The organism is Microvirga alba (assembly GCF_015694465.1).
GTDB lineage: Bacteria > Pseudomonadota > Alphaproteobacteria > Rhizobiales > Beijerinckiaceae > Microvirga > Microvirga alba.
This window is the reverse complement of sequence record NZ_JADQDO010000001.1, coordinates 862,815-920,169: the sequence shown is the minus strand read 5'-3', so window position 1 is coordinate 920,169 and position 57,355 is coordinate 862,815. Positions and strand designations below refer to the sequence as shown.

Annotated in this window: 51 protein-coding genes (2 of these 51 only partly in view); 12 read left to right on the top strand and 39 right to left on the bottom strand. The window is 63.4% G+C overall.

Features of this window, described 5'->3' with window-relative positions; genetic code table 11:
- The 4 genes from pdhA to eno all read right to left on the bottom strand — a co-directional run.
- Positions 1–293 carry the start of a pyruvate dehydrogenase (acetyl-transferring) E1 component subunit alpha gene (pdhA, locus tag I2H38_RS04150; protein WP_196270510.1) on the bottom strand. 769 nt of this gene lie to the left of the window's left edge, so only the first 293 of its 1,062 coding nucleotides appear in the window; it begins with the start codon at positions 291–293; its stop codon lies beyond the left edge, outside the window.
- Between the two features lie 171 nt (positions 294–464).
- The gene (locus tag I2H38_RS04145; protein ID WP_196270509.1) at positions 465–779 is read right to left on the bottom strand and encodes an FtsB family cell division protein; all 315 of its coding nucleotides are present in this window, start codon (positions 777–779) and stop codon (positions 465–467) included.
- A gap of 89 nt (positions 780–868) precedes the next feature.
- Positions 869–1,426, bottom strand: a complete 558-nt coding sequence (locus I2H38_RS04140) for an Hsp20/alpha crystallin family protein (protein ID WP_196270508.1) — start codon at positions 1,424–1,426, stop codon at positions 869–871.
- A 513-nt stretch (positions 1,427–1,939) separates the two neighbouring features.
- Positions 1,940–3,223, bottom strand: a complete 1,284-nt coding sequence (eno, locus tag I2H38_RS04135; RefSeq protein ID WP_196270507.1) for a phosphopyruvate hydratase — start codon at positions 3,221–3,223, stop codon at positions 1,940–1,942.
- 130 nt (positions 3,224–3,353) lie between these two features.
- Here eno and queF point away from each other — a divergent pair, with 130 nt between their 5' ends.
- A complete protein-coding gene (queF, locus tag I2H38_RS04130; protein WP_407664012.1) occupies positions 3,354–3,806 on the top strand; it encodes a preQ(1) synthase in 453 nt (150 codons plus the stop codon).
- On the opposite strand, the gene I2H38_RS04125 is transcribed toward queF, so the two are convergent.
- From I2H38_RS04125 to tpiA, 7 genes are all read right to left on the bottom strand, one after another.
- A complete protein-coding gene (locus tag I2H38_RS04125) occupies positions 3,788–4,960 on the bottom strand; it encodes an MFS transporter (protein WP_196270506.1) in 1,173 nt (390 codons plus the stop codon). The genes queF and I2H38_RS04125 overlap by 19 nt on opposite strands.
- A gap of 265 nt (positions 4,961–5,225) precedes the next feature.
- Positions 5,226–6,065: a 3-deoxy-8-phosphooctulonate synthase gene (kdsA, locus tag I2H38_RS04120; protein WP_196270505.1), complete on the bottom strand. Its 840-nt coding sequence runs from the start codon at positions 6,063–6,065 to the stop codon at positions 5,226–5,228.
- A 225-nt stretch (positions 6,066–6,290) separates the two neighbouring features.
- The gene (locus I2H38_RS04115) at positions 6,291–6,692 is read right to left on the bottom strand and encodes a DUF350 domain-containing protein (RefSeq protein ID WP_196270504.1); all 402 of its coding nucleotides are present in this window, start codon (positions 6,690–6,692) and stop codon (positions 6,291–6,293) included.
- Positions 6,693–6,734: 42 nt separating this feature from the next.
- Entirely contained in the window at positions 6,735–7,598 is an 864-nt protein-coding gene (locus I2H38_RS04110) for a VOC family protein (RefSeq protein WP_196270503.1), read from the bottom strand.
- A gap of 118 nt (positions 7,599–7,716) precedes the next feature.
- A complete protein-coding gene (locus tag I2H38_RS04105; protein WP_196270502.1) occupies positions 7,717–9,345 on the bottom strand; it encodes a CTP synthase in 1,629 nt (542 codons plus the stop codon).
- A 107-nt stretch (positions 9,346–9,452) separates the two neighbouring features.
- Positions 9,453–9,869, bottom strand: a complete 417-nt coding sequence (secG, locus tag I2H38_RS04100; RefSeq protein ID WP_196270501.1) for a preprotein translocase subunit SecG — start codon at positions 9,867–9,869, stop codon at positions 9,453–9,455.
- 327 nt (positions 9,870–10,196) lie between these two features.
- Positions 10,197–10,964, bottom strand: a complete 768-nt coding sequence (gene tpiA / locus I2H38_RS04095; protein WP_196270500.1) for a triose-phosphate isomerase — start codon at positions 10,962–10,964, stop codon at positions 10,197–10,199.
- A 146-nt stretch (positions 10,965–11,110) separates the two neighbouring features.
- Between tpiA and I2H38_RS04090 the strand changes: the two genes are divergently transcribed.
- The 8 genes from I2H38_RS04090 (at position 11,111) to lexA (ending at position 19,594) form a co-directional block, all read left to right on the top strand.
- Entirely contained in the window at positions 11,111–12,997 is a 1,887-nt protein-coding gene (locus tag I2H38_RS04090) for a SurA N-terminal domain-containing protein (protein ID WP_229426507.1), read from the top strand.
- Between the two features lie 4 nt (positions 12,998–13,001).
- Entirely contained in the window at positions 13,002–14,522 is a 1,521-nt protein-coding gene (gene trpE, locus I2H38_RS04085) for an anthranilate synthase component I (protein ID WP_196270498.1), read from the top strand.
- Between the two features lie 43 nt (positions 14,523–14,565).
- A complete protein-coding gene (locus I2H38_RS04080; protein WP_196270497.1) occupies positions 14,566–15,177 on the top strand; it encodes an anthranilate synthase component II in 612 nt (203 codons plus the stop codon).
- Between the two features lie 13 nt (positions 15,178–15,190).
- Positions 15,191–16,204, top strand: coding sequence for an anthranilate phosphoribosyltransferase (trpD, locus tag I2H38_RS04075; RefSeq protein WP_196270496.1), 1,014 nt, complete (start codon positions 15,191–15,193; stop codon positions 16,202–16,204).
- Between the two features lie 14 nt (positions 16,205–16,218).
- Positions 16,219–17,019, top strand: a complete 801-nt coding sequence (trpC, locus tag I2H38_RS04070) for an indole-3-glycerol phosphate synthase TrpC (protein WP_196270495.1) — start codon at positions 16,219–16,221, stop codon at positions 17,017–17,019.
- Complete coding sequence (moaC, locus tag I2H38_RS04065; RefSeq protein ID WP_196270494.1) at positions 17,016–17,492, top strand: cyclic pyranopterin monophosphate synthase MoaC; 477 nt, start codon at positions 17,016–17,018, stop codon at positions 17,490–17,492. Before trpC ends, moaC begins: the two co-directional genes overlap by 4 nt.
- Positions 17,489–18,745, top strand: coding sequence for a molybdopterin molybdotransferase MoeA (locus I2H38_RS04060; RefSeq protein ID WP_196270493.1), 1,257 nt, complete (start codon positions 17,489–17,491; stop codon positions 18,743–18,745). The genes moaC and I2H38_RS04060 overlap by 4 nt, the downstream gene beginning before the upstream one ends.
- Before the next feature lie 144 nt (positions 18,746–18,889).
- Positions 18,890–19,594 (top strand): transcriptional repressor LexA, encoded by a 705-nt coding sequence (gene lexA / locus I2H38_RS04055; protein WP_196270492.1) that lies wholly within the window; start codon positions 18,890–18,892, stop codon positions 19,592–19,594.
- On the opposite strand, the gene I2H38_RS04050 is transcribed toward lexA, so the two are convergent.
- Positions 19,572–21,848: a ComEC/Rec2 family competence protein gene (locus tag I2H38_RS04050; protein ID WP_196270491.1), complete on the bottom strand. Its 2,277-nt coding sequence runs from the start codon at positions 21,846–21,848 to the stop codon at positions 19,572–19,574. The genes lexA and I2H38_RS04050 overlap by 23 nt on opposite strands.
- Positions 21,849–21,987: 139 nt before the next feature.
- Here I2H38_RS04050 and gltX point away from each other — a divergent pair, with 139 nt between their 5' ends.
- Both gltX and gltA read left to right on the top strand, forming a co-directional pair.
- Entirely contained in the window at positions 21,988–23,415 is a 1,428-nt protein-coding gene (gltX, locus tag I2H38_RS04045; protein ID WP_196270490.1) for a glutamate--tRNA ligase, read from the top strand.
- A gap of 176 nt (positions 23,416–23,591) precedes the next feature.
- Positions 23,592–24,884 (top strand): citrate synthase, encoded by a 1,293-nt coding sequence (gene gltA / locus I2H38_RS04040; protein WP_196270489.1) that lies wholly within the window; start codon positions 23,592–23,594, stop codon positions 24,882–24,884.
- 243 nt (positions 24,885–25,127) lie between these two features.
- On the opposite strand, the gene lpxB is transcribed toward gltA, so the two are convergent.
- The 20 genes from lpxB to proS all read right to left on the bottom strand — a co-directional run bounded on the left by lpxB (position 25,128) and on the right by proS (position 49,852).
- The gene (gene lpxB, locus I2H38_RS04035) at positions 25,128–26,303 is read right to left on the bottom strand and encodes a lipid-A-disaccharide synthase (RefSeq protein WP_196270488.1); all 1,176 of its coding nucleotides are present in this window, start codon (positions 26,301–26,303) and stop codon (positions 25,128–25,130) included.
- Positions 26,296–27,162 carry an LpxI family protein gene (locus tag I2H38_RS04030; protein WP_196270487.1) on the bottom strand — a complete coding sequence of 289 codons (867 nt, stop codon included), beginning with the start codon at positions 27,160–27,162 and terminating at the stop codon, positions 26,296–26,298. The genes lpxB and I2H38_RS04030 overlap by 8 nt, the downstream gene beginning before the upstream one ends.
- A complete protein-coding gene (lpxA, locus tag I2H38_RS04025) occupies positions 27,162–27,968 on the bottom strand; it encodes an acyl-ACP--UDP-N-acetylglucosamine O-acyltransferase (RefSeq protein ID WP_196270486.1) in 807 nt (268 codons plus the stop codon). The genes I2H38_RS04030 and lpxA overlap by 1 nt, the downstream gene beginning before the upstream one ends.
- A complete protein-coding gene (fabZ, locus tag I2H38_RS04020) occupies positions 27,968–28,432 on the bottom strand; it encodes a 3-hydroxyacyl-ACP dehydratase FabZ (RefSeq protein ID WP_196270485.1) in 465 nt (154 codons plus the stop codon). The genes lpxA and fabZ overlap by 1 nt, the downstream gene beginning before the upstream one ends.
- 30 nt (positions 28,433–28,462) lie before the next feature.
- Positions 28,463–29,542, bottom strand: coding sequence for a UDP-3-O-(3-hydroxymyristoyl)glucosamine N-acyltransferase (gene lpxD, locus I2H38_RS04015; protein WP_196270484.1), 1,080 nt, complete (start codon positions 29,540–29,542; stop codon positions 28,463–28,465).
- Positions 29,543–29,581: 39 nt separating this feature from the next.
- Positions 29,582–31,981 carry an outer membrane protein assembly factor BamA gene (gene bamA / locus I2H38_RS04010; protein WP_196270483.1) on the bottom strand — a complete coding sequence of 800 codons (2,400 nt, stop codon included), beginning with the start codon at positions 31,979–31,981 and terminating at the stop codon, positions 29,582–29,584.
- A 167-nt stretch (positions 31,982–32,148) separates the two neighbouring features.
- Complete coding sequence (gene rseP, locus I2H38_RS04005) at positions 32,149–33,312, bottom strand: RIP metalloprotease RseP (protein ID WP_196270611.1); 1,164 nt, start codon at positions 33,310–33,312, stop codon at positions 32,149–32,151.
- A gap of 118 nt (positions 33,313–33,430) precedes the next feature.
- Positions 33,431–34,591 (bottom strand): 1-deoxy-D-xylulose-5-phosphate reductoisomerase, encoded by a 1,161-nt coding sequence (gene dxr / locus I2H38_RS04000; RefSeq protein ID WP_196270482.1) that lies wholly within the window; start codon positions 34,589–34,591, stop codon positions 33,431–33,433.
- A gap of 6 nt (positions 34,592–34,597) precedes the next feature.
- On the bottom strand, positions 34,598–35,455 hold the full coding sequence (locus I2H38_RS03995) for a phosphatidate cytidylyltransferase (protein WP_196270481.1): 858 nt from the start codon (positions 35,453–35,455) through the stop codon (positions 34,598–34,600).
- Between the two features lie 2 nt (positions 35,456–35,457).
- Positions 35,458–36,225 carry an isoprenyl transferase gene (locus I2H38_RS03990; protein WP_196270480.1) on the bottom strand — a complete coding sequence of 256 codons (768 nt, stop codon included), beginning with the start codon at positions 36,223–36,225 and terminating at the stop codon, positions 35,458–35,460.
- A 28-nt stretch (positions 36,226–36,253) separates the two neighbouring features.
- A complete protein-coding gene (frr, locus tag I2H38_RS03985; protein WP_196270479.1) occupies positions 36,254–36,814 on the bottom strand; it encodes a ribosome recycling factor in 561 nt (186 codons plus the stop codon).
- A 71-nt stretch (positions 36,815–36,885) separates the two neighbouring features.
- Entirely contained in the window at positions 36,886–37,620 is a 735-nt protein-coding gene (gene pyrH / locus I2H38_RS03980) for a UMP kinase (RefSeq protein WP_196270610.1), read from the bottom strand.
- Between the two features lie 184 nt (positions 37,621–37,804).
- Positions 37,805–38,734 (bottom strand): translation elongation factor Ts, encoded by a 930-nt coding sequence (gene tsf / locus I2H38_RS03975; protein ID WP_196270478.1) that lies wholly within the window; start codon positions 38,732–38,734, stop codon positions 37,805–37,807.
- A 110-nt stretch (positions 38,735–38,844) separates the two neighbouring features.
- Positions 38,845–39,855 (bottom strand): 30S ribosomal protein S2, encoded by a 1,011-nt coding sequence (locus tag I2H38_RS03970; protein WP_196270477.1) that lies wholly within the window; start codon positions 39,853–39,855, stop codon positions 38,845–38,847.
- A 222-nt stretch (positions 39,856–40,077) separates the two neighbouring features.
- Positions 40,078–40,839 carry an ABC transporter permease gene (locus I2H38_RS03965; protein ID WP_196270476.1) on the bottom strand — a complete coding sequence of 254 codons (762 nt, stop codon included), beginning with the start codon at positions 40,837–40,839 and terminating at the stop codon, positions 40,078–40,080.
- Positions 40,836–41,807, bottom strand: a complete 972-nt coding sequence (locus I2H38_RS03960) for an ABC transporter ATP-binding protein (RefSeq protein ID WP_196270475.1) — start codon at positions 41,805–41,807, stop codon at positions 40,836–40,838. Before I2H38_RS03960 ends, I2H38_RS03965 begins: the two co-directional genes overlap by 4 nt.
- A 334-nt stretch (positions 41,808–42,141) precedes the next feature.
- Entirely contained in the window at positions 42,142–45,615 is a 3,474-nt protein-coding gene (gene dnaE, locus I2H38_RS03955; RefSeq protein ID WP_196270474.1) for a DNA polymerase III subunit alpha, read from the bottom strand.
- Positions 45,616–46,539: 924 nt separating this feature from the next.
- Entirely contained in the window at positions 46,540–47,235 is a 696-nt protein-coding gene (locus tag I2H38_RS03950) for an ABC transporter ATP-binding protein (protein ID WP_196270473.1), read from the bottom strand.
- A gap of 3 nt (positions 47,236–47,238) precedes the next feature.
- Positions 47,239–48,513: a lipoprotein-releasing ABC transporter permease subunit gene (locus I2H38_RS03945; RefSeq protein ID WP_196270472.1), complete on the bottom strand. Its 1,275-nt coding sequence runs from the start codon at positions 48,511–48,513 to the stop codon at positions 47,239–47,241.
- 7 nt (positions 48,514–48,520) lie between these two features.
- Positions 48,521–49,852, bottom strand: a complete 1,332-nt coding sequence (gene proS / locus I2H38_RS03940) for a proline--tRNA ligase (protein WP_196270471.1) — start codon at positions 49,850–49,852, stop codon at positions 48,521–48,523.
- Positions 49,853–50,440: 588 nt separating this feature from the next.
- Here proS and I2H38_RS03935 point away from each other — a divergent pair.
- Positions 50,441–50,848, top strand: coding sequence for an AAA family ATPase (locus I2H38_RS03935; protein WP_324617337.1), 408 nt, complete (start codon positions 50,441–50,443; stop codon positions 50,846–50,848).
- An 80-nt stretch (positions 50,849–50,928) separates the two neighbouring features.
- Here the strand turns inward: I2H38_RS03935 and I2H38_RS03930 are convergent, their stop codons facing one another.
- The 7 genes in view from I2H38_RS03930 to nuoL are tightly spaced (at most 33 nt apart) and all read right to left on the bottom strand, a layout consistent with a single transcriptional unit that may run on beyond the window.
- Positions 50,929–51,264 (bottom strand): DUF1467 family protein, encoded by a 336-nt coding sequence (locus tag I2H38_RS03930; protein ID WP_229426506.1) that lies wholly within the window; start codon positions 51,262–51,264, stop codon positions 50,929–50,931.
- 10 nt (positions 51,265–51,274) lie between these two features.
- Positions 51,275–51,679, bottom strand: a complete 405-nt coding sequence (gene mce / locus I2H38_RS03925; RefSeq protein ID WP_196270469.1) for a methylmalonyl-CoA epimerase — start codon at positions 51,677–51,679, stop codon at positions 51,275–51,277.
- Positions 51,680–51,700: 21 nt separating this feature from the next.
- Positions 51,701–53,374 (bottom strand): ribonuclease J, encoded by a 1,674-nt coding sequence (locus tag I2H38_RS03920; protein ID WP_196270468.1) that lies wholly within the window; start codon positions 53,372–53,374, stop codon positions 51,701–51,703.
- Positions 53,375–53,407: 33 nt separating this feature from the next.
- Positions 53,408–54,196, bottom strand: a complete 789-nt coding sequence (locus I2H38_RS03915) for a biotin--[acetyl-CoA-carboxylase] ligase (RefSeq protein ID WP_324617336.1) — start codon at positions 54,194–54,196, stop codon at positions 53,408–53,410.
- Position 54,197: 1 nt separating this feature from the next.
- A complete protein-coding gene (gene nuoN / locus I2H38_RS03910) occupies positions 54,198–55,637 on the bottom strand; it encodes an NADH-quinone oxidoreductase subunit NuoN (protein WP_196270467.1) in 1,440 nt (479 codons plus the stop codon).
- Between the two features lie 7 nt (positions 55,638–55,644).
- Positions 55,645–57,156 (bottom strand): NADH-quinone oxidoreductase subunit M, encoded by a 1,512-nt coding sequence (locus I2H38_RS03905; protein WP_196270466.1) that lies wholly within the window; start codon positions 57,154–57,156, stop codon positions 55,645–55,647.
- Positions 57,156–57,355: the end of an NADH-quinone oxidoreductase subunit L gene (gene nuoL, locus I2H38_RS03900; protein WP_196270465.1), read on the bottom strand. The gene runs 1,831 nt beyond the window's last position; only the last 200 of its 2,031 coding nucleotides appear in the window; its start codon lies off the right edge, out of view; it ends in the stop codon at positions 57,156–57,158. The genes I2H38_RS03905 and nuoL overlap by 1 nt, the downstream gene beginning before the upstream one ends.

Genomic DNA, 57,355 nt, shown 5'->3' with positions numbered 1-57,355 from the left:
TAACCGGTGATCACCTGATCGCCCGGCTTCGTCGCCATCTGCATGCCGACGACGACCGCTTCCTGACCGATATAGAGATGGCAGAAACCTCCGATGAGGCCCATGCCATACATCTGGCCGGACTTCTCTTCGAAGCGGCGGATCAGAAGCATCTCGTTGTAAGCAGCCAGATCCTGGCTCTTGTCGAATTGCGGGGTATTGGGGACGGCCTTACGTGCCGATCCTTTATTGGCAGTGGACTTGTTAGCCGCGCTGGAACCAGCGCGACCCGCCTTGCGGGCAGCAACAGCCATCGGGTCCTCCGAAGGGTTTCCTCGACGAAAGTTGTAGCGCAGACGGAATCGGAAATCGAGAGGGGGAACAATGTGTTTTCACGGCACAGTGAACACCACAAGTTATTGATTTACATAATCTATTTCGAATTAACTTGATTTCAGTTAAGTGGAAATTTTGAGCAGTTACGCTTATTGGCCCATAATGATGACGAGATCGTTGCGGTGCACACGTCCCAACATGATCCGGGCGCGCTCCTCCAACAAATCACGATCGATCTGATCATTCCGGAGCAATGCGATGCGGCGCTCCCAATCGGCACGCTCGGTCTTCACGGCGTCGAGTTCGCGTGTGAGGCCCGCGGCTTGCGCCTCGAACTGCTCGCGCGCCTCGATGCCGCGCGCGCCGCTATGGGCGTGATGAACGAAATAACCCACCACGCCCGCTGAAACACTGTAGACCAGCAGCGGGATCAGAATTTTGCGGGCGCGTCTGCGAACAACCATGGCCCGACTCATAACGCCGCCATGGTTAAAGAGCCGTTAGGACCTTCCGCAACGGTGATACGCGGCGCGCAGGATCGGAACCGCCGCCGTCAGCTGCTTTGTTTGCTGCTTGAGGTGTCTTTTCCGCTACCGGCGCTGCTGGCCGCCTCAACCTGAATGCGATGCGTGCGCTCCTCTTCCTTGCTCTTGGGCAAGCTCACCATGAGGACGCCATTCTCGAACTTCGCCTTCACCTGATCCGGTTTGATGGAATACGGCAGCCGGAGAGACCGCTGGAACGTCCCAAAGGACCGTTCCACGAAGTGGAAGTCCTCTTTGTCTTCCTTACGCTCGAATTTCTTCTCGGCACGGATGGTCAGCATATCGCCGTCCAGGCTGACATCGATGTCCTTTTCCGTCACGCCCGGCAACTCGGCGGAAATCCGCATCTCCTGTTCGGTCTCGCTGACATTGATCTTCGGCATCAGCATCACGCCGGCCGTTGACGCCTCCGGCATCGCGAGGAGCCCACCTCCGCCTCCGCCGCCACGCAGCACATCATCGAACAGCCGATTCATCTCGCGGTGCAACGACATGAACGGGTCCTGCCCGAAGCTCATTTCCATCGGCAGGCCAAAGCGATAGGGGGATAAAGGATTGCGGGCCATGACGTTCTCCGTGATCGGTCGAGCGCCTCTCGCCAGCGCTCACCCTCTCAACGCGTCATCACCCTCACGGTTTCTTGAGAATTGGGGCACTTACGGGCCGCCCCGAGCGCCTTCCCTCTCCCGTGGGGGGATCGAGGGTAGAGGTCGGAAAGTGGGAACGTTCCCTCGGCGGTCGAGCGATGCGCTTCATAGAGTGAACTTTTCGACAGAGCACTCACCCCGTCGAACCACCCCCACCCTGACCCTCCCCGCAAGGGGGAGGGAAAAAGCGCACACGCAAAAAGAAGGTCGGGAGCGACCCTCCCCCCGTCATTCCGGGGCGAGCGTTGCGAGAGCCCGGAACCCATAGCCGCCGACGTTCCAGGATCGACCGCATCGGCGACCGTTGCTCATCGTTTTGTGAGACGAGCGGCTCTGGGTTCCGGGCTCCGCTGCGCGACCCCGGAATGACGGGCGGGCGTTGTGGCCGGGACAAGCCCGGCCATCTTTTCGATTTTATTGAGCCGCCTTGCCTTACGCCAGCGCCTTCAGCGCGCTGCGGCCGGCGTAGATGGCCTGCGAACCGAGCTCTTCCTCGATGCGGATGAGCTGGTTGTACTTGGCTAACCGGTCGGAGCGAGCCAGCGAGCCGGTCTTGATCTGTCCGCAATTCGTGGCGACCGCGAGATCGGCGATGGTCGAATCCTCGGTTTCGCCGGAGCGGTGGGACATGACGGCGGTGTAGCCGGCGCGCTGCGCCATATCGACGGCGGCGAGCGTCTCGGTGAGCGAGCCGATCTGGTTCACCTTCACGAGCAGCGAATTGGCGACGCCCATCTTGATGCCCTGCGACAGGCGGTTCACGTTGGTCACGAAGAGATCGTCACCGACGAGCTGGACCTTGGAGCCGATGAGATCGGTCACGGCCTTCCAGCCCTCCCAATCGTCCTCCGACATGCCGTCCTCGATGGTGGCGATGGGATAGGCGGCAGCGAGCTTCGCGAGGTATTCGGCCTGCTGCATCGGCGTCAGCTTTTTGCCTTCGCCTTCATAGACATAAGCGCCGTTCTTGAAGAATTCGGTTGCGGCACAATCGAGGCCGATCACCATGTCCTGGCCGGGCTTGTAGCCGGCCTGCTCGATGGACTTCATGATGAAATCGAGAGCGGCTTCGGCGCTCGGCAGGTTCGGGGCGAAACCGCCCTCGTCGCCGACATTGGTGTTGTGACCGGCGTCCTTCAAGGCCTTCTTGAGGGTGTGGAACACCTCAGCGCCCATGCGGACGGCTTCCGACAGGGTCGGCGCGCCGACCGGCATGATCATGAATTCCTGGAAATCGATGGGGTTGTCCGCGTGCGCGCCGCCATTGATGATGTTCATCATCGGCACCGGCAGAACCCGGGCCTGCGTGCCGCCGACATAACGGTAGAGCGGCAGCGTGGTCGCCTCGGCGGCGGCCTTGGCGACCGCCAGCGACACACCGAGAATGGCATTCGCGCCGAGACGGGCCTTGTTCGGCGTGCCGTCGAGTTCGATCATCTCTTCGTCGATGGCGGTCTGATCTTCCGCGTCCATGCCGCCGATGGCGTCGAGAATCTCGTTGTTCACCGCATCGACGGCCTTCAGCACGCCCTTGCCGAGATATTTCGACTTATCACCGTCGCGCAGCTCGACTGCCTCGTGAGCGCCGGTCGAAGCGCCGGAGGGCACCGCAGCACGGCCCATGGAGCCGTCTTCCAGGGTCACATCCACCTCGACGGTGGGGTTGCCACGGCTATCCAGGATCTGGCGGGCGTGAATGTCGATAATCGCGGTCATAGGGGAAGGCTCCTGAAGGCTGAAAAGCGACCGGTGCGGCCTCAAGTCGTTCTCGTGGCTTATTGACCGAAAAGCGCAGGTGGGCAAGGACGATGGAGGCTTTCATCACAATCATTCAAGGCGAATTGCAGTGACGGACACTCACCTCCAGCTCGGCCACGCCAGCGCCCTGCCCCAATCCCCCGACGACGCGAAGCTCGACCGGGTGCCGAACCCGCACGCTGACACCGATTACGTGGCGCGCTTCACCGTTCCCGAATTCACCTCGCTCTGCCCTGTCACCGGCCAGCCGGATTTTGCGATTTTGGTGATCGACTACGTGCCCGGCCCATGGCTCGTCGAGTCGAAGTCGCTGAAGCTCTACATGCACAGCTTCCGCAACCACGGCGCGTTCCATGAGGATTGCACGGTGGCCATCGGCAAGCGGCTCGCGGAGTTGCTGGAGCCGCGATACCTGCGCATCGGCGGCTATTGGTATCCGCGCGGGGGCATCCCCATCGATGTGTTCTGGCAAACCGGTGAGATGCCCAAAAGCCTGTGGCTCCCCGATCAGGGCGTCGCGCCCTATCGCGCCCGCACCTGAACCGCCGGCCGCCTCAGGACCATGGAGGCGGTCAGGCCAACGCCGAGGATCACCAGAGCGGCCGTCGCGGTCGAGGCCATCAGGCCAACATTGCGCAGGCCGAAGCCCATGATCACGACCCCGAGCGCCTGACCGCAGAAGAATGAGAAGGCGTGCAAGGCAACCGCCGAGGCGCGGGCATGAGGCGCGACCTCCGTCACCTGGGTCTGGAAGGTGTTGTGCAGCATGTAGAAGCCTAAGCCCATAGCCAGCATGGCAGCGGCATCGAGCGTCCAGTCGCCGCCAAAACCCATCGTGACGAGCGCGGCGGCCGCGAACATGCCGCCTCCGGCCAAAATGCGGGGGATGCCGAGATGCCGGAGCATCCAGCCCACAAGCACCGAATAGACCAGGCCGCCGATGGCAAAACCGCCGATGGCAAAACCCGCCTGCGCGGCCCCGCCCCCGCCACGTTCTTCGAGCAACGGCGCGACGTAGGGAAAGATGCCGAAGATCGCGATGGCCTCGATGAAGACGAAACTGAACAGCGCCAGCGCGCGCGGGTTCGAGAGAATGTCTCGATAGCGGAGAGCCGCGCTCCGCGCGTCGAACCTGCCGCCAGCCTTGGCGCCCCGGAAACCGATGATGGTGGCGGCCAGGGCACACGCCATCATGAGGGTGGAGAGGACGAAGACGCCACGCCAGCCGATCATCTCCGCCAGCAATCCGGCAAGAGACGACCCGGCGAGCTGGCCGACGATGACCGCCACGAGATAACGGCTGAGCGCCACCTGTCGCCGGGCCACATCCACTCGGTCGCCGATGAGCGCAATGGACAGCGGCACCGCGCCTCCGGCTGCCGCTCCCGCGACAATGCGCAGACCAAACAGCGTCTGCGCATCGGGCGCGAGGAAGGAACAGGCGAGCGCCACGAACAGGATCGACAGCGCCACCTTCATGACCCGCTCCTTGCCGAGCGCATCGCCAATCGGCCCGAGGATCGGCTGGATGAAGGCGTAAGGCAGTGTGAAGGCGGCGGAGAGAAGCGCGATCGTCTGAGGATCGGTATGAAGGTCTCGGGCGATCACCCCGACCATCGGCTCCACAGCTCGGGAGGAGAAAGTCCCCGCGAAACCGCTCGTGCCGAGGATCAGGATGAGATTGCGAGGGGACATGGCGCTCTATTCTTCGAGGCCCGAAAGCGGGACGTCTCGCTCCATATCATGGCCTCGCTTGGGGGAGAGCGGCGGGAACGCAAGCCTGCCCCCTCCTTACAGCATGGCCTGACGCCTGCCCACCCACCGCAGTCATTCCGGGGCGAGCGCAGGGAGAGCCCCGAACGCGCCGGGTCTCGTTGCGGGTTTTCCGGCGACCTTGGCGGGTATGGGTTCCGGGCTCCGCTGCGCGGCCCCGGAATGACAGTGCGTGGCGCCGCGCTGCTTATCCCTTCGCCAGCGCGTCGAATGCCTTGAGCTGAGCCAAAAGCCCTTCAAGCTCCTTCAGCGGCACCATGTTGGGACCGTCGGACGGAGCCTTGTCCGGATCCTGATGTGTCTCGATGAAGACCCCGGCAACGCCCACGGCAACCGCAGCGCGGGCGAGGACCGGCACGAACTCGCGCTGTCCGCCCGTGGTTGTCCCCTTTCCGCCCGGCTGCTGCACCGAGTGGGTGGCGTCGAAAATCACCGGCGCGCCGGTCTCGGCCATGATCGGCAGGGAGCGCATGTCGGAGACGAGGGTGTTGTAGCCGAAGGATGCGCCGCGCTCGGTGAGCATGACGTTCGGATTGCCCGCGCCCGTCACCTTGGCCACGACATTGGCCATGTCCCAGGGGGCCAGGAACTGGCCCTTTTTCACATTCACGACCCGCCCGGTCTTGGCGGCGGCAACCAGAAGGTCGGTCTGGCGGCAGAGGAAGGCCGGGATCTGCAAGATGTCCACCACCTCGCCGACGATGGCGCATTGCTCGTTCTCGTGCACGTCCGTGATGACCGGAAGCCCGAGCTTTTCCTTCACCTCGGCGAAAACCGAGAGCGCCTTGTCGAGGCCGATGCCGCGCCCGCTGGAGAGCGAGGTCCGGTTCGCCTTGTCGAAGGATGACTTATAAACGAGCCCCATGCCGAGCCTCGTCGTAATTTCCTTAAGCGCCGAGGCCATTTCAAGCGCGTGATCGCGGCTCTCCATGGCGCAGGGCCCGGCGATGATGCTGAGCGGGAGGTGATTGCCGAAGCGGACGGAGCCAGCCTCGACGATGGCGGAGCGGTGCTTTTGATCGGTCATGGTCGTGACCTAGCCTGTTTGGAGCCGGAGGCAAAGAGGGAAGGATGAGCCCTGACCTCCCCCGTCATTCCGGGGCGAGCGTTAGCGAGAGGCCGGAACCCACAAACGCTATGTGTCAGAGCGGAGCGCAAGGCCTCCCGCCTTATCCAGTCGCCGCAGCGGCTATGGGTTCCGGGCTCCGCTGCGCGGCCCCGGAATGACGGGTAGCGGATGTCCTCCCGCGCCTCAGAACGTCATGGCCGCAGCGTTGATGATGCCCGCCGACAGCGAGGCCGCGCCGAGGAAAAGGGCCGCACCCATCTCGCCCGAGGCGATGCGCTGGGACAGGTTCGGCATCACGATGCGAACGAGCCAATAGACGAGGATCTGGACTGCCAGGGCCACCAGCCCCCAGACAAGGCAATCGACGATGGTCTGCGCATGCACGATGGCGCTGGCGAGCGGTAGGGCGAACCCGACGAGGCTGAAGCCGAGCGCAGTCGCCGCCGAGATCACGTTCTGGCGGATCAGGGCGAACTCGTTGTGCATCGTCGCGAGGGTGTAAACGGTGAGGTAGAGCGCCACGAGCACGATGGCGATGCCGAAAAAGACAAGGAAGCTGGGCAAACCAGCCAGTGATGCAGCCATAATCCATTCCCCCAGGAAGCGCTTTTTGATTCGCGAGCGATCTTACGTCGCCTCGAACGCAATCGCGACGCCGAAAGCGGCACTCGCTGGGACAATAAGCCTGCTGCCTATATCCTGATACGGAACCTCGGCCGCCTCGAGCCACCTCGCCTGCCGCACGATGTCCTCGACGCGGATCGAAAAGGCCACGAAACACGGTTGGTCCAGATCGAGCTCGATGGAGCCATAGACGACGCAGGCATCGTCCGGGTTCAGCACGTCCACATGGCCCTGCGCGAGGCGGAACGACAGATCGTGATCGGCAGGCCTGGCCGGATCGACGCCCGTAAACGCCGTGAGGAAATCCTCATGCCGCTCCGGCTTTGTCGAAACGAGGGCGACGGATGCAATATCGATGGCCTTGTTGTCGTGGCGCTGAAACTCGGCGTTCCAGAAATTCTCGGGAAAATGCTGCTCGCAGACGAAAAAGCCGGCACCGGCCGCACCTTCGTCGCGGGCAAAGGCGAGTGTGAAGGCCACATGGACCGGCGCGCCATCCGGGCGACGCCCACGGCGCTCGAAGAAGAAAGGTTCAAATGCGCCGATTCCCTCTTTGGAGAACAAGGCCGCATCCGCCTTCGCATCCGCGCTGTCGAGCACCAGCATCGCCAGACCTTCGCGACGCTTGAGATAGTCCCGGACGAACGCGCCGAAGCTGAAGGTATTGGGCCCGTGGGGAGCAATCTCGGCTCCCTCGCCGACCGTGATCAGCTCGATGAAGGAAGAGCGGAGCTGAACGATCCGGTTCTCGGTGCCCCAGGGATGGCGGTTGCGCGAACCGACATGGAAGCCGAGCCGCTGATAGAGCGCGGCAGCCTTATCGAGATCATGGACGGCGATGACGAGGTGATCGATGCGGCGGGTCATGAGGCACCTTTGATTGTTGTTGTTTGTAGAGCCGAGCGTCCACGTTTCCCTTCAGAAGAGCCTTAGAAATGCAAATGGCCGGGTCAAGCCCGGCCACTCACGCAAGAAGACGAATTCGTCAGACCAAGCGGCTTTGTTCCACTGCCGCATGGATGAAGCTCTTGAAGAGCGGATGCGGATCGAAGGGACGCGACTTCAGTTCCGGATGGTACTGAACGCCGATGAACCACGGATGGTCCACATATTCCACGATCTCGGGCAGCACGCCGTCCGGGGAGACGCCCGAGAAGCGCAGACCCTTTTCCTCCAACCGCGCCCGGTAGGTCATGTTGACCTCATAGCGGTGACGGTGGCGCTCGGAGATTTCGGTGCCGCCATAGATCTCGGCGACCTTGCTGTCCGGCGCGAGCGACGCCTGATAAGCCCCGAGGCGCATGGTGCCGCCCAGATCGCCGCCGGAAGCGCGCTTTTCAAGCTCGTTGCCGCGCAGCCATTCCGTCAGAAGGCCGACGACCGGCTCCGAGGTCGGGCCGAATTCGGTGGAGCTGGCGCCCTTGACGCCGGCAAGCGACCGACAGGCTTCAATGACGGCCATCTGCATGCCGAAGCAGATGCCGAAATACGGAACCTTGCGCTCGCGTGCGAAGCGAGCGGCACGGATTTTACCTTCCGCGCCGCGCTGGCCGAAGCCGCCGGGAACGAGAATGCCGTGAATGCCTTCCAGGAACGGGGCCGGGTCTTCGCGCTCGAAGATCTCGCTCTCGATCCAGTTCAGGTTGACCTTCACCTGATTGGCGATGCCGCCGTGATGAAGCGCCTCGATCAGCGACTTATAGGCATCCTTGAGGCCGGTATATTTTCCGACGATGGCGATGTTGACCTCGCCCTCGGGGTTGTGAACCCGCTCGGAGATATTGGTCCAACGGCTCAGCGTCGGGCCCTGGGCATGGTCGATGCCGAAAGCCGCCAGCACTTCGCTATCGAGTCCGGCTTCATGATAGGCCAGCGGCACGTCGTAGATGGAGGGCGCGTCGCGCGCCTCGATGACCGCCGTCTCGCGCACGTTGCAGAACAGGGCGAGCTTGCGCCGCTCGTCCTTCGGGATCTCGCGATCCGTGCGGCACAGCAGAATGTCGGGCTGAATGCCGATGGAGCGCAGTTCCGCGACGGAGTGCTGGGTCGGCTTGGTCTTCAGTTCGCCAGCCGACGGGATGAACGGCAGAAGCGTCAAATGGACATAGATCGCCTGTCCGCGCGGCAGATCGTTGCCGAGCTGGCGGATCGCCTCGAAGAACGGCAGACCTTCGATGTCGCCCACCGTGCCGCCGATCTCGACGAGGACGAAATCGAATCCCTCGTTGCCGGTCAGCACGAAGTCCTTGATGGCGTTCGTGACATGCGGAATCACCTGGATCGTCGCGCCGAGGTAATCGCCCCGCCGCTCCTTGGTGATGATGTCGAGATAAATCCGCCCGGTCGTGATGTTGTCGGCCTTGGTGGCCGGAACGCCGGTGAAGCGCTCGTAATGGCCCAGATCCAGGTCGGTCTCGGCGCCGTCGTCGGTCACGAAGACCTCGCCGTGCTGGTAGGGACTCATCGTCCCCGGATCGACGTTGAGATATGGGTCGAGCTTGCGAAGCCTGACCTTGTAGCCGCGAGCCTGGAGAAGCGCTCCGAGGGCGGCCGAAGCCAATCCCTTGCCGAGCGAAGACACCACGCCGCCGGTGATGAATACGTACCGCGTCATGGACCCCTATCCAAAAATAAGGAGTGCCGATTCGCAATGACGAATCGAGCCACTCGATGACTATCCACAAAAAGAGAGGGCCGGAAGGACCGGCCCTGATCTTCAGCTTACTGAGACTGAGGCACTTGCGGCGCTGTCGGCGCTGTCGCTGGAGAGCTTGGGGCCGGATTGGCCGGCTGTTCGCCCTGGAGCCGCTGCAGCTGCTCGAGCACATTGCCGCCCTGCGCACCTGCCGGAGCTTGCTGACCTGCCGGAGCCGCGCCGTCGAGAATCGAACGCGGCGCAGAGCCGCGGCTCGCCATGATGGAGAGAGCAAGGCTCGTCAGGAAGAACAGAGCCGCCAGCACCGCAGTCGCGCGGGTGAGCGCGTTCGCCTGGCCGCGCCCGGTCATAAAGCCGGAAACGCCTCCGCCTCCCCCGCCGCCGCCGAGGCCCATGCCGCCGCCCTCTGAGCGTTGCAGGAGAACCACGCCGATCAGCGCAAGGACGATGATCAGGTGAACAATGATGAGAACTGTTTGCATCGATCCCAAAACCTCAAGCGGCCGCGCCGGAATGGCGTCAGCCGCTCGCATTTCTTCAGTTAGGCGCGCTGTAGCATAGGTGTGTGCGGGATCAAAGACCTGCAAGCACCCTTTTGGCCCGGAGTTTCGAACAATCCCACCCCGTCATTCCGGGGCGGCTCAGAGAGCCTAGCCCGGAACCCATAACCGCTGGCGTGGCGGAAATAAGACGCGATGGACACCGTTGCCCTCTTTTGCCAGCCGTCAACGTTTATGGGTTCCGGGCTCTCGCTGTGCTCGCCCCGGAATGACAGTGTGTCGCTTGTCGGCTCGCAGGCCATGGCGTTCTCAGCCGAGATAGGCCCCGGCGATACCAAGGAAGTCTGCGGCTATAAGGCTCGCCCCGCCCACGAGGGCTCCGTCGACGTTATCCACCGCCATCAGTTCGGCCGCATTCGAGGGCTTCACCGAGCCGCCGTAGAGGATTCGGACCCGGCTCTGCTCGGCTTTGCCGACAAGACGCCGCAGCTCCTCGCGAATAGCCGCATGCACCTCGGCCACATCGGCGGCGGTCGGCGTCAGCCCGGTCCCGATGGCCCAGACCGGCTCATAGGCGACCACAAGGTTCTGGCTCGTCGAATCGGCCGGAATCGAACCACGAAGCTGCTTGCGGACGACGTTGAGCGTGCGTCCGGCCTCGCGCTCGGCCTTGGTTTCGCCGACGCAGACGATGGCGGTGAGGCCCGCGCGCTGGGCGGCAGCGGCCTTGGCGGCGACATCAGCGTCCTTTTCGCCATTATACTGGCGGCGCTCCGAGTGGCCGGCGAGCACATAGGTCGCCCCGGCATCGGCCAGCATTTCGGCTGAAATCTCGCCGGTATAGGCGCCCGATTCCTTGGCATGGCAATCCTGGCCGCCAATGGCGACCCGTGATCCGACCGACAGGACGGCGAAGCTGCCGACAAGCGTCGCGGGAGGGCAGATCGCCAGATCGACCTTGGATTTCAGGGCAGCCGTATAGCCTGCCTGGATCTCCCCCAGGACCTTGGCCGAGGCCCGCAGGCCGTTCATTTTCCAGTTCCCCGCAACCAGCGGGCGCGGCCGATCGACGCTCATTCAGGCACTCCTGTCACGCTTCATCGGCCCGCAGTAGCAGAGGCCGAGGGGCTCTTTCAACCAGACTTGCCCTTTTCGCGGAGCCTCTGATCGGCTATCGCCGTCTTTCAAGAGTTTTATTGAACGGGTTCACGATGCTTCGAGGAATGCGCAATATCGGGCACAGCCTGATCGGGAAGACCATTTTCACGGTCCTTTTCGGAATCCTGATCGTCAGCTTCGCGATCTGGGGCATCGGCGACATCTTCCGGACCTCGCCGCACTCGACCGTCGCCCGCGTCGGCCATACGGACATTACGGTCGACCAATTCCGCAACGCTTATAATAATGAGCTGCAGCGTCTTGGCCGACAGTTCCGCACGGTCATTTCACCGGATCAGGCCAGGCTCTACGGCATCGACCAGCAGGTTTTGAATACTCTCGTGAGCGAAGCCGTGATGGCGGAGCAGGCAAGAAAGCTCGGCCTGAGCGTGTCCGATCAGACCGTCGTCCGCTCCATCGTGGATGACCCGAACTTCAAGGGCGCCGACGGCCAGTTCAACCGCGCTCTCTTCGACCAGATCCTGCGGAATGCCTCTCTCTCTGAGGCCGGCTTCATCAGCGAGCAACGGAAGGCCATGGCCCGGATCCACCTGGGCGAGGCGATCGCCGGCGATCTGAACGTGCCCTTGGCGGCCCGCGAAGCCCTGAACCGGTACACGAACGAGAAGCGCGCGGCCTCCTATCTGTTGCTGACCGCGGCAATGGCGGGAGAAATCCCCGCCCCGACCAATGAGCAGCTGCAGAGCTTCTTCAACGAGCGCAAGAGCGCGTTCCAGGCCCCTGAATATCGGGCTCTCTCGCTCTTGTCCGTCGATGCGTCGACGGTTGCAAAGCCGGATGCGGTGTCGGACGTGGACGCGCGCCAACGCTACGAACAGGAAAAGGCCAAGTTCGGCACGCCCGAGCGCCGCACGATCCAGCAGATCGTCTTCCCGTCCCAGCAGGAGGCGGAGGCGGCCTTCGCCAAGATCAAGGAAGGCACGACCTTCGACACCGTCGCGGCCGAGCGGAATGTCTCGCCGCAGGACCTGGAACTGGGCACTTTCACCAAGGGCGAAATGCTCGACCCCACCGTTGCCGAGGCTGCTTTCGCTCTTGCGGAAGGCGCGACCAGCGGTCCGGTCGCGGGCCGCTTCGGACCGGTGATCGTCCGCGTGACGAAGGTCGAGCCCGAGTCCGTGCGTCCCTTCGAAGAGGTTGCGGGCGAAATCCGTCAGGAACTCGCCCAGTCCCGCGCCAAGGATGCCATCGAGAGCGTGCATGACTCGATCGAGGATGCGCGCGCCGGCGCTCGTCCGCTTGCTGACATCGCCAAGGAAAAGGGCCTGACCCTCGTCCAGATCCCCGCCGTGGATACGAGGGGTCTCGACAAGACCGGAAACACGGTCGACCTGCCCGAGCGCGATGCGGTTCTGAAGGCTGCCTTCGCGTCGGATATCGGCGTCGACAACGAGCCTCTTCGCGCATCGAAGGGCGGCTATGTCTGGTACGACGTGACCGGCATCGAGCCGTCGCGCGAAAAGACCCTCGACGAGGTGCGGGATCAGGTCGCCACCCTCTGGCGTGAAGACGAGATCGCGCAGCGCCTGTCCGAGAAGGCCCGCCAATTGACCGAGCGGCTGGAAAAGGGCGAGGCCATCGAAGCGGTCGGCCAGGACGTCGGCGCTCCGGTGAAATCGGTTACCGATCTCGCCCGCAACGCGGCCAAGGATGATCTGACCGCCGAAGCGGTGAACCGCATCTTCGCCGTTCCCGTCGGAAAGTCGGGCAACGCGGCGAATGGCACCGATATGCGCGGCGTCTTCAAGGTGACCGCCGCCACGGTGGCTCCGCTTCTCACCACGACGCCGGAAGCCCAGCGGTTCGAGACCCAGCTGCGCAACGGCATGAGCGACGATCTCATCAGCGAGTACATCGCCCAGGCCCGCCAGGATCTCGGCGTCACCATCAACCAACAGGCGCTGCGTCAGGCGACAGGCGGCGAAATCTAGACCGATGACCGTCACTCCGGATTTCGACACTTTCGCGAAGACCTACTCCGCCGGTGAGGCGGGCGTTCTTCGCGCCACGCTGGTTGGCGACCTGCTGACACCTGTCGCGGCTTTCATGAAGCTGCGGCATGACCGGAAGGGCTCCGCCTTTCTGCTGGAATCTGTGGAAGGCGGCACGGTTCGCGGGCGCTTTTCCATGATCGGTCTCGACCCGGACCTCGTCTGGCGCTGCCAGGATGGCGTGGCATCCATCGACCGCAAGGCGCTCAGCCATGGTCATGACTTCAAAGCCGACGACCGCCCGCCATTGGAGAGCCTGCGCGCCCTGATCGCGGAAAGCGCCCTGCCGATCGGCGATGATTTTCCGCCCATGGCGGCGGGCCTGTTCGGCTATCTCGGGTACGACATGGTGCGGCAGATGGAGCGTCTGCCCGCGCCCAATCCGGACGTCCTGAAGGTTCCCGACGCCATCCTCGTGCGCCCCACCGTCATGGTCGTGTTCGATGCGGTGAAGGATGAGATTTCTCTCATCACGCCCGTCCGCCATCAGGAAGGAATATCGGCCAGAGCCGCTTATGAGACGGCGCTTGCACGCCTTGAGGAAGTCACCTGGGCGCTGGAACGTCCCCTGCCGTTCGAAGACCGTTCGGACCCGACGCAGATCGATTTCGAGCCTCCGGTCTCGAACACGACGCCCACGGAATTCGCGGGCATGGTCGCGAGGGCCAAGGAATACATTCGCGCAGGCGATGTCTTTCAGGTCGTGCTGTCCCAGCGCTTCGAGTCGGCATTTCCCCTGCCCGCTTTCGCGCTCTATCGCTCGCTGCGGCGGGTCAACCCGGCCCCGTTCCTCTGCTATCTCGATTTCGAGGATTTTCAGATCGTCTGCTCCTCGCCGGAAATTCTGGTGCGGGTACGGGACGGCAAGGTCTCGATCCGCCCGCTTGCCGGGACGCGCCCGCGCGGCGCGACGGTTGCGGAGGACCGCGCCAATGCCGAGAGCCTTCTCGCCGACCAGAAGGAGCGCGCCGAGCATCTGATGCTGCTCGATCTCGGCCGCAACGATGTGGGCCGCGTGGCGGAAATGGGCTCGGTCCAGGTCACGGATTCGTTCTTCCTCGAATATTACAGCCAGGTCATGCACATCGTCTCGAACGTGGAAGGCACGCTCGACACCTGCTTCGATGCGCTTGATGCTCTCGTCGCCGGCTTCCCGGCGGGCACGGTGTCCGGTGCGCCGAAAGTGCGCGCCATGGAGATCATCGACGAACTGGAGAAGGACAAGCGCGGACCTTATGCCGGCTGCATCGGCTATTTCGGCGCCAATGGCGAAATGGACACCTGCATCGTCCTGCGCACCGCCGTGGTGAAGGATGGTCGGATGGCGGTCCAATCCGGCGCGGGCATCGTTTACGATTCCGATCCGGCCTCCGAGCAGCAGGAATGCGTCAACAAGGCGAAGGCCCTGTTCAAGGCGGCGGAAGAAGCCGTGCGCTTCGCCAGCCGCGCGAGGTTCGGACAATGATCGGCTTGACCCGCTTCGTCCCTTGCGCAAACGTCGGTGCGCCATGACCCGCGTTCTCGTTATCGATAACTACGACAGCTTCACCTGGAACCTGGTGCACCTGCTCGGCCCGCTCGCGACCTCGGTCGATGTCGTGCGCAATGATGCGATCACGACCGATCAGGTGTTGGCCTCGCCGCCCGACGCCATCGTGCTTTCGCCCGGGCCCTGCACACCTAATGAGGCAGGCATCTGCCTCGATCTCGTGAACCGGGCCTCACGCCAGATCCCGACCTTCGGCGTCTGCCTCGGTCTGCAGACCATCGGCCAGGTTTTTGGCGGCACGGTCTCCCGCGCGCCGTTGCCGATGCACGGCAAGGTCTCGGAAGTGGAGCATCGCGGCCAAACCGTTTTTCGCGGCATCAACGGGCCGTTCAAGGCGACGCGTTATCATTCGCTGATCGTGGACCGGGAAACCTGCCCTGTGGATCTGACCGTCACCGCCGAGACCGCGGACGGCCTCATCATGGGACTATCTCATCGTATGTTGCCGATCCACGGGGTGCAGTTCCATCCGGAGAGCATTCTCTCGGAGCACGGCGTGACGATCATGAAGAACTTCTTCGACCTTGCGGCGGCGTGGAATGTCCAGAACCAAGCCAGTCGCCACACGTAGGCATTGAGCACCGATGGAATCCTTCAAACCCTATCTCGCCAAAGTCGCAACGGGCGCGTCGCTGTCGCGCGACGAAGCCCGCGCCGCCTTCGACGATCTTCTCTCCGGTGAAGTCACGCCCGCCCAGAGCGGCGCGTTTCTGATGGCACTGCGCGTGCGCGGAGAGGCTCTCGAGGAGATCGTCGGTGCGGTCTCCGCCATGCGCGGGCGCATGCTGACGGTGAAGGCTCCGGAGAACGCGGTCGATATTGTCGGTACGGGCGGCGATCATTCCGGCAGCTACAACATCTCGACCCTCGCCTCGATCATTGTGGCGGCTTGCGGCGTTCCTGTCGCCAAGCACGGCAACCGGGCGGCGTCCTCCAAGTCCGGCACGGCGGATGTGCTTGCAGCCCTCGGCGTCAAGCTGGGGCTCGACCCCAAGGGCCTGGAACGCTGCCTCGGCGACGCGGGTCTGTGCTTCATGTTCGCCCAGACTCATCATGCCGCCATGCGCCATGTGGGCCCGGTGCGGGTGGAACTGGGGACGCGGACGATCTTCAACCTGCTCGGCCCGCTCTCGAATCCCGCCAGCGTTCAACGCCAACTTCTTGGCGTGTTTTCAGAAGCTTGGCTCGAACCGCTCACCAAGGTCATGAAAGAGCTCGGTTCCAAGAAGCTCTGGACCGTGCATGGGTCGGACGGTCTCGACGAGATGACCACAACCGGACCGAGCCACGTCGCCGCGCTTGAGAACGGCGTCATCCGCCGCTTTACCGTGACCCCGGACGAAGTCGGGCTTCCGACCGCGAAGCTCGAGGATCTGAAGGGTGGCGATCCGGAGCATAACGCGGCGCAGCTTCGCGCCGTTCTGGAAGGCGCGCGCATCCCCTATCGCGATATCGCGCTTCTCAACGCCGCCGCCGCTTTGGTGGTGGCGGATCAGGCCGCGAATTTGCGTGACGGCCTCGACCGCGCATCGCGTGCTCTCGACAGCGGCGCTGCGAAGGCTACTCTTGAGCGTCTCGTCCACGCCTCGAACGCTTGAAGTCGGAGCCCGGAATGAGCGACGTCCTCGCCCGCATCGAAGCCTATAAGCGCCAGGAAATCGCCGCCGCGAAGGCGCTCGTGCCCCTTTCGGAAATCGAGCGTCGCGCTCGCGCCGCCGCGCCCGCGCGCGGGTTTGCGGCTGCCATCGAGCGTCATCTCTCGGAAGGACGCCCCGCGCTCATCGCCGAGGTGAAGAAAGCGAGCCCTTCAAAGGGCCTGATCCGTGCCGATTTCGACCCGCCGTCGCTGGCGAAGGCCTACGCTGAGGGCGGCGCGACGTGCCTTTCGGTTCTCACCGACGAGCCGTCCTTTCAGGGCAAGCCCGAATATCTGACCCAGGCGCGCGAATCCTCCGGCCTTCCGGCTTTGCGCAAGGACTTCATGTTCGAGCCGTATCAGGTCTACGAGGCGCGGGCCTGGGGCGCGGATTGCATTCTCGTCATCATGGCGAGCGTCACCGATTCCGAGGCGCGCGTCCTCATCGACACCGCCCACGATCTCGGCATGGATGTTCTGGTCGAAGTCCATGACCGCGCTGAGCTGGAACGCGCGCTGCCGCTCGGCACGAAGCTTGTGGGCATCAACAACCGTAACCTTCGCACCTTCGAGGTGTCGCTCGGCGTGAGCGAGGAGCTGGCTCCGCTCATCCCGGCAGACCGCATCATCGTCGGCGAAAGCGGCATCTTCACCGTGTCCGACATTGAGCGCCTGAGCAAAGTGAACATCCGCACCTTCCTCGTCGGCGAGAGCCTGATGCGGCAGGCGGATGTCGCCGCCGCAACCCATCGTCTCCTGTTCGGCGAAGCCGCATGAGCAAGCTGACGCATCTCGACGCGACCGGCGCGGCCAACATGGTCGATGTGTCGGAAAAGGATGTCACCACCCGCACCGCAATTGCCGAGGGAAGCGTCGTCATGCTGCCCGAGACGGTGGCGCTGATCCGGCAGGGCGATGCGAAGAAGGGCGATGTTTTGGGCACAGCGCGGCTTGCGGGCATCATGGCCTCGAAGCGCACGCATGAACTGATCCCGCTTTGTCATCCGCTTCTGATCTCGAAGGTCAATGTCGATTGCGTGCTCGACGACGATCTTCCCGGCGTGCGCGTGACGGCGGAAGTGAAGGTGTCGAGCCAGACCGGCGTCGAGATGGAGGCGCTCACCGCCGTCTCCGTCGCTTGTCTGACGATCTATGACATGGTGAAGGCCGCCGACCGGGGCATGCGGATCGAGAACATCCGCCTGCTCATGAAAAGCGGCGGTCGATCGGGAATCTACGAGGCCCCATGAACCTGATCCCGGTGGAAGAGGCGCTGCGCCTTGTGCTCGCGAGCGTCGAGAAGCCGGTGGAGATCGAGCGCGCACCTCTCGCGGCTTGCGCCGGACGGACGCTGGCCGAAGATGTCGCGGCGTTGCGCGACCAGCCGCCCTTCCCGGCTTCCGCCATGGACGGCTACGCGGTGCGCAGCGCCGACATCACGAAAGCTCCGCAAACCCTGCAGGTCATCGGCACCAGCGCCGCCGGCCAACGATTTCCGGGCACGGTCGGCGCCTTCCAGGCGGTGAGAATCTTTACCGGCGCTCCGCTGCCCGAAGGAGCGGACGCGATCGTGATCCAGGAGGATACGGAAGCCTCCGGGGACCGGGTCGTGGTAAGGGAGATTCCGCGCGCCCATCGCCATATTCGTGCGGCGGGCCTCGATTTCAAAACCGGTGACATGCTGCTTCAGGCAGGCTCCCGCCTCGACACCCGCCACATCGCGCTCGCCGCCGCCATGGGACATGGCGAACTTACCGTGCGCCGTAAACCACGCATCGCCATCCTCGCGACTGGCGACGAACTGGTGCGCGCGGGCGAAGCGCCCGGCCCCGATCAGATCACGGCATCGAGCCTGCCCGCCACGACGGCAATGGTCGAGAAGGCGGGCGGAGACGCCATCGACCTCGGCATTGCGCGGGACACCCTCGAATCGTTGAACGAACGAATCCAGGCGGCGCGGGATGCCCGCGCGGACATCCTCGTGACGTTGGGCGGCGCGTCGGTCGGCGAGCACGATCTGGTTCAGACAGCCCTCGCACGGCAAGGCATGAATCTCGGCTTCTGGCGTGTGGCGCTTCGGCCCGGAAAGCCCCTGATGCATGGGCGGCTCGGATCGACCCTCCTGCTCGGCCTGCCCGGCAATCCGGTGTCATCCCTTGTCTGCGGCATCCTCTTCCTGGTTCCAGCGATCCGCGCGCTCCTCGGCGACCCGGAGGCGGGCGCAGACCCGGCGGAAACCGCGATTCTCGGCACCGACCTTCCCGCCAACCAAACCCGGCAGGATTACATGCGGGCAGAATTATCCTCTCAGGAGGTGGCTCTCTCCCTGTCTGGTGGGTCAATGCGGCTGCATCTTCCGGTCGCGACCGCCCATGCAACCCAAGATTCGTCCATGCTGAGCATTCTCAAGCGCTCGGACGCTTTGATCGTCAGACCACCCCATGCGCCCCCAGCGAAAGCCGGAGACCCATGCCGTATCATCCGCCTCAGGCGCTTCTGCTGAGGTGGTGAACGAAGCCTGATCTCCCGAAGCTGAATCAAAGACAGGCAATAGCTTAGCCTTGGCCTTGCGGAACACAGCAAGAACGACTACCCTGTTCCTGCTTTGTTTCAGAATCGCTCCCCATTGGGGCAGTAAAGGCCAGCCATGCTGACGCGCAAACAGCACGAATTGCTCCGCTTTATCCATGAGCGCCTGAGGGAATCGGGCGTTCCGCCGTCGTTCGATGAGATGAAGGATGCACTCGACCTCAAGTCGAAATCGGGCATTCACCGCCTCATCACCGCACTTGAGGAGCGCGGTTTCATTCGGCGGCTTCCCAACCGCGCTCGCGCGCTGGAGGTTTTGCGGCTCCCCGAGACCGTCGGCGGCGCAGCCGGTCAGCGCCGCTTTACGCCGAGCGTGGTGGAAGGTGGCTTGGCGACCCGCGCCAAGGCCCCGCCTCCGCCTGTTGCGGATGACCGCACCCGCGATCTCTCCATTCCCGTCATGGGCCGGATCGCGGCCGGTACGCCGATCTCCGCGATCCAGAGCCGCAGCCATTCGATCACGCTTTCCAGCGATTTTCTGGCTCAGGGAGAGCATTACGCCCTCGAAGTGCGCGGCGACTCGATGGTCGAGGCTGGCATTCTCGATGGCGACCTCGTCGTGATCCGCAAGCAGGATACGGCCAATACGGGCGACATCATCGTCGCGCTCATCGACGAGGAGGAAGCGACCCTCAAGCGGTTCCGCCGGCGCGGATCTTCCATCGCACTGGAGGCCGCCAACCAGGCCTACGAGACGCGTGTCCTCGGACCGGATCGGGTCAAGATCCAGGGCAAGCTCGTCAGTCTGGTTCGCCGGTACTGATCTCGTCCTCGGACAAATCCTGCTCGGGGATCGGTCGCGGCTGCCGCGGCTGGGTTTGCGAGGAGGGGCTGTCGGCCTTGGCGGTTTTCTGACCGGACAGGATCCGCCTTTCAGCGGCGGCCCGAACCGAGCGGATTTCAACAGCCTCTCCGTCGAACCGCAACGTCGTCGCGCCTCTTGCCGCGAGAGCTTGCCTATCGAGGACGAGCGGTGCGTCACAGGTCAGCGGGGCCTTGAGACGCGTGATGACGACCGTCGCCCGACGGCAATCCTCGTCGAAGGCGGAGACATCCTGCACAAAGGCGACGCTGCGTTGGGGCGCGTTCTCGACGATGCAGCCCACCTTGTCGCAGCGCGCATCGCGTCGCAGGCCCGCGTCATCCGCGCTTCGTCCGTCGCCATCGGCACGCAGCCATTGTTCAGCGACGAAGCCGGAGGCTTTTCCGACGAGGGTCAGCTGTCCCGTGCGGTTGCGGATCGCCGCGCCCGCGCCATCGCGATCCACATAGGTATCGAAGCGGTTGGGTGTCGCCGCCAAAGCGAGCCCCGCTGCCGCCGGAACGACGGCAAGCCAGCGCAACGACGAGGCGGGAAGCGTCAGGACGAGCAGCGCCGCGCTTAGAAACGCGAAAGCGCCGAGCCCCAAGGCCGGGATGACGACCGTCGAGCCTTCGAGCCCCCCCACCCAGGACGACACCTCGAGAACCCGCGACACCGCTATCCCCATGACCTGCCAGATCGGCCGGTCGAGGCCGAAGGGAAAGGCCAGGACCCCGAGAACGGCTGATGGCATGACCACAAACGAGACCAGCGGCAGCGCCAGCGTGTTGCCGATCAGGCCGTAAGGATTCAGGGTCTGAAAATGGTAGACGGAGAACGGCGCGGTCGCGAGGCTCGCGACCAGCGTCGTCGTCAGCAGTCCGAGGACGCTTTGGCTTGTCGCGTGGAACGCCCGCTCGATCAGCGAGCGCTGCCGGCTCTCGGGCCGTCTCCCTTGCATCAACGGCACCAGCGCCATCATCGCAGCAACCGCTCCGAAGGACATCTGAAAGCTTGGCCCGAGAAGCGCCTCCGGTTCGCGAGCGAGTACGAGGAGAGCCGCGATGGCGAGGTTTCGTGTGCTCAGCGCCGGTCGATCGACCAGGATCGCGCCGAACATCACCAGCGTCATGATGAGCGAACGCTCGGTGGCAACATCCGAGCCGGAAAATACGCAATAGATCGTCGCCCCGATCATGGCGGCCACGGCAGCGATTTTCTTCACCGGCCAGAGCAGAACCAGCGCGGGCGCGAGGCTCAAAAGCGCCCGCGCCAGCCAGAAGAACGTGCCGGCGGCGAGCACCATGTGGAGCCCCGAAATGGAAACGATGTGGTAGATCCCCGCCGAGCGCAGGACGTCGTTCGTCGGTTCCCCGATCAGGCCGCGCTTGCCGGTTACGAGCGCAGCACCAACCCCGCCCGCCGCGCCGCCGATGGACGAGGCGATGCGCTGGGTGAGCGTGTTGCGTGCGTCGTCGATGCTCGCCGCGACCAGCAAGGGCCAATCCGGCGCGACCGGCGCATCGAGATGTCTGACTGCTCCCGTGAAGGAGCCAACCGCTCCGATGCCCTTGAAATAGGCGTCCCGCGCGAAGTCATAGCCGCCGGGCCAAGCCGGTTGCGGCGGCGGCAGCAGGCGGGCATTGCCGCCGATGAACTGCCCCGCGACGAGCCCATCCCCCTTGCGCACCGACACCCGCACGAGCCGGGGCCGGTCGGCCTCCGCGATCCCCTTGACGTCGGCCACGCGCAGGAGAAGCCGTTTTCCCGCCGGCCGATCCTCCACCGCTTCGATGAAGCCGGTCATGGGCGCGATCGTCATGCGGGCCAAAACGGGAGCTGCGACGCTCCTCGCGCGGATCACGCCGGCCGAAAACCCGGCAAAGAGCGCCGCAAGCCCAATGACGATGGACAGGGCAGCGAAGTTGCGGCGGAGCAGCACGGCACTCGAACAGGCGATGAAGAAGGCCACAAGCGGAGCCCAGAGAGATGGTGCATCCGCTTGAAAATAGAGAACGATCCCAAGGCCGAAGCAGACCGCGAGCCAGGGGAACAATCGCCGCTGTTCGATCTCCCGGGAAAGGTTTTTCGCCAGCCAGTCCCGCCCACCGACCAGCCTCCAATCGAGAGCGATGGGCCAGGGCCGGGGCAACGCCAAGACCCGCGCGGGAAGGCGCGGGATCTGTCGATGCTCTGGTCTGTTGTCTTCGGCCATCGGTTCGGCTTAACGCGGGGTCCATTTACATGGTAGAGGACGGCGCGTCCCGCGCCAAAGCCGACTTGTGGATGAGTCGCTGGAGCGCCGCGCCCGAAAAGGCGCGTACCAAGTGTTTGTATGTAAGGTTCCCCCGCCGATGACCGTCGTCACCCGTTTCGCCCCTTCGCCCACCGGATTCCTGCATATCGGCGGTGGGCGCACGGCCCTGTTCAACTGGCTCTATGCCAAGAGGCATGGTGGCAAGATGCTGCTGCGCATCGAGGACACGGACCGGGAACGCTCGACGGAAGCCGCCATCCAGGCGATCCTGGACGGCCTGCGCTGGCTCGGCCTCGATTGGGACGGCGACGTCGTCTATCAATTCTCCCGCGCCGCCCGTCACAAGGAAGTGGCGGAATCCCTGCTCGCTGAGGGCCGCGCCTATTACTGCTACGCCTCCCCACAGGAGCTCGAGGAGATGCGCGAGAGCGCCCGCCGCGAGGGACGTCCCATGCGCTACGACGGCCGCTGGCGCGACCGCGATCCGTCCGAGGCACCCGCAGGCGTCAAGCCGGTCATCCGCCTGAAGGCCCCGTTGGAGGGCGAGACGGTGGTCGAGGATGAGGTTCAGGGCCGCGTCGTGTGGCAGAACAAGGATCTCGACGATCTCGTGCTGCTGCGCTCTGACGGCACGCCGACCTATATGCTCGCCGTTGTGGTGGACGACCATGACATGGACATCACCCACATCATCCGCGGCGACGATCATCTGACCAACGGCGCACGCCAGACCCAGATCTATCAGGCGCTGGGGTGGAGCGTGCCGAAGATGGCGCATATCCCACTCATTCACGGTCCCGACGGAGCCAAGCTATCGAAGCGTCACGGCGCGCTCGGCGTCGAGGCCTATCGCAGCATGGGCTATTTGCCTTCCGCTGTGCGGAATTATCTCGTGCGCCTCGGCTGGAGCCATGGCGACCAGGAAATTTTCTCAACGCAGGAAATGATTGACGCCTTCGATCTGTCGAGCATCGGTCGCTCCCCTGCCCGCTTCGACTTCGCCAAGCTCGAAAACCTCAACGGGCACTATATGCGTCAGGCGAATGACGAGGATTTGGTGACCGCGATGGAGGATCTCCTGCCAGAGCTCGGCGAGGAGCGCCACATCGGTCGCAAGTTCGCTCCCGTCCTTCGGGAAAGGTTGGTCGCGGCTATGCCGGGGCTGAAGGAGCGTGCCAAGACCCTCGTCGAGCTTTTGGACAGCGCCTACTACCTCTACGCGCAGCATCCCCTCCACCTGGACGAGAAGGCGGCGAGCCTGCTTGCCGACGGACGCGATCGTTTGACCGGGATTGCCGCGAAACTGGAGGCGGTCGCCGATTGGAATGCGGCAAGCGTCGAGGCGGTCGTGCGGGAGCACGCGGAAGCGATTGGAGCCAAGCTCGGCCAGGTGGCGCAGCCTCTGCGCGCGGCCTTGACGGGCCGCGCGACCTCGCCGGGCTTGTTCGATGTGATGGAGGTGCTCGGCCGCGATGAAACCCTGTCACGCCTTCGCTTTCAAGTGAAGGATGCGCCCGCTGCATAGCGGGCGCCTATCGCCTTTAGATGCGCTTGCCGCGTCCATAAGGATAAGCTACCGAAGCCTCCATTAAATCCTTCCGACCGGCGTACCTCGGTTCTGCAGCCCTGCCCGGAGGCCCTTCTCCGATCCCTCGGTTGCACTAGGTTATGCCCGGCCTCCTGTTGAAAGGGCCACGACGTATGAGTTCCAGCACCAGCACGCTTAATGTCGATAGCAAATCGGTTGAACTGGCGGTCAAAGACGGGACCATCGGTCCGAGCGTCATCGACATTTCGAAGCTCTACGGCCAGACCGGGATGTTCACCTACGACCCCGGCTTCACCTCGACAGCGGCTTGCGAGTCGAAGATCACCTATATCGACGGCGATGCGGGCCTTCTTCTCTATCGTGGCTACCCCATCGAACAGCTCGCCGAGCATGGCGACTTCCTAGAGACCTGCTACCTGCTTCTCTACGGAGAGCTGCCGACAGCAGCTCAGAAGGCCGATTTCGACTATCGCGTCACGCGCCACACCATGGTGCATGACCAGATGAACCGCTTCTTCCAGGGCTTCCGCCGCGACGCGCACCCGATGGCGATCATGGTCGCCTGCGTCGGCGCGCTCTCGGCCTTCTATCACGACTCGACCGACATCTCCGATCCGCAGCAGCGCATGATCGCCTCCATGCGCATGATCGCCAAGATGCCGACGCTCGCCGCGATGGCCTACAAGTACTCAATCGGCCAGCCCTTCGTGTATCCGCAGAACGATCTCGACTACACGTCGAACTTCCTGCGCATGTGCTTTGCGGTGCCGTGCGAGGAGTACAAGGTCAATCCGGTGCTCTCACGGGCGCTTGACCGCATCTTCATCCTGCACGCCGATCACGAGCAGAACGCCTCGACCTCGACGGTGCGTCTCGCCGGTTCCTCCGGCGCGAACCCCTTCGCCTGCATCGCCGCCGGCATCGCCTGCCTGTGGGGCCCCGCCCATGGCGGCGCCAACGAAGCGGCGCTCAAGATGCTCGAAGAGATCGGCACGCCCGACCGCATCCCGATGTACATCGCCAAGGCGAAGGACAAGAGCGATCCGTTCCGTCTCATGGGCTTCGGCCACCGGGTCTACAAGAACTACGACCCGCGCGCCCGCATCATGCAGAAGACCACGCACGAGGTTCTGAACGAGCTCGGCATCAAGGACGATCCGCTCCTCGACGTCGCGGTCGAACTCGAGCAGATCGCGCTCAAGGACGAATACTTCCTCGAGAAGAAGCTCTACCCGAACATCGACTTCTATTCGGGCATCACCCTCAAGGCGATGGGCTTCCCGACCTCGATGTTCACGGTGCTCTTCGCTCTCGCCCGCACGGTCGGCTGGATCGCCCAGTGGAGCGAGATGATCGAGGACCCGTCCCAGCGCATCGGCCGCCCGCGCCAGCTCTACACGGGCGCTCCGCAGCGCGATTACGTGACGGTTGCGCAGCGCGGGTAAGCGCGCGGCATCTGAAGAGTGACAAGGAGCGTCCTGAGGGGCGCTCCTTTTTTGTTTTAGGGTATCCGCTCCACCGTCATTCCGGGGCGGCTCGCGAGAGCCGGGCCCGGAACCCAGAAACGCTGGCGGCATCGGAAAAGTCGCCGCGATCACCGATGAGTTGACCCGTCTTCGGTCGTGTTTATGGGTTCCGGGTTCGCCTTCGGCGCCCCGGAATGACGGCGCACGGCATGACCCGTCATCTCAGGCGCGGTGCGGCTGCTCCAACACTTCGGCCACGATCCGCGCCGCGCGTTCGCTAGGCGCTTCGTCGCCAATCCGCATGAGGCCATCCATCTTGGCGAAGGCCTCGGCCTGGCGGCGGCGTTCGGGCGTTTCGCTGAAGAGCGGCAGCAGTGAATCCGCCAGCTTTTCAGGCGTGCAATCCCACTGAATCAGTTCCGGGATGACGTTCTCGCCGAGAACCAGATTGGTCAGAACGATGGACGGCGCTTTGATGAGGTACTTCAGCACTTCCTCGATCTTCGACACGCGATAGGCCACGACCATCGGGACGCCGGAGAGACCAAGCTCCAGGGTCACGGTGCCGGAGGCCGCAAGCGCGACATCCGCCTCGCGGAACGTCGCCCATTTCGCAACCTCGCCCTGGACGATCCTGGGCTTCACGCTCCACGATGCGGCGCGCGCTTTGATCTCCTCCACCAGATGAGGCACGGCAGGGATCGTGACCTCGAACGGGCGTGAGGAACGTCCCTGCAACAGCGCCAAAGCCTCGCCGAAAGGCTCCATGAGGCGGGTGACTTCCGAACGGCGGCTGCCCGGCAGAACCAGGAGCTTCAACGAACCATCGTGGGAGAGCATCCTCGCGCCGGCGGGTCTGATTTCATCGAGCCGCTCGATCAGCGGATGGCCCACATAGGTCGTCGGAGGACCGCCGAGACGGCGATGCGCCTCCGGCTCGAAGGGCAAGAGTGCCAGCAGATGATCCACATAGGCGCGCATCTTTGGCGCGCGGCCGGGACGCCACGCCCACACGGACGGGCTCACGTAATCGACGATGGGAATGTGTGGCGCGCGCTTTCTCACCGCCTTCGCCACGCGGTGCGTGAAATCCGGGCTGTCGATGATGACGAGCATGTCGGGCTTTGCCGCCGCGACCGCGTCGACGGTGAACCTGATGCGCTTCAGGACGGTCGGCAGGCGGGCGATGACCGCCGATATGCCCATCACCGCGATGTCTTCGAGCGGGAAGATGCTGTTCAGCCCTTCCTTGGCCATGGCATGACCGCCGACGCCGCCGAAGGTAAGGCGGTGCGCTCCCAGACGCGCCTTCAAGGCCCGCATGAGTTTTGCGCCGAGTTGGTCGCCGGATTCCTCGCCGGAGACGATCCAGATCGACAGAGGCGTCCCGTCAGCCATGATCCGCCTCCATCCACGGGAGTTCGACCGAAACGAGGAACAGCCCCAACCGGTCCGCGGTGCGCAGGGTTTCTTCCTGCTCGAGCACGAAGGTCGAGCCCATGCCGATAGCGATTCCGGACAGGCCCGCCTGCGCCGCCTCGACGAGCGTTTTGGGCCCGATGGTCGGCATATCGACGCGCAGATCCTGCCCGCGCTTGGCGGCCTTGATGAGCACACCGCCTTCCTTACGGCGGCGAAGGCCGAACCAGGACTGGCGAAGCCTCATCACCCGCCGCAGCATGCGGTCGGTTCCCTCAGGACCCTCGATGGCCAGGACATGCTCGCGGGCGACAATTGCAGCCTGACCGATATCGAAAGCAGAGAGCGAGTTCAAAAGGTCGAGGCCAACCGCGATGGCCTGACGGTCATCCTCACCTGGGACAAGAGCGCCGCGCAGGTCTTGAGGCGCGACGAGACCCGGAGCCAGTTCATGCGCGCCTACGACCTTGTGTCCCCGCTCCTCCAACAGCATCACCGCGCCGCGCAGGACCTGATCGTCTCCACGTGCGATGACCTCCTTCACCTCCTGGCGGTTGCGCAGGAGGGAATAGGCTCCGAGCAAGGCCGAAAAGCCGGGGCGGCGCACGGCGCCGACCAGCGCGACGGCTTTGGGCTGCCACCCATCGAGCACCCTCATGATCGTCTTGAGATCGAGCAGATCCGCACTCGCATGGGCGCGACGCCGCAGCTCCGGCGCGGCGAAGCCTCTAAACGCCAGAACGCGGTAATCCCGCCCCGTCTGTTCGAGGTGCTTCAAAAGCTGGATCGGAAGCTGCCCGGACCCGGCGAGAATCGCGATCGGGCCGTTTGACGCCATCACGCAGAACCGACGGGCTCCCGAGGCGTGCAGATCGCCCGGTCCTTGCCCTCACGAATGAAATCGAGGATCTCGTGAACGAAGGGATGGGTCGCGAATTCCCCCGCCACATCCTCGACGCGCTCGGACAATGTGCCTTCATCCGCGAACAGCAGACGATAAGCGCGCCGGATATCGTGGATCTGCTCCCGCGTGAAGTTGCGGCGGCGCAGCCCGATGATGTTGAGCCCGGCCAGATGCGCCCGGTTGCCCATGGCCATGCCATAGGGAATGAGGTCGTTTTCCAGACCCGACATGCCGCCGACGAAGGCGTGAGAGCCGACGCGGGCGAACTGGATGACGGCGGAGCCGCCGCCGAAGATCACGAAGTCGCCGACCGTGACATGGCCCGCGAGCATCACGTTGTTCGACAGGATGACGTCGTTTCCGACCCGGGTGTCATGGCCGACGTGGGAATTGGCGAGGAAGGTGCAACGATCGCCGATGACGGTCTTGAGCCCGCCGCCCTCGGTGCCGGGGTTCATAGTCACGCCTTCGCGGATCATGCAATCCGCGCCGATCGTCAGGGTCGAAACCTCGCCGCGATATTTCAGGTCCTGCGGGATATGGCCGATGGAAGCGAACGGGAAGATCCGCGTGCGCGGGCCGATGGTGGTGCGGCCCGCGAGCGCCACATGGCTCATCAGCTGGCAACCCTCGCCGAGCTCGACTTCAGGGCCGACCATGCAGAAGGGGCCGATCTTCGCGCCCTCGCCGATCTTCGCGCCGTCCTCGACAACTGCCGTCGGATGGATCACCGTTGCCATTACTCGAGCACCAGCATGGCGCTGACTTCGGCCTCGCAGACGAGATTGCCGTCCACCTTCGCCTCGCCCTTATACCACCACATGTTACGGCGGTTGTTGAGCTTACGCATATGGAACTCGACCCGGTCACCCGGTTCGACGGGCCGGCGGAACTTCACCTTGTCGATCGTCATGAAGAAAACCTGCTTCGGCTTGACCTGCTCGGCGATCTTCGACGCCACGCAGATGGCCCCAGCCGTTTGAGCCATTCCCTCGATCAGGAACACGCCCGGGAAAATCGGACGCGACGGGAAATGGCCCGTGAATTGTGGCTCATTGAAGGTCACATTCTTGATGCCGATGCACGAATTGTCGCCATCGATCTCGATGATCTTATCGACCAGGAGAAAAGGATAGCGATGCGGCAGCAGATCGAGAATCTGCATGATGTCAGCGGTTTGAAGCGTCTTCGGTGCTTCGGACATGGCATGAACTCCGGATACAGTCAGATGTCTTCACGCTTCGGAAGACATACCGTCATCTTTAGCGGAATCGCCGGGATTGCCCCGCGACGCCAGTTTTTTCAAAGCAGTGATCTCGCGGAACCATTCGCGCATCGGGCGGGCCGGAGAGCCACCCCACCGAGCACCGGGAGGGACATCGCCATTGACGCCACTGGTCGCCGCGATCTGCGCGCCCATGCCAATCCGCACATGCCCCTTGACCGCGACCTTGCCGCCGAGAGCCACGAAATCCTCAATCGTCGTCGAACCAGCGATCCCGACCTGAGCCACGATCACGCAATGACGACCGATCACCACGTTGTGGCCGATCTGGACGAGATTGTCGATTTTCGTCCCCTCGCCGATCACCGTGTCGCGGCTCGCGCCCCGGTCAACCGTGCTGTTGGAGCCGATTTCCACATCGTCCTGGATGATCACGCGCCCGACCTGCGGCACCTTCAGATGGCCTTGAGGTCCCATGGCAAAGCCAAAGCCGTCCTGCCCGATGCGCACGCCCGGATGCAGAATGACGCGGTTGCCGATGAAGGCGTGAGACACGGTTGCTTGCGGGCCGATCGAGCAATCCCGCCCGATCTTCACGTGCGGCCCGATAACCGTGTGAGCCCCGATCAGGGTCCCCGCGCCGATTTCAGCATAAGGCCCGATGACCGCGCCCGGATCGACCTTTACGCCGTGTTCCAGGCGGGCGGACGGATGCACGAACGAGCCGGGAGAGACTCCGGTGGCCCCAAAGGAGGTTTCCGGACGCAGGGCAGTCGGAAACATCACGCCGAGAACCTGCGCGAAAACGCGATAAGCCTGCGGCGTCTTGAGCGCGATTGTGCCCGGAGGAACCTTCGCGGCGAAACGGGGAGCAACAAGGCAAGCGCCCGCCCGCGTCGCGCTCAGCGCGCCGCCGTAAGCTGCATTGTCCATATAGGCGAGATCGTTAGGGCCGGCACTCTCGAGAGGAGCGACACCCTTAAGCAAAAACTCCCCGTCGACACCGTCGGGGAGCGCTATATTCGCCATCTCCGCCACCTGCCCGAGGCGAAGCACCTGGGCTTGCGGAAAAAAACTGGTTTCGGTCATGAAGAAAAAGTGAGGGCGCCTTCGCGGCGCCCTCTCCGATTAGAAGCGAGTGCCACCCGAGAACCGGAAGGCTTGCGTGCGGTCACCACCGATCCGAGCGCCATTCGCCGCGAGGATGCCTTCATCCTTCGAGAGGGCGAAAGCGTAGTCGAAGCGGAGCGGGCCGAGCGGCGAAGCCCACAGGATCGAGGCGCCCACCGAGGAGCGGATCGTCTTGCTGTCGCGGACCACGATGCAGTTCTGCGGCACGCTCGGATCCCGAACGCAAGCCCCAGGAGCAAAGCCATCAAGGATCGCGTTGCCCGCACCGGAGAAGCGCGTCGGTCCGTCGTAGCCATACAGCGTACCGGCATCGGCGAACACCGCGCCCTTCAGGCCCAGATCGCGCGGCAAGCCGAAGATCGGGAACTGAACTTCAAGCGTACCGCCGAAATAGGTGGTGCCGCCGATAGCGTTGGCGTTGGTGTCGAGGCTCGAGATGTCACGCGGTCCGATACCGTTGGTGGCGAAGCCACGCACCAGCGACGGGCCAAGGAAGAACTGGTCGACGATGCGGAGATTGCCCCCGCTGCCAAACGTACCCTTGTCGCCGCTGCCGAGGCCCTTGATGTAACCACCCTGGACGCGGGCCACACCGATGATGTCTTCCCACAATTCGCGGTAGTAACGCGCGTCGCCGGTCGTACGGAAGTAGCGCGAGTCGCCACCGAGCCCAGCGAAATCGGTCTTCACCTCACCATAGAAGCCGTTGCGCGGGTCCTTGGTGTTGTCGAGCGAGTTGTAGTTGAAGGTCAGGCCCGCGAGCGACGTCAGAGTCTTGCCCTGCGATTCCTTGATCGCGAGCGACGCCTCACCATTGCCTTCACAGAAGAAGCGGTTGGGCGTGCCATTCGCATTCAGCTGCGTGTAACCGGGCAACGGAAGCGAGCAGTCGTTGTAGGGCTGCTTGTAATCGTTCGGGATGTGCAGATCCTGCTGATACAGCGAGTAACGCAGGGTCAGCGTGAACTCTTCCGTGAACGGCAAGCCCAAGCGAAGCTGACCACCGGTCACGCGGTTCTCGTAGCGGGCGTACTTGGTCTGATCGCTGAACTTCGAGAACAGATCGATACCAGCGGCCATGCGGTAGCCGAGGAAATACGGCTCCGTGAACGAGAAATCGACGCCGTTGGTGCGCTGACCGAGCTGACCGGCCACGCGGACGAACTGGCCACGGCCGAGGAAGTTCGTCTCGGTGACGGCAACTTCGCCGATGAAACCGTCCGAGGTCGAGTAACCGCCGGAGATCGAGAACGCGCCGGTGGATTGATCCTCCACGTCCACGTTCATCACCACGCGGTCAGGAGCCGAGCCCGGCTCGTTCGAAATTCGGACGCGCTTGAAGTAGCCGAGATTGTTGAGGCGGCGTTCCGCGCGATCCACCAGGACCTTGTTGTAGGCATCGCCTTCGCCGAGGTCGATCTCGCGACGGACCACGTAGTCGCGGGTGCGGGTGTTACCACGCACGTTGATGCGCTCGATGTAAACGCGCGGCCCCTCTTCGATGACGTAGGCAAGATCGATCGTCTGGGTCGCCGGGTTGCGATTACCCACGGGGCGAACCTGCGCGAAAGCATAGCCACGGCGGGCGACATTGGTCGTGATCGCGGTCAGCGACTTCTCGACTGCATCGGCGTTGTAAACCGCCCCGGCGGACGTCGCCACATCACCCTCGACCGAAGCCGCGGGGATCTCCGAAATGCGCGAATCGACGTTGACCCGGCCGACACGGTACTGCTCGCCCTCGTTCAAAGAGACGGTGACGATATAGCCGCCGCCGCTGGGATCGAAGGTCACGTCGCTGGAGATGACGCGGAAGTCGGCATAGCCGTTCTTGAGGTAGTAGCGACGGATCAGCTCGAGATCCGCAGCGATGCGATCCGGATCATAGACGTCGGAGGTCTTGAGGAAGCTCAGGAGGTTCATCTCGGTCGTCTGCATGAGACCACGCAGGCGGCTGGACGAGATCTGGCTGTTTCCGACGAAGCGGATTTCCTTAACGCCGGTCTTTTCACCCTCGACGATCGTGTACACGACGTCGACGCGGCCATTCGGCAGATCGACGACGCGAGGCGTGACCTGCGCAAGGCCACGGCCCGACCGACGATAGACCTCGAGGATGCGCTGAACGTCGGCATCCACGGTCGCTTGATTGTAAGGCGTGCGGGCGCGGAGCTGGAGATCGCCTTCGATCATCCCTTTCTCGACGCGCTTGTTACCCTCGATGACGACCCGGTTGATGACCGGCTGCTGAGAAACGGCAGCGCGACGGCTACTCCCCTGCGCCACCTGCTGGGCGAACGCGGTCTCCGCCGCTGTAAGTCCCGCCATCATCGCGCTCACGGCGATAACTGCGGTGGCTGCCGGTTTTCCCCGGCGTCGCGTGGTCGTCGACATCATCAACTGGCCCGTCTCTTTATCTTTATCCCACAGCGAGGACTTCCCCGCCGGTTGGAGACACATATCTCCAACTTATCGGTGCGGCCCCGCTTGTACAAATTTTCGCCGTCATTGCAAACGGCACTTTGCCCAACACCGTAGCATTTTTACCGGGCGTGGCGTCCTTGTCACGTGCCGCGGGCCATAAAAGTTGTGCCAAGGTGAACAAGATCATTCCAGGTGGCAAAAATCATAAGCATTGCAACGATTGCGAAGCCGATCTTAAAGCCGAATTCCTGCGCCTTTTCGCTGAGCGGACGCCCCCGAATGGCCTCGATCGCATAAAAAAGCAGGTGACCGCCGTCGAGGAGTGGAATCGGAAAAAGGTTAATGAGACCTATCGAGACCGATAGGAATCCGATCAAACTGACGAGGCTGTAGACCCCGCCGATCTCGAACGCCGTCCCGGCGGCCCTGGCGATACCGAGCGGCCCGGAAAGCTGATCGGCTGATTCCCGCCCCAGAACGAGCCGGCGCAGGAAGTTCATGGTCCGGTCGACCTGGCTCCAGGTCTCGGCCGCGCCGGCCTTCAGCGCGCCGACGACGGTGTAGGACACCCGCTTGACGGCGCCGGGGTCCCGGGAAGCTTCAACCCCCAAAAGGCCGATCCGCTGCTTTCCAAAGGGTGTCGTCCGCTCGACGAAGTTCGGGATCGCGTCCAAGGACACGGTCCGCCCACCGCGATCCACCGTGAAAGCGAGACTTTCGCCAGCGCTAGAACTCACGAGAACCTGCATGTCGGCGAAGGTCTCGATCCGCTTGCCATCAATGGTCAGGATGAGATCCTTCGGCAGGAAACCGGCCTTTTCCGCCGCGCTTCCGGCCTGCACGGCCTCGATCCGCGGCTCAAGCACCTGGCGGCCGCTGAAATAGTTGAAGCCCGCGAAGATGAGAATCGCGAGGAGAAAGTTGGCGATCGGACCCGCGGCCACGATGGCGGCCCGCTTGGCGACGTTTTGGTGGGGAAAACTCACCGCCCGCTCGGCTGCGGACATCCCATCGAGATGAGGCTGGTCCGGAACGCTGGCCGCGTTGAGATCCCCCACGAATTTCACGTAGCCGCCCAGGGGAATCGCCGAGATCTTCCAGCGGGTCCCATGCCTGTCCGTCCAGCCGAAAAGCTCGCGCCCGAATCCGATGGAGAACGCCGTCACTCCCACGCCGCAACGTCGTCCGACCCAGAAATGGCCGAGTTCATGGATGAAGACGACGACGCTGAGAACCGCAACGAAGGAGAACAGGTTCAGGAACGCAGATCCCGTCGCGCCACCGATCATAGCAAGCCAATCCATCATCATTCCTTTCGCGCCCTTGAGGGCAGCGTTGATGTGAGGCGAGAATCCGATCATGCCCCGTGAATCAGGATCGAATTCTAACCTCTTGATGCAGCGTGATTTTTTGAATCACGCCCTAGGCAGAGATAAGACGCCGCGCAGCTTCCCGCGCTTCTCCGTCAATCACAAGAGCGTCAGAAACAGTCGCGGGCGCCGCGACGCTGCCTCCCGCAAAGCTTGAGCAAACGCGCTCAACATATTTAGATATATCATAAAATCCGATATGCCCTGCCATATAAGCCGCCACGGCGATCTCATTGGCTGCATTCAGGATCGTCGGCATCGCGCCGCCGGCTTCAAGCGCGGCTTTGGCCAAGGAGAGACAGGGAAACCGCGTCTCGTCCGGCTTCTCGAAACTTAAACGGCCAATAGCGGCAAGATCGAGACGGGGCAGGTCCATGGGCAGGCGCTCATGATGCCGCAGGGCGTTAGCGATGGGGACTTTCATATCCGGCAGGGCCAATCCTGCGGTCACCGCCCCGTCTTTCCATTGCACGAGACCGTGGACGATCGCTTCCGGGTGCACGATGACATCGAGGCGCTCGGCTTCGAGGCCGAACAAGTGATGGGCTTCAATGAGTTCCAGCCCTTTGTTCATCAGGGTCGCGGAATCGATATTGATCTTGGAGCCCATCGACCAGACCGGGTGGGCCGAGGCCTGCTCGGCACTGGCGGCGGTAATCCGCTCTCGGGTCCAGGTCCGAAATGGTCCACCCGAGGCGGTGATGATCGCCTTTTCCACGTCTCCGTTGCGCCCGGCGGCAAGGGCCTGGTCCAGGGCGTTGTGTTCGGAATCGACCGGCATGATCTCGACGCCGAGACGACGGGCATCCGCCATGAAGGCGGCCCCGGCGCAAACAAGGCTTTCCTTGTTGGCGAGCGCGATCCGTCTCCCCGCCTTCAAGGCGGCATGGGTTGGCCGCAAGCCTGCCGTTCCGCTGATCGCGGCCAGAACCACGTCGGCTTCACGTGCGGCGGCCTCCAGCACGGCTGAATCACCCGCTCCGCTTGCGATCCCCGAACCCGAGAGCGCATCCCTCAGCGCCGCCCCGGCCCTTTCATCGGCCAGAGCAGCAAAGCGCGCGCCGAGCTTGCGAGCGACATTGGCCAGCGCTTCGGCATTGCTTCCACCGACCACGGCCTCGACACGCAGCTCCCCTTGATGAGCCAAAATCACGTCGACCGTGGAGCGGCCGATTGAGCCGGTCGCTCCGAGAATCGTCAGAGAACGTGCCATATTGATCTATTCTGCCAATCGAATGGTCAGGAGAACGAGCCCAAGAATCAGAGATACGGCCCAAAAACCATCGAGCCGGTCCATGACGCCGCCATGGCCGGGTATTAAATGGCTCGAATCTTTCACGTCGCAATGCCGTTTGAGCGCCGACTCGCCCAAATCGCCGAGCTGGCTTGCAACCGAAGCGACCATGGACAGCATCAGCGTGTTGCGAAGGCTGAAGGGCGGCATCAGGCCGAAGTGCTGCGCGCCCCAGGCGACGAGGACACCACCGGCCGCACCGGCGACGAGGCCACCGGCGAAACCGGACCACGTCTTCTTCGGGCTGACCTGCGGCCACAATTTCGGGCCGCCGAGGGCCCGCCCCGTGAAGTAAGCCGCGATGTCCGTCGCCCAAACGACCGCGAACATCCACAAAAGCCCGATCAGGCCGAGATTTGGGTGCGCGCGGACAATCGGCGGGACAAGAACGATAATGGCGCCGTAGGCGAAGCCGGAAACCGCCCAGGCCTTGCCGCTGGCGCCTCGTGCGAGAACAGAGCCCGCGAGCATGAACGCGATACTGGCAAGAACCGACACCCCGAAAGCGGCGTCGGTCATATGGAGGAACGTCAGGGCCGCCAGGCCGATTCCAAAGACGATCTGCACCGGCCTCAAAGGCGCGACACGGGTCATGTTGGTCCACTCGACCATCATGGCGACGCCGGCAGCAAGCCAGAACAGGGCGAACGGCACGCCGCCCCAATAAGCAGCCAAAAGGGCCACGGGGATCAGCACGAGAGCGGACGCGACGCGGGCGCTCAACTCCCTCGAAGCGCCTTGCTTCGTGTTGTGCTTCAGGGAAGTCCCTTGTTCTCCCCCCATCCTCAGCCCGCCCGAACGCTCAGGCCGCCGAAGCGGCGCTCGCGCCTGTTGTACTCCTCGATGGCGGCCCGGAAGGTTGCGTCGTCGAAGTCCGGCCAATAGGTCGGGATGAAGATGAATTCGGAATAGGCCGTCTGCCAGGTCAGGAAGTTCGAAATCCGCTGCTCGCCGGAGGTTCGGATCACGAGATCCGGATCAGGGATTCCGTGGGTGTCGAGCGCGCCCTCGACCGTCGCAACATCGATAGCGGCCGGATCGAGCGTCCCCGCCTGGACCTGCCGCGCAAGCGACCGCATCGCCTGCACGATTTCCTGCCGGCCGCCATAATTGAAGGCGATGACAAGGGTCAGGCCGGTATTCGCCCGGGTCAGCTGCTCGGCTTCATCGAGGAGAAGCCGGATATCGGCGGCAAGCGCCTCCCGCTCTCCGATGATTCTGACACGGATGTTGCTGGCGTGCAGGTCGGCGAGATCGTGCCGGACGAAGCGCTTCAGGAGGCCCATGAGGTCGGAGACCTCCTGAGCCGGACGCCGCCAGTTCTCTGCCGAGAAGCTGTACACCGTCAGATACCGAATCCCGAGATCGCCCGCCGTGCGCACGGCCCGCCGGATCGCCTCGACACCACGCCGATGGCCCTCGAAGCGGGGCAAGCCGCGTTGGGCGGCCCACCGGCCATTCCCGTCCATGATGATGGCGACATGCGCCGGCGCGCCCTCGCCCGTTGGTTCACGGGCTGGGTTCGGGGCCGATCGCTTGGCTTCACCACTCATGAGCGCGTTTTCCAAATGCAGGCTGGTCTTAAACCTGCATGATTTCCTTTTCCTTCGCCGCCACGAGGCTGTCGATTTCGGCGACGAACTGATCGGTCGCTTTCTGAACCTGATCGCCGTGACGCTTGCTGTCGTCCTCGCTGATCGCGTGGTCCTTCTCGAGTTTCTTGAGCAGGTCGAGGCCGTCGCGGCGGACATGGCGGACGGCGACGCGCGCCTCTTCCGCGTATTTGTGCGAAACCTTCACCATCTCCTTGCGGCGCTGCTCGTTCATCTCGGGGATGCGCAGGCGGATCACCTGGCCTTCGGTCTGCGGGTTGAGACCGAGATCGGATTCCCGAATGGCCTTCTCCACGGCAGCAACCATGCTCCGGTCCCAGACTTGAACGCTGAGCAGGCGCGGCTCAGGCACGCTGACCGTCGCGACCTGGGAAATCGGCATCAGGGAGCCGTAGGCGTCGATCTGGAGCGGATCGAGAAGACCGGGCGAGGCACGGCCGGTGCGGAGACTGCCCAAATCATGCTTGAAAGCATTGATCGCGCCCTGCATGCGGCGCTTCACATCAGCGAGGTCAAAAGTGTTGGCCATCGTAGTCTGTCCTTACGCGAACTATTCAAACGGGCTTACGCTTCCGAAGCCCTTGCATCAAGGCCCATAAATCAAGGAGCCACAACGGTGGAGTGGACTTTTCCCAGGAGAAGTGCCGTCACCGAACTCGGCGCATGGACCGAGCCGACGATGATCGGGAGGCGGCTTTCACGGGCAAGCGCGAAGGCCGCCGTGTCCATCACCTTCAAATCCTTGGCGATGGCCTCGTCATGGGTCAGGCGGTCGAAGCGGACCGCATTGGGGTCCTGCTTGGGGTCTGCGGAATAGACGCCATCGACCTGAGTGGCCTTGAGAACCGCGTCGCAACGCAATTCGGCCGCCCGGAGCACGGCGGCGGTGTCCGTGGTGAAGAACGGATTGCCGGTGCCGCCGGCGAGAACCAAGACCTGGCCCTTGTCGAGGTGGTGCAGGGCCGGTTGACGGGCGTAGGTCTCGCAAATCGTCGGCATCGACACCGCCGACATGGTGCGGGCATCGACGCCGGCAGCGTTCAGGGCGGTCTCGATGGCAAGCGAGTTCATGACCGTGCCGAGCATACCCATGGAATCGGCCGTGGGGCGGTCGATCCAGCCGGCGGCGCTCATGCGCGCACCACGGATGATGTTGCCGCCGCCGATGACCAGGGCGATCTCGAATCCGGCGCGGGTCGCCTCGGCAAGGTCCTCGGCAAGACCCGACAGGGTCTGGGGATCGAGCCAATATCCATCGGGGGCCATCAAAGCCTCACCCGAGAGCTTCACCAGGATGCGCCGAAACTTCGTCACCGTCAGACCTCTCTCTCTCATTGCACTCAGAAGCGTCACCGCAGCCTCATCCCGAGGAGGGCCGCAAGGCCCGTCTCGAAGGATGAGGCGTTTCCAGTGCACGCTGAACATCCTTGGAGCTTTGCGGCTCCTCAGGATGAGGGGCATGCCCTATGCCTCTCATGAAAACGGCGGCTGAAGCGCCGCCGTTTGTATTTGTTCGATTTTAGGCCTTCGTACCGGCCGCCGCGGCGACCTCGGCGGCGAAGTCAGGAGCTTCCTCCTTCTCGATGCCCTCCCCGAGGGCATAGCGGACGAAGCTCTTGAGGGTCACCGGCTTACCAGCCTTCGACTCGGCCTCTTTCAGAACCTGAGCCACGGTCTTCGAGGAATCGTGCACGAAGGGCTGCTCGAGGAGGGTGACCTCCTTGTAGTAGCTCTTGAGGCCGCTCTCGATGATCTTCTGCATGACGTTCTCCGGCTTGCCGGCATTCTTCTCACGCAGAATGTTGCTCTCGCGCTCGACCGTCGCGGCATCGACGCCCGACGCGTCGACGGCGACCGGGTTGGTCGCGGCGATGTGCATGGCGATCTGGCGGCCCAGCGTGCTCAGGGAGGTCACGTCGCCTTCCGATTCCAACGCCACAAGAACGCCGATCTTGCCGAGGCCTTCGCTGACCACGTTGTGGACGTAAGATGCGATCACACCCTTGGAGACTTCAAGCTTCGAGACGCGGCGCAGGGTCATGTTCTCGCCGATGGTGGCGATCAGCTCCTGAAGGCGGTCCTTCACGGTCGTCTGCGAACCCGGGAAATGCGCGGCTTCGAGATCCTCAACCGTGCCCTTGCCCATGAGAGCGATCTTGGCCGCTTCGCGGGCGAAAGCCTGGAACTGGTCGTTACGGGCGACGAAGTCCGTCTCGGAGTTCACTTCGAGGATCGTAGCCGTGTGGCCCGACGATTCCACTGCGACAAGGCCCTCAGCCGCAACGCGGCCAGCCTTCTTGGCGGCCTTCGAGAGGCCCTTCTTGCGCAGCCAGTCGATCGCCGCCTCAAGGTCGCCGTTGGTCTCGTTGAGGGCCGTCTTGCAGTCCATCATGCCGGCGCTGGTCGTCTCGCGCAGCTCTTTCACCATCGCAGCGGTAATGTTCGCCATGGCTCGTCCTTTCACGGGTTCATACAATAGGGAGCCCGGCGCTCAAGGAACGCCGGGCTCGATCACTTCACTCAAGCAGCACCGCAAAAACGTGCGGCGCCAAGCCGGTCTTAGGCGGCTTCGATCATCGCCCGGGCCTGGCCAAGCCAGCCATCGCGCTCGACGCGGCCGTTGAGCTTCAGGTCCTTGTCGAGCTGGGCGACGTCGCCCGGCTGCATGGCGGCGAACTGCCAGTAATGGAACACGCCAGCCTCGTTGAGCTTCTTCTCGAGCTGCGGGCCAACGCCCGTGAGCTTGGTCAAATCGTCCGGCGCGCCACGCGGAGCGGCCAGGCGCTCGAACGTCTCGCCCTGCTCCGAACCGGCGTCGTGAGCCGGAAGCTCTTCAGCCATCGGGTTCTCGGACTCGCCGATATCGATGCCCATGGCGCCAGCGCCACGGGAAATACCGTCGAGCGCAGCGCGGGCGATCAGGTCGCAATAGAGCTGGATCGCGCGGCCCGCGTCGTCGTTCGCCGGGACCGGGAAGGTGATGCCGTCCGGATCGGAGTTGGTGTCGACGATCGCTGCAACCGGGATACCGAGGCGACGGGCCTCCTGGATCGCGAGCTGCTCCTTGTTGGTGTCGATGACGAAGATCAGGTCGGGCGTGCCGCCCATGTCCTTGATGCCGCCGAGAGCGCGCTCGAGCTTGTCCTTCTCACGAGCGAGCATGAGGCGCTCTTTCTTCGTGAGGCCCTGGCCGCCGCCGGCGAGGATCTCGTCGACCTTGCGCAGACGCGAGATCGAGCCAGAAATCGTCTTCCAGTTGGTCAGCATGCCGCCGAGCCAGCGAGCATTCACGTAGTACTGAGCCGAACGCTTGGCCGCATCGGCGACCGAATCGGCAGCCTGACGCTTCGTGCCGACGAACAGCACGCGACCGCCCTTGGCGACCGTATCGCTGACGGCCTGGAGGGCGCGGTGCAGCATCGGAACCGTCTGGGCGAGGTCGATGATATGGATGTTGTTGCGGGTGCCGAAGATGTATTGACCCATCTTCGGGTTCCAGCGGTGGGATTGGTGGCCGAAATGCGCGCCGGCTTCGAGCAGCGAACGCATGGAAAATTCAGGAAGAGCCATTGTCTTTTCTCCGGTTGAGCCTCCGCGGAGCAGTGGACCGGTCGACCGGCCACCGGGACACCTCATTGAATCATGAGGCAAGCTCCGCGTGTGGGATGGACGCGCGTATAAGGGAAAACCCATCGAATGGCAAGTCAGAGCGCCATCAGGGGCGGGATCGGGCGATTTCGGTCACGCTAGACGCGAAAACTGCCCCGAACGAACCGAAATGCTCTCCCCGCCTCAGGCCTTGAGCCGATACCCCGTACGGAAAATCCACCATATCCCCGTCAGGCAGGCCAGCATGAAGACCAGGGTCATGCCGAGGCTGACCGCGATATTCACGTCCGCCACCCCGTAAAAGCTCCAGCGGAAGCCGCTGACGAGGTAGACCACGGGGTTGAACAGGGCGACATTCTGCCAGAACGGCGGCAGCATGTTGATGGAATAGAAGCTCCCGCCCAGGAAGGTGAGCGGCGTCACGATCATCAGGGGGATCAACTGCAGCCTTTGGAAACTGTCCGCCCAGATCCCGATGATGAAGCCGAACAGGCTGAAGGTGACGGCGGTCAGCACGAGGAAGGCCACCATCCAGACGGGATGGTCGACGGAAAAATCCACGAACAGCCGGGCGGTCACCAGAATGATGGTGCCGAGAATGATCGACTTGCTCGCGGCCGCCCCCACATAGCCGATCACCGTCTCCATTGCGGAGACGGGAGCCGAGAGCAGCTCGTAGATGGTGCCTGAGAATTTCGGCATGTAGATGCCGAAGGCCGCATTCGAGATGCTCTCGGTGAGGATCGACAGCATGATCAACCCCGGGACGATGAACGCGCCATAGCTGATCCCGTCGACGTCCGCGATGCGCGAGCCGATGGCCGAGCCGAAGACGATGAAATAGAGCGAGGTGGAGATCACCGGCGAGGCGATGCTCTCCATCAGCGTGCGCCAGGTGCGCGCCATCTCGAAGAGATAGATGGCCTTGATCGCGTGAAGGTTCATGCGCGCCCCCTGACCAGATCGACGAAGATGTCTTCCAGCGAGCTTTGCGAGGTCTGAAGATCCTTGAAGTCGATTCCCTGCTCCCCGAGCAGCCGCAGCAGACCGGCAATGCCGGTCTCTTCGCTCTGCGCGTCGAAGGTATAGACGAGCTGGAAGCCCCCTTCCGCCAAGGCGAGATCGTAGCCGGAAAGGGCAGCGGGAAGCGCCATGAGCGGATTCTGGAGCTGCAGGATGAGCTGCTTCCTTCCGAGCTTATGCATCAGCACGGTCTTGTCTTCGACCAGGATGATCTCGCCCTTGTTGATCACCCCGATCCGGTCGGCCATTTCCTCGGCCTCCTCGATGTAGTGGGTGGTCAGGATGATGGTGACGCCGTTGTCTCTCAAGGCGCGGACCATCTCCCACATGTCCCGCCGCAACTCCACATCGACACCCGCGGTCGGCTCGTCGAGAAACAGGATCGTCGGCTCGTGCGACAGGGCCTTGGCGATCATGACACGGCGCTTCATGCCGCCGGAGAGCGTCATGATCTTACTGTCCTTCTTCTCCCAGAGGGACAGGTCCTTGAGGATCTTCTCGATAAGGGCTGGGTTTGCCGCCTTGCCGAACAGGCCGCGACTGAACTTCACCGTGTCCCAGACGCTCTCGAAGGCGTCCGTCGACAATTCCTGCGGAACGAGGCCGATCTTCGTGCGGGCTGCCCGGTAATCGCGAACGATGTCATGGCCGTCGGCAAGCACGACGCCCGTGCTCGGATTGACGATGCCGCAGATAATGCTGATCAGCGTCGTCTTCCCGGCCCCGTTCGGCCCCAGCAGCGCGAAAATCTCGCCCCGGCGAATCTCAAGATCCACATTCCGCAGCGCCTGGAAGCCGGAAGCGTAGGTCTTGCCTAGCCCCGTGACCGAAATGACCGAACCCGCCGGGTTGCCGGAAGGCTGAGCGTGTCTGTTGTCGAGCGGTTTCATGGGAACGCTGCCTAGCATGAAATGCCGTCGCGCTGAACCTTTTCCAGTCCCCTTCCCAGCCTCAACAGAGCCTCACCCTGAGGAGGGCCTAAAGCCCGTCTCGAAGGGCGAGGCGTCTCCAGCGCTGGACCCTCCTTCGAGATGCAACCTTCGGCTGAGGGCGAGACATCGGAAGGGGATTGCGTCATTCCGGGGCGAGCGGAGCGAGAACCCGGAACCCATAAACGCAACGGTTCCGGAAAGGATGCAGCGGGAACGGGCGTGGCTTGTCCCAGCACGTCGACGGTTCTGGGTTCCGGGCTCCGCTGCGCGGCCCCGGAATGACGGCGCGCTATCAACTCATCTGCACGTCAACCACCCCCGGCACGGCGCGGAGCGCGCCGGCGATCTGGGGCGTGGCGAGGTACTTACCGGGAAGCTTCACCTCTACCTCCCGGTCGCCCTCGTCGAGGATCAGGACAAGGGACACTTCCCCCTCCCCGCGCGCCCGTAGCCGTTCATAGACGCTGGCGATGGGGCGCTCGTCGCGCAGGAAGATGCGCATGCCCTTCTGGAATTTGGCGACAGCCTCTTCCAGCGGCTCGGCCATGCCGATCCGCGCCCTCACCTCTTCGCCCTCGACGCCCGCCTGGAGCATGAGGACGACGGCGCTGCCGGGTTCCAAAACCTCGCGCAGGCGCTGCAGCCCTTCGGAGAAGATGATGGCCTCGAAATGCCCGGTCTGATCCGAGAGGGTGAGAATGCCCATCTTGTTGCCGGTCTTGGTGCGGCGCTCCTGGCGGTCGAGCACGGTGGCGGCGACGCGCCCGACCGAGTTGCCCGCTTTCACGGACCGGGCGAAATCGACCCAGGTCTGTACCCGCAGCTTCTTCAACAGGTCGCCGTACTCATCGAGCGGATGCCCTGACAGGAAGAAGCCGACCGCGTCGTATTCCTTCTGCAGCTTGATTGAGGGCGGCCAGGGCTCGTAGTGCGAAATGCGCAGCTGCACATCCGCGGAGGCGACGCCGCCGAACATGTCGATCATGCCGCCATTCGCGGCTTCGTGCGATTGCTGGGCGAGACTCATCATGGCATCGACCGACGCGCTCGCCTTGGCGCGATCCGGCTCCAGCTCATCGAACGCGCCCGCCGCGATCAGGTTCTCAAGGGTGCGCTTGTTGAGCATGCGCGGATTGATGCGCCGGGCGAAATCGGCAAGATCCTTGAAGGGCTTGTCGCCGCGCGCTTCGATGAGCGATTCGATGGCCTGCCGCCCGACGCCCTTGACCGCGGCGAGCGCGTAGAGAATCGCGCCCTTGCCCTCCGCGTCGTATTTCACGTCGAAGACCACGCCCGAGCGATTGACCGACGGCGGCTCGACCTTGATGCCGAGGCGCTGGGCCTCGCGGCGGAATTCAGAGAGCTTGTCCGTGTTGTCGAGATCGAGCGTCATCGACGCCGCCATGAACTCGACCGGGAAATTGGCCTTCAGATAAGCCGTCTGGAAGGCGACCAGCGCATAGGCCGCCGCGTGGCTCTTGTTGAAGCCGTAATCCGCGAACTTGGCGAGAAGATCGAAGATTTCGTTCGCCTTGACCTTATCGAGATCGCCACCGACCGCGCCGGAGACGAAGCGCTCGCGCTGCGCGTCCATCTCCGATTTGATCTTCTTACCCATGGCGCGGCGCAGCAAGTCGGCGTCACCGAGCGAGTAGCCGGAGAGGACTTTCGCCACCTCCATCACCTGCTCCTGATAGACGATGATGCCGAAGGTCTCCCTCAGAACCGGCTCCAGCTTGGGGTGCGAGTACCAGTCCTTCTTGTTGTGCTCGTCCTTGCCGAGCTTGCGCGCGCAATAGACCGGGATGTTCGCCATCGGGCCCGGGCGATAGAGCGCGACGAGGGCGATGATGTCCTCGAAGCGGTCGGTCTCCATCTCCACGAGGGCCTTGCGCATGCCGACACTTTCCACCTGGAACACGCCGACCGTCTCGCCACGGCAGAGCATTTCGTAGGTTTTCCTGTCGTCGAGCGGCAGGGCCGAGAGATCGACCTCGACGCCCGTGCGCCGGATCAGCTCCACGGCAGTGTTCAGCACGGTCAGCGTTTTGAGGCCGAGGAAGTCGAACTTCACCAGCCCAGCCTGCTCGACCCATTTCATGTTGTACTGGGTCACGCGCATGCCGGTCTTCGGGTCGCGATAGAGCGGCACGAGTTCCTGCAACGGACGGTCGCCGATCACCACGCCCGCCGCGTGGGTCGAAGCGTGGCGGTGCAGGCCCTCCAGTTTCTGCGCCATGTTGAGCATGCGCGCGACGACGGGCTCCTCCTCGATCGCGGCCTGGAGCTTGGGCTCGCCCTCGATGGCCTGGGCCAGGGTGACGGGGTTGGCCGGGTTCTGCGGAACGAGCTTCGTCAGCTTGTCCACCTGGCCGTAGGGCATTTCGAGCACGCGGCCGACGTCGCGCATCACGCCGCGCGCCAGCAGCGTACCGAACGTGATGATCTGCGCGACCTGCTCCTCGCCGTAGCGCTGCTGCACGTATTCGATGACGCGCTCGCGCCCCTCGACGCAGAAGTCGATATCGAAGTCGGGCATCGAGACGCGTTCCGGGTTGAGGAAGCGCTCGAACAGCAGGCCGAACCGCAACGGATCGAGATCGGTAATCGTCAGCGCATAGGCGACGAGCGAACCCGCGCCAGACCCACGGCCCGGCCCAACCGGGATGTTGTGGTCCTTCGCCCATTTGATGAAGTCGGCCACGATGAGGAAGTAGCCCGGATATTTCATCCGGCGAATGACCTCGACCTCGAACGCGAGCCGGTCATGATAATCCTGCTCGGTCAGGCCGGGAGCCGGGCCGTGCGCCGCCAGGCGCTGGACCAGCCCCGCCTCCGCCTGCCGCTTGAGCTCCTCGCCCTCGTCGAAGACCACCGCGTCGGAGCCGACGCCGAAGCTTGGCAGGATCGGCTTGCGCGTGGTGACGCGGGTGGCGCAGCGCATGGCGATCTCGACGCTGGCATGCAACGCGTCCGGCAGATCGGCAAAAAGCTCCATCATCTGCTTGCGCGTCTTGAAATCATGCTGCGGCGACAAGCGGCGGCGATTGTCGTCGGAGACGATGCGCCCGTCGGCGATGGCGAGCAGCGCGTCATGCGCTTCGTAGTCGCTCGCCGTCGAGAAAAACGGCTCGTTGGCGGCGACGATCGGCAGGCCATTGCGGTCGGCAAGCGCAATCAGCTCGCCCTCGACCAACCGCTCATCGGTAAGCCCGTGGCGCTGGATTTCGACATAAAGCTGATGGCCGAACGCGTGCTTGAGCACATCGAGCCGCGCCTGCGCCAGATCCTGGCGTCCGCCGTTGCGCAAGGCATTGTCGAGCGGGCCGGTGAACCCGCCGGTGAGCGCGATCAGCCCCTCGCAATGGGTCGACAATATCGGGGCCGCGACGCGCGGGGCCTCGCCGAGCGGGACGCCGAAATAGGCGTGGCTCACGAGCCGCATCAGGTTGCGGTAGCCCTCATCGTTCTGCGCCAGCAGCACGATATTGCTGGGCAGCGGTGCGAGGCGCGCAGCCGGATCGGGCTCCTCGAACAGAACCGAGAGCTGAACGCCCGCGATGGGCTGGATGCCCGAGCCCGCGAGCTTTTCCGAGAACTCCAGCGCCCCGAACAGATTGTTGGTGTCGGTCAAGGCCAGCGCGGGCTGTTTGTCCGCCGTCGCCAGCTTTGCCAATTGCGCGATCTTCAGCGCACCCTCGAGCAAGGAATACGAGGAATGCACATGCAGGTGGACGAACCCGATATCTTGAAGAATGCGCGTCATGACTCTCGACTCAACAGGACGCTAGTTTCGCATGAGTCGTCGGATGCTCACCATGGCAAACGGGGCCGCACGCTGCGCGAAGGCCCCGAGCCTGTGAACTGTGGGAATTATGCCAGCGGCGAGAGCACGAGAGCCCAGATCGCCACCATGCTCCCGAACAGGGCGAGCGAGGTGATTTCGGCAGTGGTTTCAAGAAGAGCGCGAGCCATGTTGGATCTCCATGTTCCTGACATGTTCATCATTGTTCATTGTATGTTCTGTGTAAAGTATGGGGATGCCGTACAGTGAGTGTGGAGTCAACAAAGCCTTAAAAGAGGAAACCGAACACGGGGATGGCATTGGCCGTCATTCCGGGGGCACTCAGCGGTGCCCGGAACCCATGACCATCGACGCCTCCGGAAAAACAACGCGGCATCGCTGTGCTTCATCCTGAACGATCCGTGTTTATGGGTTCCGGGCTCTCGCTACCGCTCGCCCCGGAATGACGGGGAGGCGAGACAGGGGGCTGCACGTCAGACATCTATGGCAGTGGACCAATCTGCCCCTTCCCCTCTGTCATTTGGGGGCCGCGCAGCGGAGCCAGGAACCCATAACCACCAGCTTCTGGAAAACCGCCGCATGCGCCGGGCCTCATTCTGGACGATCCGTGTTTATGGATTCCGGCCTCTCGCTACCGCTCGCCCCGGAATGACGAGGGGGGCGAGACCGGGCTGCACGTCAGGCATCTATCGCAGTTGAACGATCTGCGGCTTCCCCAGTGTCATTCCGGGGCCGCGCAGCGGAGCCCGGAACCCATAACCGCCGACGCCTCCGGAAAAACATCGCGGCATCACCGTGCTTCATCCTGCATGGTCGGTGTTTATAGGTTCCGGGGTCGCGCTCGGCGCGCGCCGGAATGACGGGGATTTGGGGAGGAAGAGCGCCTCAGCGCAGCTGAACGATCAGCCCGTCGCGGATGGTGACACGGCGGTCCATGCGGGCGGCGAGGTCGAGATTGTGCGTGGCGATCAGAGCCGCGAGCTTGGAGGCGCGGACGATGGACACGAGGGTCTGGAAGACGCGGTCGGCCGTGTTGGGATCGAGATTGCCGGTCGGCTCGTCGGCCAGAAGCAGACGCGGTGCGTTGGCGACCGCCCGCGCGATGGCGACGCGCTGCTGCTCGCCGCCGGAAAGCTCGCCGGGCCGGTTCTCCAACCGCTTGCCCAGGCCGAGGAAGGTCAAAATCTGCTCGCCGCGCTCGCGCGCTTCCGCCTTCGGCAATCCACGAATGAGCTGCGGGATAACCACATTCTCCAGCGCCGAGAATTCCGGCAGCAGGTGGTGAAACTGATAGACGAAGCCCAGCTCCTCGCGCCGGATGCGCGTGCGCTCGTGGTCGTTCATGCCGGCTGTCGGCTGCGCGCCCACATAGACCTCACCGCCATCGGGCTTCTCGAGCAACCCCGCCACATGGAGCAGGGTCGATTTGCCGGTGCCCGAGGGCGCGATGAGCGCCACGATCTCGCCAGGCCAGATCGCCAGGTCGGCCCCGCGCAAGACTTCGAGAAAGCCCTCCCCTTGCGGGTACCGGCGCTCGACTTTCGACAGGAAAAGGGCGGGTTGGGACTGGCCGGATGACATCGTTTAACCGTAGCGCAGCGCTTCGACCGGATCGAGCTTCGCAGCCTTCCAGGACGGATAGAGCGTGGCGAGAAGCGACAAGGCCATCGCCATGACGAGAATGGTAATGACCTCGGTCGGATCGACATCAGCGGGCAGCCGGCTGAGAAAATAGAGTTCCGCCGGGAACAGATTGGTCCTCGTCAGGCTGGAGATGAAGCTGCGGATGCTTTCCACATTCAACGCCAGCAGCAGGCCGAGGCCGAAACCGGCGATCGTGCCGACAATGCCGATGGATGCGCCCGTGATCAGGAAGATCCGCATGACCGCGCCCCGCGTCGCTCCCATGGTGCGCAGAATCGCGATGTCGCTCGACTTGTCCTTCACCAGCATGATGAGGCCGGAAATAATGTTGAGCGCCGCGACCAGCACGATGAGGGTAAGAATGAGGAACATCACGTTCCGCTCCACCTCGAGCGCGGCGAAGAAGGTGCGGTTGCGCTGACGCCAATCGGTCATGACAATGGGCCGTCCGACCGCTTCGTCGATCCGCGCGCGGGCTTCGTCGACTTTGTCCGCATTGTCGAGAAACACTTCAATGAGCTGCACGTCGCCCTGCCGATTGAAGTAGCTCTGCGCCTCGCCAAGCGGCATGTAGACAAAGGTGGCGTCGAATTCCGACATGCCGATCTCGAAGATCGCCTTGACCGGATAGGCCTTCACGCGTGGCGCTGTGCCGAAGGGTGTCGCTGCCCCGCGCGGCGTGATCAGGGTGAAGGTATCGCCCGCCTGCAGCGACAACGATTCCGCCAACCGCCGCCCGATGGCGACGCCCTCGCCACTGTCAAAGTTTTCCAGAGTCCCCTGGCGGATATTGCCGGAAATGTAGTCGATCCGCTGAATATCCTCGCCCCGGATGCCCCGCACCAGGACGCCGCTTCCATTGTACGGCGAGGAGCCGAAGGCCTGGCCCTCGACGAGAGGAATCGCGCGCTTCACGCCGGGAACGGCAGCGATACGCTTGGCGACGTCCGCATAGTCGGTCAGAGGCGAGTCGATGGGCGCGACGAAGATATGACCGTTGATGCCGACGATCTTGTCGAGCAGTTCCTTGCGGAAGCCATTCATGACCGAGAGCACGACGATCAGGGTCGCGACCCCCAGCATGATGCCAAGGAAGGAGAAGCCCGCGATGACCGAGACGAAGCCTTCCCGCCGCCGCGTGCGCAGGTAGCGCCCGGCGAGCATCCACTCGAAGAGTGAAAAAGGCTTCGTTCCTGTTGTCGCGGTCTTTGCCATCACACCCTTACGCGCGAGCAGCCGTCAGCCGCGCAACCACATCGCCAAGCGGCAGCACTTCGCGCTCGCCGGTGGCCCGGTGCTTCAGTTCCACCTTGCCCTCGGCCAGACCCTTCGGCCCGATCACCACCTGCCACGGAATGCCGATGAGATCGGCGGTGGCGAACTTGCCGCCCGGACGCTCGTCGCGGTCGTCATAGAGCACGTCGCGGCCGGCCGCCGTCAGTTCGCGATAGAGCTTGCCACAGGCCTCGTCGGTTGCCGCATCGCCCACCTTGAGGTTGAGAAGCGCCACGTCGAACGGAGCAACCGCCTCGGGCCAGATGATGCCGTTCTCGTCGTGGCTCGCCTCGATGATCGCGGCGATGAGACGGCTCGGGCCGATGCCGTAGGAGCCCATGTGGACTTCATGTTCCTGCCCGTCCGGGCCCATCACCTTCGCGCCCATGGGCTTCGAATACTTGGTGCCGAAATAGAAGATGTGCCCCACTTCGATGCCGCGCGCGGAGACCTTCTTGTCTTCGGAGAGACCGTCGAAGGCGGTGGCGTCATGCATCTCGGAGGTCGCAGCGTAAAGCGAGGTCCACTTGTCCACGATACCCTGCAGGCCAGGCACGCTATCGAAATCGGTTTCGACGGCCGGGATGTCGAAATCGAGATAGTCCTTGTGACAGAACACCTCGCTCTCGCCGGTGGATGCGAGGATGATGAACTCGTGGCTCAAATCCCCGCCGATGGGGCCGGTATCGGCCTTCATCGGGATCGCCTTCAGACCCATCCGGGCGAAGGTGCGAAGGTAGGCCACGAACATCCTGTTATAGGAGTGGCGCGCGCCAGCCTGATCGATGTCGAAGGAATAGGCGTCCTTCATCAGGAACTCGCGTGAGCGCATGACGCCGAAGCGCGGGCGCACCTCATCGCGGAACTTCCATTGAATATGATAGAGGTTGAGCGGCAGATCCTTGTAGGAGCGCACGTAGCCCCGGAAGATCTCCGTAATCATCTCCTCGTTGGTCGGTCCAAAGAGCATCTCGCGCTCATGCCGGTCCTGGATGCGCAGCATTTCCTTGCCGTAGGCATCGTAGCGGCCGGATTCCCGCCAGAGATCCGCCGACTGGATCGTCGGCATCAGCAACTCGACGGCGCCGGAGCGGTTCTGCTCCTCGCGGACGATGGCATTGACCTTGTTCAACACCTTCAAGCCCAGCGGCAGCCAGGCGTAAATGCCCGCCGATTCCTGGCGGATCATGCCGGCGCGCAGCATCAGGCGGTGGGAAACAATCTCCGCCTCTTTCGGCGTCTCGCGGAGAATGGGCAGGAAAAAGCGGCTCAAACGCATAGAACGCCTTCGATGGGATCTGGAATGGAATGACGAATTGCGACTCGTTTCAAGCACACAACACAGCCATCTGGCAAAACACAAGCGGTCATTGGAGCACAAGGCCGCGGGCGGTGTCTTAGACGAAAGGTCAATACAGCATGTGCCAAAAAATGCATCAGATCATGCCCAAAAATGATGACACTGGCATGTAAGCTGGGTATAAACGAGCCACTAACGTCTTAGACTTTCCAAGGTCAGAGGCTACGGTCCGAGTTTCGGGAGGAACAAGACCCTCGTGCGCCATAACAGGCGACGGCGTAAGAAAGCCAAGGGTCAAAAAGCCAAAAGGCAGTTCAGGCAAGGCGAAAGCCTTGCTTTTTTCTTTTCCCCCTCCCCGACCGAATTTTCTCTCCAGTGATCGCCACTACAGGATGCGCTCCCGTTCGCGCGCCTGCTCCCCATTCCACGACTGACATACGGGGTTCTGTCCGATGGCAGACGTCTCTGACCGCCTGTTCGTCCTCACCGGCGGCCCCGGATCCGGCAAAAGCACTTTCGGGTTACGCCAATTCCGTCGAGGCGGGGCGCGCCATCATCAAGGACCAAATGGCCATTGGAGGCCGTGCACTGCCATGGCGGGACCCGGCCGCCTATGCGGAAATCATGCTGGCTTGGGAAATGCGCTCCCATCGCATGGCGCTGGATCAGGTTGGTCCGGTTTTCTTCGACAGGGGCGTGCCCGACATCATCGGCTACCTGCGGCTCATGCGCCTCCCTGTGCCGGAGCATCTAGAGAGGGCTGCCCGGACGTTCCGCTATAACCACCGCGTCTTCATCGCGCCGCCATGGGCGGAGATCTACGAGCAAGATGCTGAGCGCAAACAATCCTTCGAAGAGGCCGAACGGACCTACGACTCTATGGTCGAGACCTACTCCCGATACGGCTATGAACTCATCGCGGTCCCGCCGGCCTCGGTCACCGAGCGGGTGGAGTTTGTCATCGAACACGCCTGAACCGCCGCTCACGAATTGCCCGCGGTCTGATCCTCCCGCATGGCCGGCGTTGGGTTGACCGTGGCGGGATGACCGCGCCCTTAAAGCCCCGACAGCGGCAACACACCGGCGGTGAACACAAGCACGGCCGAAGACACGAAAGTCGTCCAGATCGCCTTTTCCCGCAGAGCCGGGGCCGCAGGCGCGCCCGGTTCGGTGCCATGTACGATCTCCCCGGCTTCCACTTGGCTGCGCACGCCGAAGGGCAGAACGGCGAAAAGGAGCGTCCACCAGATGATGAAATAAAGGGCAACGCCGCCGCTGACCTTAAGCCCGAAGGCACTGACGACAATCGTGACCGCCACAGCGGAGACGGCGAGGACCACAGCGGAGGTCATCCAGAATGAGCCTGCGACGGATTTGACGAGTTTAATCAATGCCTTGCCCTCAAGCCTGCTCGAGTTCGACGAGCGTGCCGTTGAAATCCTTGGGGTGCAGGAACAGCACCGGCTTCCCATGCGCCCCGATCTTCGGCTCGCCGGAGCCCAGCACGCGTGCGCCGGACTTCGTCAGCTGGTCACGCGCCGCGCCGATATCCTCCACCTCGTAGCAGATATGGTGGATACCGCCATCGGGGTTCTTTTCGAGAAACTTGGCGATGGGGGAATCCGCGCCCAGGGGCTCGAGAAGCTCGATCTTGGTGTTGGGCAGCGTAATGAAAACGACCGTGACCCCATGTTCCGCCAACGCCTCGGGCGCGGAGACGTCGGCGCCCAGCGTGTTCCGATAAAGCTGGGACGCGGCGCCGATATCGCGAACGGCGATGGCGACATGGTTGAGACGACCGATCATGAATGCTCCTGACAGGGAACCCTATACCTCGATCACGAGAACATGGCAGGCGGGCTTCTTGCCCCAGGCCTCGTTAACCGCTGCGCGAACCGCGCGGACGACGGCATTCTCCACCGCTTCCGGGTCCTTGCGCTTGGCCTTCGACATGCTGTCGAGGAGGTCGCCTACCACATCGGCGATGATGTCGCTGAGATCCTCGCCCTGCCTGTTCTTCTCGGGCAATCCCATCGTGTCGATGATCGGATCACCCGCGATCTCGCCCTTGCCGTCGATGGCGATGGCAACGCTGACGATGCCGGCAAAGGCGAGCTTGCGCCGTTCCGGCAAGGCCCGCTCACCGGCCGGGATCACGAGATTGCCGTCCTTATAGAGGCGCCCTGCGGGAATGGTGTCGATGATCTCGGCTGTGCCCGGCGCGAGACGAACCAACGTTCCGTTCTTGGCGCGCACCACCTCCGGCACGCCTTGGGCGCGCGCGAATTTCGCGTGCTCGGCCAGATGCAGCGCCTCGCCGTGGGCCGGAATGGCAATGCGCGGGCGGGTCCACTGATACATCTGGGCCAACTCGCCCCGGCGCGGGTGGCCGGAGACATGCACGAGATCAGTGCGGTCGGTGATGACCTCGATCCCCTGCTCGATGAGGTTGTTGATGATGCTGCCGATGGCCTTCTCGTTGCCGGGAATGCCGCGGGACGAGAAAATCACCCGGTCGCCCTTGGAGAGCGCGATGTCCGGGTGCTCGTCCTGCGCGACGCGCGCCAGCGCAGCGCGCGGCTCGCCCTGAGAGCCGGTGAGAAGCGCGACGACCTTGTCGCGGGGTAGATAGCCGAAAGTTTGCGAGGAGCGGAACTCCGGCAGACCTTCGAGATAGCCGCATTCGGAGGCCACATCGACCACCCGGTCCATGGCGCGGCCGACCACGACGACCTCGCGACCGCATTCGCGCGCGGCTTCCGCAACCGAGCGGATTCGGGCCACATTCGACGCGAAAGTGGTGATGGCGACGCGCTGCGGCGCATCCTTGATCAGCTCGGCCAGATGCTTTGCGACATCCGCTTCGCTCGGGCTCGTGCCCTCGCGCACGACATTCGTGGAATCGCAGATCAGCGCGAGCACCCCCTCGTCGCCCAGAGCGCGGAAGTTCTCCTCCGACGTCAGACTTCCGAGATACGGCGTATTGTCGATCTTCCAGTCGCCGGTATGGACCACGAGGCCGTGCGGCGTGCGGATCGCTAGCGCGTTCGATTCCGGAATCGAATGCGCGACCGGCACATACTCGACATCGAACGGGCCTACCTTCAGGTGCTGGCCGGGGACGACCTCGTTAAGGTCGAGCTTCGGCGCGCCGGGCTCGGACAAGCGACGCGTCTCCAACAGGCCGATGGCGAATTTCGTCGCGTAGATCGGCGCGTTCAGGCGCGGCCACATCTCGACGAGCGCGCCGATATGATCCTCGTGCGCATGGGTGATGAAGATGCCGAGCAGATTGTGCCGCTCTTCCTCGATGAAGCGCAGATCCGGATAGACCAGATCGATGCCGGGAAGATTCTCTTCGCCACCGAACCCCATGCCGCAATCGACGAGGATCCACTTGCGGTGCGTCTCTGGTCCGAATCCGTAAAGGGCGGCATTCATCCCGATCTCACCAAGCCCGCCAAGCGGGAGGAAGACCAGTTCGTCGTTAGGGGATGCCATTATCAAACCTTGTCAGCCAGCTCTCAAGCTGGGCTATATCGTACTAAAATTGGGAAAATAAAGATCGCCCGCGTCGATGACTTCGCCCCCTGCGGGGCCTTTCAACTGCAAGCGACCGAAGCGATCAAGTCCCTCGAAGATACCCTTTTTCTCGCCGGATGGAAGGCGAAGCGTCACTTCACTCCCAACCCCCGCCGCGCGCTCCAGCCATAGGCGTCGAATCGGGCCGAACGGATCGGTGGAATTCATCCGCATGGACGCCCGCCAAGCCGCGAAGGTCCGGCCGAAAGCGGTGGAAAGCGCGAGGAACACGTCCTCTCGCGTCAGACCCGGCCGAACCGCCTGCAGGGTGGTCGCCGGATAGGGCGTGCCTGTCGGCGCGAAAGCCACGTTGACACCAAAACCGATAATGATGGCAAGGCTGCCGCGTTCGGTTCGGTGCCCTTCGAGCAGAAGCCCGGAGATCTTCGCGCCGTCGAGCAGAAGATCATTCGGCCATTTCAGCGAAAGACGCGGCGCACCCAGGCCCGTGACGGCCTCGACCGCCTCATGCAAGGCAAGCCCCGCGACAAAGCCGAGCTGCGGAGCAATCGCCACCTCGCACGGCTCGATGAGAAGCAGGCTCGCATAGAGATTGCCGGGGGGCGAAGACCATTGCCGGCCATGCCGCCCCCTCCCCGCGCGCTGCTCGGCGGCGACGACCCAGAGTTGACCCGGATCGCCGGAGCGCGCGGCGGCGAGAGCGTCGTCGTTCGTCGAGCCCGTCACCGCGAGCGAGAGAAGCCGGTAGCCGGCGGACTCGGTCTCGGGCGACAGATGCACGTTAGAACAGGGACCGTGCGGCGGCGCCTGCTGCGGCCACGAGCGGAGCAGGCACAAGGCCGAACAGGATGACGAAGATGCTCGACAGACCGAGAACCAGCTTCACGCCGACCGGCATCACCTCATACCGCTCGCCCGCCTCATCGAAATACATGACCTTGATGATGCGCAGATAATAGTAAGCGCCGATCACGCTCGTCACGACGCCGATGACGGCGAGCGTCACGAGGTTCGCCTTGATGGCGGCATTGAAGACCGCGAACTTGGCGAAGAACCCAGCGAGCGGGGGGATACCGGCGAGCGAGAACATCATCATCGCCAGGCAGAACGCGATCCACGGATGCGTCCGGGCAAGACCGGACAGGTCCTCGATCTTCTCGAACATCACGTTGCCGCGACGCAAGGACAGGATGCAGGCGAAGGTGCCGAGCGTCATGGCGAGGTAGATCGCCATATAGACCACGACGCCCTGAACACCTTCCGGCGTACCGGCGGCGAGACCGATCAGCGCGTAGCCCACGTTGCCGATGGAGGAATACGCCATCAGACGCTTCAGGTTGCGCTGGCCGATGGCGGCAAACGAGCCCAGCGCCATCGAGGCGATGGAAATGAAGACGATGATCTGCTGCCACTGGCCGAGGATTCCGGGGAACGCGCCGATGAACAGGCGCGTCGCCATCGCCATGGCGGCCATCTTCGGCGCAGCGGCAAAGAACGCCGTGACCGGAGTGGGCGAACCTTCATACACGTCCGGCGTCCACATGTGGAACGGCACGGCCGAAATCTTGAAGGCGACGCCGGCGGCCACGAACACGAGGCCGAAGATCACACCGCTGCTCACATGGCCCTGCAGGACCGACGCGATGACCGGGAAGGACACGGTGCCGGTGAACCCATAAACCAGCGACGCGCCGTAGAGCAGCATGCCGGAGGACAGAGCGCCGAGCACGAAATACTTCAGGCCCGCTTCCGTCGAGCGCACGTTATCCCGGTCGAACGCCGCGATGACGTAGGACGACAGGCTGAGCAGTTCGAGGCCGAGATAGAGCGCAATGAGATCGTTCGCAGAAATCACCATCAGCATGCCGATGGTCGAGAGCACGATCAGGATCGGGTACTCGAAGCGGTTGATGCCCGCGCGACGCATGTAGTCCATGGAGAGAATGACGCCGCCTGCCGAAGCAATGAGCGTCAGTGACTTCATGAACTTGGCGAAGGCGTCGATCACGAAGGAGCCGTTCATGGTCTCGACGCGGCCCGAGGGAAGCATCAGGACCGCGATGAAGGCGACGGCCAGAAGCGCGAGAGCGATGACGTTCATGCTCCCTGCCGCACGCTCGCCGCGAAGCGCGCCGAACAGAACAAGGACGAGAACGCCGGCGGCCAGAATGATTTCCGGCAGCGCAGGACCAAAAGCGGGAATGGCGAGGGCGGGATTCATCGTGACCTCAGTATGCGGCGAGAGCCGCCGTTTTCACGGTTGCGAGCGCGGCCTCGTAGCTCTTCATGAGCATATCCGTCGGCGCGGCGAAGGCGTCGAGGATCGGGCCGGGCTGCACGCCGTAATAAATGACGAGCAGGACGAGCGGAGCGAGCGTGATGATCTCGCGGCGGTTCAGATCAGCGATGTCCTGCAACGCCGGCTTGTCGAGCACGCCGTACACGACGCGGCGATAGAGCCAGAGCGCATAAGCCGCCGAGAGGATCACGCCCGTGGTTGCGAAGAACGACACCCAGGTATTGGCCCGGAACGCGCCCAGCAGGGTCAGAAACTCGCCGACGAAGCCCGACGTGCCCGGCAGGCCGACATTGGCCATGGTGAAGATCATGAACGCCACGGCGTAGAGCGGCATCCGGTTCACGAGGCCGCCATAGGCCTTGATCTCGCGGGTGTGCATCCGGTCATAGACCACGCCGACGCAAAGGAAGAGCGCGCCGGAGACGAGGCCGTGCGAGACCATCTGGAACATGGCCCCCTGGATCCCCTGCGGGTTCATGCTGAAGAGGCCCATGGTCACGAAGCCCATGTGGGCGACGGACGAATAAGCGATGAGCTTCTTCATGTCCTCCTGCACCAACGCCACCAGCGAGGTGTAGACGATCGCCACCACGGAGAGCGCGAAGACCATCGGGGCGAAATACACCGAGGCCTCAGGGAACATGGGCAACGACACTCGGATGAAACCGTAGCCGCCCATCTTCAGGAGAATGCCCGCCAGGATGACCGAGCCCGCCGTCGGCGCTTCCACGTGCGCGTCGGGCAACCAGGTGTGGACCGGCCACATGGGCATCTTCACCGCGAAGGAGGCGAAGAAGGCGAGCCAGAGCCAGGTCTGCAGGTTCGAGGCGAACTTGAAGGTCAGCAGCGTCGGGATGTCGGTGGTGCCGGCTGCCCAATACATCGCCATGATGGCGAGCAGCATCAGCACGGAGCCGAGCAGCGTGTAGAGGAAGAACTTGAAGCTCGCATAAATGCGCCGCTTGCCGCCCCAGATGCCGATGATGAGGAACATCGGGATCAGGCCTGCTTCGAAGAACAGGTAGAACAGCACGAGGTCGAGCGCCTCGAAGACGCCGATCATGGTCGTTTCGAGCACGAGGAAGGCGACGAAATATTCCTTCACCCGATGCGTGATCGATTCCCACGACGCCAGGATGCAGAACGGCATCAGGAACGTGGTGAGAAGGATGAAGGGCATCGAGAAGCCATCGACGCCGAGCTTGAAGCGGATCGTCTCGGTCAACCAGGCGTGAGACTCGATCAACTGGAACGAGGCCGAGCCCGTGTCGAACCGGCTCCACGCCACGAGCGACAAGAGGAACGTCGCGATCGTGGTGGCGAGCGCCGCCCAACGTGCGTTGGAGCGCGCTGCCTCGCCGTCGCCGCGAAGCGTGAGGATGAAGGCCGCCCCGACGAGGGGCAGGACGAGAAGGCCGGAGAGGATGCCGAAGCCGAGCATTAATGCGCTCCCCTGAAGAGATAGAAGGTGACGAGAGCGGCAACGCCGATCAGCATGGCGAAGGCATAGTGGTAGAGGTATCCGGTCTGGACCCGCATCACGCCGCGCGTCACGTCGAGAACGCGCGCCGAGATTCCATCAGGCCCGAGCCCGTCGATGATCCGCTGGTCGCCACCGCGCCACAGGAGGCGGCCGAGCC

What these genes read in the sequence shown, in the direction of transcription:
- I2H38_RS03905 (WP_196270466.1), bottom strand. Translation starts at nt 57,156, where the DNA reads ATGCTCGGCTTCGGCATCCTCTCCGGCCTTCTCGTCCTGCCCCTCGTC.
- fabZ (WP_196270485.1), bottom strand. Translation starts at nt 28,432, where the DNA reads ATGTCCGAAGCACCGAAGACGCTTCAAACCGCTGACATCATGCAGATT.
- I2H38_RS04030 (WP_196270487.1), bottom strand. Translation starts at nt 27,162, where the DNA reads ATGGCGTCAAACGGCCCGATCGCGATTCTCGCCGGGTCCGGGCAGCTT.
- trpC (WP_196270495.1), top strand. Translation starts at nt 16,219, where the DNA reads ATGAGCGACGTCCTCGCCCGCATCGAAGCCTATAAGCGCCAGGAAATC.
- mce (WP_196270469.1), bottom strand. Translation starts at nt 51,679, where the DNA reads ATGATCGGTCGTCTCAACCATGTCGCCATCGCCGTTCGCGATATCGGC.
- I2H38_RS03950 (WP_196270473.1), bottom strand. Translation starts at nt 47,235, where the DNA reads ATGTCATCCGGCCAGTCCCAACCCGCCCTTTTCCTGTCGAAAGTCGAG.
- I2H38_RS03965 (WP_196270476.1), bottom strand. Translation starts at nt 40,839, where the DNA reads ATGAACCTTCACGCGATCAAGGCCATCTATCTCTTCGAGATGGCGCGC.
- trpD (WP_196270496.1), top strand. Translation starts at nt 15,191, where the DNA reads ATGGAATCCTTCAAACCCTATCTCGCCAAAGTCGCAACGGGCGCGTCG.
- tsf (WP_196270478.1), bottom strand. Translation starts at nt 38,734, where the DNA reads ATGGCGAACATTACCGCTGCGATGGTGAAAGAGCTGCGCGAGACGACC.
- dnaE (WP_196270474.1), bottom strand. Translation starts at nt 45,615, where the DNA reads ATGACGCGCATTCTTCAAGATATCGGGTTCGTCCACCTGCATGTGCAT.
- I2H38_RS04140 (WP_196270508.1), bottom strand. Translation starts at nt 1,426, where the DNA reads ATGGCCCGCAATCCTTTATCCCCCTATCGCTTTGGCCTGCCGATGGAA.
- I2H38_RS03935 (WP_324617337.1), top strand. Translation starts at nt 50,441, where the DNA reads ATGGCCATTGGAGGCCGTGCACTGCCATGGCGGGACCCGGCCGCCTAT.
- nuoN (WP_196270467.1), bottom strand. Translation starts at nt 55,637, where the DNA reads ATGAATCCCGCCCTCGCCATTCCCGCTTTTGGTCCTGCGCTGCCGGAA.
- frr (WP_196270479.1), bottom strand. Translation starts at nt 36,814, where the DNA reads ATGGCCAACACTTTTGACCTCGCTGATGTGAAGCGCCGCATGCAGGGC.
- bamA (WP_196270483.1), bottom strand. Translation starts at nt 31,981, where the DNA reads ATGATGTCGACGACCACGCGACGCCGGGGAAAACCGGCAGCCACCGCA.
- I2H38_RS04115 (WP_196270504.1), bottom strand. Translation starts at nt 6,692, where the DNA reads ATGGCTGCATCACTGGCTGGTTTGCCCAGCTTCCTTGTCTTTTTCGGC.
- I2H38_RS04080 (WP_196270497.1), top strand. Translation starts at nt 14,566, where the DNA reads ATGACCCGCGTTCTCGTTATCGATAACTACGACAGCTTCACCTGGAAC.
- tpiA (WP_196270500.1), bottom strand. Translation starts at nt 10,964, where the DNA reads ATGAGCGTCGATCGGCCGCGCCCGCTGGTTGCGGGGAACTGGAAAATG.
- secG (WP_196270501.1), bottom strand. Translation starts at nt 9,869, where the DNA reads ATGCAAACAGTTCTCATCATTGTTCACCTGATCATCGTCCTTGCGCTG.
- lpxB (WP_196270488.1), bottom strand. Translation starts at nt 26,303, where the DNA reads ATGGCTGACGGGACGCCTCTGTCGATCTGGATCGTCTCCGGCGAGGAA.
- kdsA (WP_196270505.1), bottom strand. Translation starts at nt 6,065, where the DNA reads ATGACCGATCAAAAGCACCGCTCCGCCATCGTCGAGGCTGGCTCCGTC.
- moaC (WP_196270494.1), top strand. Translation starts at nt 17,016, where the DNA reads ATGAGCAAGCTGACGCATCTCGACGCGACCGGCGCGGCCAACATGGTC.
- trpE (WP_196270498.1), top strand. Translation starts at nt 13,002, where the DNA reads ATGACCGTCACTCCGGATTTCGACACTTTCGCGAAGACCTACTCCGCC.
- I2H38_RS03920 (WP_196270468.1), bottom strand. Translation starts at nt 53,374, where the DNA reads ATGGCATCCCCTAACGACGAACTGGTCTTCCTCCCGCTTGGCGGGCTT.
- I2H38_RS04110 (WP_196270503.1), bottom strand. Translation starts at nt 7,598, where the DNA reads ATGACCCGCCGCATCGATCACCTCGTCATCGCCGTCCATGATCTCGAT.
- gltA (WP_196270489.1), top strand. Translation starts at nt 23,592, where the DNA reads ATGAGTTCCAGCACCAGCACGCTTAATGTCGATAGCAAATCGGTTGAA.
- I2H38_RS03970 (WP_196270477.1), bottom strand. Translation starts at nt 39,855, where the DNA reads ATGGCTCTTCCTGAATTTTCCATGCGTTCGCTGCTCGAAGCCGGCGCG.
- dxr (WP_196270482.1), bottom strand. Translation starts at nt 34,591, where the DNA reads ATGGCACGTTCTCTGACGATTCTCGGAGCGACCGGCTCAATCGGCCGC.
- lexA (WP_196270492.1), top strand. Translation starts at nt 18,890, where the DNA reads ATGCTGACGCGCAAACAGCACGAATTGCTCCGCTTTATCCATGAGCGC.
- I2H38_RS04125 (WP_196270506.1), bottom strand. Translation starts at nt 4,960, where the DNA reads ATGTCCCCTCGCAATCTCATCCTGATCCTCGGCACGAGCGGTTTCGCG.
- eno (WP_196270507.1), bottom strand. Translation starts at nt 3,223, where the DNA reads ATGACCGCGATTATCGACATTCACGCCCGCCAGATCCTGGATAGCCGT.
- pyrH (WP_196270610.1), bottom strand. Translation starts at nt 37,620, where the DNA reads ATGAGAGAGAGAGGTCTGACGGTGACGAAGTTTCGGCGCATCCTGGTG.
- I2H38_RS04060 (WP_196270493.1), top strand. Translation starts at nt 17,489, where the DNA reads ATGAACCTGATCCCGGTGGAAGAGGCGCTGCGCCTTGTGCTCGCGAGC.
- I2H38_RS04090 (WP_229426507.1), top strand. Translation starts at nt 11,111, where the DNA reads ATGCGCAATATCGGGCACAGCCTGATCGGGAAGACCATTTTCACGGTC.
- I2H38_RS03960 (WP_196270475.1), bottom strand. Translation starts at nt 41,807, where the DNA reads ATGAAACCGCTCGACAACAGACACGCTCAGCCTTCCGGCAACCCGGCG.
- I2H38_RS04105 (WP_196270502.1), bottom strand. Translation starts at nt 9,345, where the DNA reads ATGACGCGGTACGTATTCATCACCGGCGGCGTGGTGTCTTCGCTCGGC.
- lpxD (WP_196270484.1), bottom strand. Translation starts at nt 29,542, where the DNA reads ATGACCGAAACCAGTTTTTTTCCGCAAGCCCAGGTGCTTCGCCTCGGG.
- I2H38_RS03995 (WP_196270481.1), bottom strand. Translation starts at nt 35,455, where the DNA reads ATGGGGGGAGAACAAGGGACTTCCCTGAAGCACAACACGAAGCAAGGC.
- I2H38_RS04050 (WP_196270491.1), bottom strand. Translation starts at nt 21,848, where the DNA reads ATGGCCGAAGACAACAGACCAGAGCATCGACAGATCCCGCGCCTTCCC.
- I2H38_RS04145 (WP_196270509.1), bottom strand. Translation starts at nt 779, where the DNA reads ATGGTTGTTCGCAGACGCGCCCGCAAAATTCTGATCCCGCTGCTGGTC.
- rseP (WP_196270611.1), bottom strand. Translation starts at nt 33,312, where the DNA reads ATGGATTGGCTTGCTATGATCGGTGGCGCGACGGGATCTGCGTTCCTG.
- I2H38_RS03990 (WP_196270480.1), bottom strand. Translation starts at nt 36,225, where the DNA reads ATGAGTGGTGAAGCCAAGCGATCGGCCCCGAACCCAGCCCGTGAACCA.
- lpxA (WP_196270486.1), bottom strand. Translation starts at nt 27,968, where the DNA reads ATGGCAACGGTGATCCATCCGACGGCAGTTGTCGAGGACGGCGCGAAG.
- proS (WP_196270471.1), bottom strand. Translation starts at nt 49,852, where the DNA reads ATGCGTTTGAGCCGCTTTTTCCTGCCCATTCTCCGCGAGACGCCGAAA.
- I2H38_RS03945 (WP_196270472.1), bottom strand. Translation starts at nt 48,513, where the DNA reads ATGGCAAAGACCGCGACAACAGGAACGAAGCCTTTTTCACTCTTCGAG.
- gltX (WP_196270490.1), top strand. Translation starts at nt 21,988, where the DNA reads ATGACCGTCGTCACCCGTTTCGCCCCTTCGCCCACCGGATTCCTGCAT.